The organism is Convivina praedatoris (genome assembly GCF_933208495.1).
GTDB classification, from domain to species: Bacteria; Bacillota; Bacilli; order Lactobacillales; family Lactobacillaceae; genus Convivina; species Convivina praedatoris.
Map to the genome: position 1 here is coordinate 115344 of NZ_CAKOET010000004.1, position 57671 is coordinate 173014.

General features: G+C 40.9%; 61 protein-coding genes and 1 tRNA gene (2 of these 62 cut by a window edge). 9 read left to right on the forward strand and 53 right to left on the reverse strand.

Translation table 11 applies throughout. The features are described from left to right. Positions 1–198 carry the beginning of a RelA/SpoT family protein gene (locus M4974_RS04970; RefSeq protein WP_248706356.1) on the reverse strand. The gene continues 2040 nt to the left of window position 1, outside the view, so only the first 198 of its 2238 coding nucleotides appear in the window; it begins with the start codon at positions 196–198; the stop codon falls past the left edge of the window. Positions 199–403: 205 nt separating this feature from the next. Here M4974_RS04970 and M4974_RS04975 point away from each other — a divergent pair, with 205 nt between their 5' ends. After that, a complete protein-coding gene (locus M4974_RS04975; protein ID WP_248706355.1) occupies positions 404–1615 on the forward strand; it encodes an MFS transporter in 1212 nt (403 codons plus the stop codon). Positions 1616–1657: 42 nt separating this feature from the next. Here the strand turns inward: M4974_RS04975 and M4974_RS04980 are convergent, their stop codons facing one another. The 9 genes from M4974_RS04980 to M4974_RS05020 form a co-directional block, all read right to left on the reverse strand. Continuing rightward, positions 1658–2884, reverse strand: coding sequence for a glycosyltransferase (locus M4974_RS04980; protein ID WP_248715795.1), 1227 nt, complete (start codon positions 2882–2884; stop codon positions 1658–1660). Further along, entirely contained in the window at positions 2877–3053 is a 177-nt protein-coding gene (locus tag M4974_RS04985) for a hypothetical protein (protein WP_248706353.1), read from the reverse strand. Before M4974_RS04985 ends, M4974_RS04980 begins: the two co-directional genes overlap by 8 nt. Before the next feature lie 108 nt (positions 3054–3161). Next, positions 3162–3833: a DUF1542 domain-containing protein gene (locus M4974_RS04990; protein WP_248706352.1), complete on the reverse strand. Its 672-nt coding sequence runs from the start codon at positions 3831–3833 to the stop codon at positions 3162–3164. A 71-nt stretch (positions 3834–3904) separates the two neighbouring features. Continuing rightward, a complete protein-coding gene (locus tag M4974_RS04995) occupies positions 3905–4210 on the reverse strand; it encodes a DUF7671 family protein (RefSeq protein ID WP_248706351.1) in 306 nt (101 codons plus the stop codon). Continuing rightward, positions 4203–6716, reverse strand: coding sequence for a carbamoyl phosphate synthase preATP-grasp domain-containing protein (locus M4974_RS05000; protein WP_248706350.1), 2514 nt, complete (start codon positions 6714–6716; stop codon positions 4203–4205). Before M4974_RS05000 ends, M4974_RS04995 begins: the two co-directional genes overlap by 8 nt. Continuing rightward, a complete protein-coding gene (locus M4974_RS05005) occupies positions 6697–7776 on the reverse strand; it encodes a carbamoyl phosphate synthase small subunit (protein ID WP_248706349.1) in 1080 nt (359 codons plus the stop codon). The genes M4974_RS05000 and M4974_RS05005 overlap by 20 nt, the downstream gene beginning before the upstream one ends. An 18-nt stretch (positions 7777–7794) precedes the next feature. Then, positions 7795–8322 (reverse strand): bifunctional pyr operon transcriptional regulator/uracil phosphoribosyltransferase PyrR, encoded by a 528-nt coding sequence (pyrR, locus tag M4974_RS05010; protein ID WP_089937869.1) that lies wholly within the window; start codon positions 8320–8322, stop codon positions 7795–7797. A gap of 4 nt (positions 8323–8326) precedes the next feature. After that, positions 8327–9274, reverse strand: a complete 948-nt coding sequence (locus M4974_RS05015; protein WP_248706348.1) for an RluA family pseudouridine synthase — start codon at positions 9272–9274, stop codon at positions 8327–8329. Continuing rightward, positions 9261–9650, reverse strand: a complete 390-nt coding sequence (locus tag M4974_RS05020) for an EbsA family protein (protein ID WP_248706347.1) — start codon at positions 9648–9650, stop codon at positions 9261–9263. The genes M4974_RS05015 and M4974_RS05020 overlap by 14 nt, the downstream gene beginning before the upstream one ends. Positions 9651–9758: 108 nt before the next feature. Between M4974_RS05020 and M4974_RS05025 the strand changes: the two genes are divergently transcribed. Then, positions 9759–10151 (forward strand): ribonuclease HI family protein, encoded by a 393-nt coding sequence (locus M4974_RS05025; RefSeq protein ID WP_248706346.1) that lies wholly within the window; start codon positions 9759–9761, stop codon positions 10149–10151. A gap of 8 nt (positions 10152–10159) precedes the next feature. On the opposite strand, the gene M4974_RS05030 is transcribed toward M4974_RS05025, so the two are convergent. After that, positions 10160–10729, reverse strand: coding sequence for a GNAT family N-acetyltransferase (locus M4974_RS05030; protein ID WP_248706345.1), 570 nt, complete (start codon positions 10727–10729; stop codon positions 10160–10162). Positions 10730–10816: 87 nt separating this feature from the next. Continuing rightward, a complete protein-coding gene (locus M4974_RS05035; RefSeq protein ID WP_248706344.1) occupies positions 10817–11950 on the reverse strand; it encodes a THUMP domain-containing class I SAM-dependent RNA methyltransferase in 1134 nt (377 codons plus the stop codon). A 25-nt stretch (positions 11951–11975) separates the two neighbouring features. Between M4974_RS05035 and M4974_RS05040 the strand changes: the two genes are divergently transcribed. Then, complete coding sequence (locus M4974_RS05040) at positions 11976–12260, forward strand: hypothetical protein (protein WP_248706343.1); 285 nt, start codon at positions 11976–11978, stop codon at positions 12258–12260. Positions 12261–12263: 3 nt separating this feature from the next. Here M4974_RS05040 and M4974_RS05045 read toward each other — a convergent pair whose 3' ends face one another. The 5 genes from M4974_RS05045 to M4974_RS05065 form a co-directional block, all read right to left on the reverse strand. Then, positions 12264–12968 carry a DnaD domain-containing protein gene (locus M4974_RS05045; RefSeq protein WP_248706342.1) on the reverse strand — a complete coding sequence of 235 codons (705 nt, stop codon included), beginning with the start codon at positions 12966–12968 and terminating at the stop codon, positions 12264–12266. 70 nt (positions 12969–13038) lie between these two features. Continuing rightward, positions 13039–14349, reverse strand: coding sequence for an asparagine--tRNA ligase (gene asnS, locus M4974_RS05050; protein WP_248706341.1), 1311 nt, complete (start codon positions 14347–14349; stop codon positions 13039–13041). A gap of 32 nt (positions 14350–14381) precedes the next feature. Beyond that, positions 14382–15569, reverse strand: a complete 1188-nt coding sequence (locus M4974_RS05055; protein ID WP_248706340.1) for a pyridoxal phosphate-dependent aminotransferase — start codon at positions 15567–15569, stop codon at positions 14382–14384. 13 nt (positions 15570–15582) lie between these two features. Then, a complete protein-coding gene (locus M4974_RS05060; protein ID WP_248706339.1) occupies positions 15583–16107 on the reverse strand; it encodes a cell wall elongation regulator TseB-like domain-containing protein in 525 nt (174 codons plus the stop codon). 93 nt (positions 16108–16200) lie between these two features. Continuing rightward, the gene (locus tag M4974_RS05065) at positions 16201–18570 is read right to left on the reverse strand and encodes an exonuclease domain-containing protein (protein WP_248715796.1); all 2370 of its coding nucleotides are present in this window, start codon (positions 18568–18570) and stop codon (positions 16201–16203) included. A 130-nt stretch (positions 18571–18700) separates the two neighbouring features. Here M4974_RS05065 and mvk point away from each other — a divergent pair, with 130 nt between their 5' ends. Genes mvk through fni form a run of 4 tightly spaced genes read left to right on the forward strand, consistent with a single transcriptional unit; the run spans position 18701 to position 22653 of the window. Then, the gene (gene mvk / locus M4974_RS05070; protein WP_248706337.1) at positions 18701–19630 is read left to right on the forward strand and encodes a mevalonate kinase; all 930 of its coding nucleotides are present in this window, start codon (positions 18701–18703) and stop codon (positions 19628–19630) included. Beyond that, positions 19627–20580, forward strand: a complete 954-nt coding sequence (gene mvaD, locus M4974_RS05075; RefSeq protein ID WP_248706336.1) for a diphosphomevalonate decarboxylase — start codon at positions 19627–19629, stop codon at positions 20578–20580. Before mvk ends, mvaD begins: the two co-directional genes overlap by 4 nt. Beyond that, entirely contained in the window at positions 20570–21601 is a 1032-nt protein-coding gene (locus M4974_RS05080; protein WP_248706335.1) for a phosphomevalonate kinase, read from the forward strand. The genes mvaD and M4974_RS05080 overlap by 11 nt, the downstream gene beginning before the upstream one ends. Positions 21602–21612: 11 nt before the next feature. Beyond that, positions 21613–22653, forward strand: a complete 1041-nt coding sequence (gene fni / locus M4974_RS05085; RefSeq protein WP_248706334.1) for a type 2 isopentenyl-diphosphate Delta-isomerase — start codon at positions 21613–21615, stop codon at positions 22651–22653. 40 nt (positions 22654–22693) lie between these two features. Here fni and brnQ read toward each other — a convergent pair whose 3' ends face one another. From brnQ to M4974_RS05135, 10 genes are all read right to left on the reverse strand, one after another. After that, on the reverse strand, positions 22694–24061 hold the full coding sequence (gene brnQ / locus M4974_RS05090) for a branched-chain amino acid transport system II carrier protein (RefSeq protein WP_248706333.1): 1368 nt from the start codon (positions 24059–24061) through the stop codon (positions 22694–22696). Positions 24062–24399: 338 nt separating this feature from the next. Beyond that, the gene (locus tag M4974_RS05095) at positions 24400–25392 is read right to left on the reverse strand and encodes an aldo/keto reductase (RefSeq protein WP_248706332.1); all 993 of its coding nucleotides are present in this window, start codon (positions 25390–25392) and stop codon (positions 24400–24402) included. Positions 25393–25396: 4 nt separating this feature from the next. Beyond that, entirely contained in the window at positions 25397–26293 is an 897-nt protein-coding gene (locus tag M4974_RS05100) for a GDSL-type esterase/lipase family protein (RefSeq protein WP_248706331.1), read from the reverse strand. 2 nt (positions 26294–26295) lie between these two features. Further along, entirely contained in the window at positions 26296–27270 is a 975-nt protein-coding gene (locus M4974_RS05105) for a ribose-phosphate diphosphokinase (protein ID WP_248706330.1), read from the reverse strand. Positions 27271–27337: 67 nt separating this feature from the next. Beyond that, positions 27338–29773, reverse strand: a complete 2436-nt coding sequence (gene recD2, locus M4974_RS05110; RefSeq protein WP_248706329.1) for an SF1B family DNA helicase RecD2 — start codon at positions 29771–29773, stop codon at positions 27338–27340. A gap of 8 nt (positions 29774–29781) precedes the next feature. Then, a complete protein-coding gene (locus M4974_RS05115) occupies positions 29782–30435 on the reverse strand; it encodes a histidine phosphatase family protein (protein ID WP_089937908.1) in 654 nt (217 codons plus the stop codon). Then, a complete protein-coding gene (locus tag M4974_RS05120) occupies positions 30428–30775 on the reverse strand; it encodes a DUF1831 domain-containing protein (protein WP_089937910.1) in 348 nt (115 codons plus the stop codon). Before M4974_RS05120 ends, M4974_RS05115 begins: the two co-directional genes overlap by 8 nt. A gap of 92 nt (positions 30776–30867) precedes the next feature. After that, the gene (locus tag M4974_RS05125; RefSeq protein WP_248706328.1) at positions 30868–32232 is read right to left on the reverse strand and encodes an RsmF rRNA methyltransferase first C-terminal domain-containing protein; all 1365 of its coding nucleotides are present in this window, start codon (positions 32230–32232) and stop codon (positions 30868–30870) included. A gap of 21 nt (positions 32233–32253) precedes the next feature. After that, positions 32254–33042, reverse strand: a complete 789-nt coding sequence (map, locus tag M4974_RS05130; protein ID WP_089937914.1) for a type I methionyl aminopeptidase — start codon at positions 33040–33042, stop codon at positions 32254–32256. Between the two features lie 149 nt (positions 33043–33191). After that, positions 33192–34268 (reverse strand): KxYKxGKxW signal peptide domain-containing protein, encoded by a 1077-nt coding sequence (locus tag M4974_RS05135; protein ID WP_248715797.1) that lies wholly within the window; start codon positions 34266–34268, stop codon positions 33192–33194. A gap of 367 nt (positions 34269–34635) precedes the next feature. Between M4974_RS05135 and M4974_RS05140 the strand changes: the two genes are divergently transcribed. Further along, positions 34636–34932, forward strand: coding sequence for a CsbD family protein (locus M4974_RS05140; RefSeq protein ID WP_248706327.1), 297 nt, complete (start codon positions 34636–34638; stop codon positions 34930–34932). Positions 34933–35034: 102 nt separating this feature from the next. On the opposite strand, the gene M4974_RS05145 is transcribed toward M4974_RS05140, so the two are convergent. The 4 genes from M4974_RS05145 to upp form a co-directional block, all read right to left on the reverse strand. After that, entirely contained in the window at positions 35035–36420 is a 1386-nt protein-coding gene (locus M4974_RS05145; protein ID WP_248715798.1) for a KxYKxGKxW signal peptide domain-containing protein, read from the reverse strand. A gap of 65 nt (positions 36421–36485) precedes the next feature. Then, complete coding sequence (locus M4974_RS05150; RefSeq protein ID WP_248706325.1) at positions 36486–39233, reverse strand: NEAT domain-containing protein; 2748 nt, start codon at positions 39231–39233, stop codon at positions 36486–36488. 168 nt (positions 39234–39401) lie between these two features. Continuing rightward, positions 39402–40802, reverse strand: a complete 1401-nt coding sequence (locus M4974_RS05155) for a D-alanyl-D-alanine carboxypeptidase family protein (RefSeq protein ID WP_248706324.1) — start codon at positions 40800–40802, stop codon at positions 39402–39404. A gap of 17 nt (positions 40803–40819) precedes the next feature. Continuing rightward, complete coding sequence (gene upp / locus M4974_RS05160) at positions 40820–41449, reverse strand: uracil phosphoribosyltransferase (RefSeq protein ID WP_089940418.1); 630 nt, start codon at positions 41447–41449, stop codon at positions 40820–40822. Positions 41450–41575: 126 nt separating this feature from the next. On the opposite strand from upp, the gene M4974_RS05165 reads away from it, so the two are divergent. Further along, positions 41576–41648, forward strand: a tRNA-Arg gene (locus M4974_RS05165). A gap of 259 nt (positions 41649–41907) precedes the next feature. Here M4974_RS05165 and mscL read toward each other — a convergent pair. The 22 genes from mscL to M4974_RS05275 all read right to left on the reverse strand — a co-directional run. After that, the gene (gene mscL, locus M4974_RS05170) at positions 41908–42291 is read right to left on the reverse strand and encodes a large-conductance mechanosensitive channel protein MscL (RefSeq protein WP_248715799.1); all 384 of its coding nucleotides are present in this window, start codon (positions 42289–42291) and stop codon (positions 41908–41910) included. A gap of 89 nt (positions 42292–42380) precedes the next feature. Beyond that, positions 42381–42527 (reverse strand): hypothetical protein, encoded by a 147-nt coding sequence (locus M4974_RS05175; RefSeq protein WP_248706290.1) that lies wholly within the window; start codon positions 42525–42527, stop codon positions 42381–42383. Positions 42528–42702: 175 nt separating this feature from the next. Next, positions 42703–43566, reverse strand: a complete 864-nt coding sequence (locus tag M4974_RS05180; protein ID WP_248715800.1) for a peptidoglycan amidohydrolase family protein — start codon at positions 43564–43566, stop codon at positions 42703–42705. Continuing rightward, a complete protein-coding gene (locus M4974_RS05185) occupies positions 43566–43973 on the reverse strand; it encodes a phage holin, LLH family (RefSeq protein WP_248715801.1) in 408 nt (135 codons plus the stop codon). The genes M4974_RS05180 and M4974_RS05185 overlap by 1 nt, the downstream gene beginning before the upstream one ends. A 22-nt stretch (positions 43974–43995) precedes the next feature. Then, the gene (locus tag M4974_RS05190; protein ID WP_248715802.1) at positions 43996–44280 is read right to left on the reverse strand and encodes a DUF3450 domain-containing protein; all 285 of its coding nucleotides are present in this window, start codon (positions 44278–44280) and stop codon (positions 43996–43998) included. Then, positions 44273–44674 (reverse strand): hypothetical protein, encoded by a 402-nt coding sequence (locus tag M4974_RS05195; protein WP_248715803.1) that lies wholly within the window; start codon positions 44672–44674, stop codon positions 44273–44275. The genes M4974_RS05190 and M4974_RS05195 overlap by 8 nt, the downstream gene beginning before the upstream one ends. A gap of 8 nt (positions 44675–44682) precedes the next feature. Next, on the reverse strand, positions 44683–45042 hold the full coding sequence (locus tag M4974_RS05200; RefSeq protein WP_248715804.1) for a hypothetical protein: 360 nt from the start codon (positions 45040–45042) through the stop codon (positions 44683–44685). A gap of 10 nt (positions 45043–45052) precedes the next feature. After that, on the reverse strand, positions 45053–46195 hold the full coding sequence (locus M4974_RS05205; protein ID WP_248715805.1) for a BppU family phage baseplate upper protein: 1143 nt from the start codon (positions 46193–46195) through the stop codon (positions 45053–45055). Between the two features lie 11 nt (positions 46196–46206). Then, positions 46207–46593, reverse strand: coding sequence for a hypothetical protein (locus M4974_RS05210; protein WP_248715806.1), 387 nt, complete (start codon positions 46591–46593; stop codon positions 46207–46209). Continuing rightward, positions 46590–46838 (reverse strand): hypothetical protein, encoded by a 249-nt coding sequence (locus M4974_RS05215; protein WP_248715807.1) that lies wholly within the window; start codon positions 46836–46838, stop codon positions 46590–46592. The genes M4974_RS05210 and M4974_RS05215 overlap by 4 nt, the downstream gene beginning before the upstream one ends. After that, positions 46839–47930, reverse strand: a complete 1092-nt coding sequence (locus M4974_RS05220; protein WP_248715808.1) for a prophage endopeptidase tail family protein — start codon at positions 47928–47930, stop codon at positions 46839–46841. After that, positions 47931–48761, reverse strand: a complete 831-nt coding sequence (locus M4974_RS05225) for a phage tail domain-containing protein (protein WP_248715809.1) — start codon at positions 48759–48761, stop codon at positions 47931–47933. 10 nt (positions 48762–48771) lie between these two features. Further along, the gene (locus M4974_RS05230; RefSeq protein WP_248715810.1) at positions 48772–53238 is read right to left on the reverse strand and encodes a tape measure protein; all 4467 of its coding nucleotides are present in this window, start codon (positions 53236–53238) and stop codon (positions 48772–48774) included. After that, a complete protein-coding gene (locus M4974_RS05235; protein WP_248715811.1) occupies positions 53222–53410 on the reverse strand; it encodes a hypothetical protein in 189 nt (62 codons plus the stop codon). Before M4974_RS05235 ends, M4974_RS05230 begins: the two co-directional genes overlap by 17 nt. Before the next feature lie 62 nt (positions 53411–53472). Next, positions 53473–53874, reverse strand: a complete 402-nt coding sequence (locus M4974_RS05240; RefSeq protein ID WP_248715812.1) for a phage tail assembly chaperone — start codon at positions 53872–53874, stop codon at positions 53473–53475. A gap of 76 nt (positions 53875–53950) precedes the next feature. Next, positions 53951–54610, reverse strand: coding sequence for a phage tail protein (locus M4974_RS05245; RefSeq protein WP_248715813.1), 660 nt, complete (start codon positions 54608–54610; stop codon positions 53951–53953). A gap of 3 nt (positions 54611–54613) precedes the next feature. Continuing rightward, positions 54614–54979, reverse strand: a complete 366-nt coding sequence (locus M4974_RS05250; RefSeq protein ID WP_248715814.1) for a DUF806 family protein — start codon at positions 54977–54979, stop codon at positions 54614–54616. Further along, positions 54976–55380, reverse strand: coding sequence for an HK97-gp10 family putative phage morphogenesis protein (locus M4974_RS05255; protein ID WP_248715815.1), 405 nt, complete (start codon positions 55378–55380; stop codon positions 54976–54978). Before M4974_RS05255 ends, M4974_RS05250 begins: the two co-directional genes overlap by 4 nt. A 14-nt stretch (positions 55381–55394) precedes the next feature. After that, the gene (locus tag M4974_RS05260; protein ID WP_248715816.1) at positions 55395–55733 is read right to left on the reverse strand and encodes a phage head closure protein; all 339 of its coding nucleotides are present in this window, start codon (positions 55731–55733) and stop codon (positions 55395–55397) included. After that, positions 55714–56049 carry a head-tail connector protein gene (locus M4974_RS05265; RefSeq protein ID WP_248715817.1) on the reverse strand — a complete coding sequence of 112 codons (336 nt, stop codon included), beginning with the start codon at positions 56047–56049 and terminating at the stop codon, positions 55714–55716. The genes M4974_RS05260 and M4974_RS05265 overlap by 20 nt, the downstream gene beginning before the upstream one ends. 64 nt (positions 56050–56113) lie before the next feature. Continuing rightward, complete coding sequence (locus tag M4974_RS05270) at positions 56114–57310, reverse strand: phage major capsid protein (protein WP_248715818.1); 1197 nt, start codon at positions 57308–57310, stop codon at positions 56114–56116. Positions 57311–57321: 11 nt separating this feature from the next. Further along, positions 57322–57671: the 3' end of a head maturation protease, ClpP-related gene (locus M4974_RS05275; protein ID WP_248715819.1), read on the reverse strand. Its footprint extends 373 nt past the window's final position; only the last 350 of its 723 coding nucleotides appear in the window; its start codon lies off the right edge, out of view — the gene reads right to left on this strand; the stop codon is at positions 57322–57324.

The window sequence follows — 57671 nt, forward strand, 5'->3', positions numbered from 1 at the left end:
CATTCGTAGTTCAGCCAAAATGCCGGCTACTTGAATGGGATGTACAATATACGGTTCGCCGGAATTACGCCGTTGTTCTTGATGTAACTGAGCTGCCCACTGGTAGGCCTGGTTAACTTCTTGGGTGTCGGCTGGTGACATATAAGATGCCACCATCTCCATTACATCACTAGCGGTATAGTCTCGATACTTTGTCATAAGTGCCCCTTAAATTCCGCTTCCTGCTAGTCAATGTGGTAATCATTCTCCCAAATGGGCCACCAAAAGCGAATTAATATCATTGCTATTATATTAAAAATACCCCTTTTTCACAAGCGAACTCTAGCTATACAGTGCATAATTTATGAAATCGGTTTAGAATAGATATTTGAGTCTAAAAACAGATTAGAAAGGTACATATGAGATGAATTGGTTAAGTAAAAAGGAGATTTGGGAACGTAATGTAATCGTTGTTTGGTTTGGTGTCTTCATGACTGGAATTGGCCTAAGTGAAATCATCCCTTTTTTATCATTATATGTTGACACCCTAGGTAACTTTTCTAAAAACGAATTAACACTTTATTCTGGTATGGCATTTGCGGTAACTTTCTTAGTCACAGCCATAGTTTCGCCCTTATGGGGGAAACTAGCTGACCAAAAAGGCCGTAAACTAATGATGCTACGCGCTGCTGCTGGCATGGGCTTAATTTTCTTCCTAATGGGATTTACAACTAATGTTTGGCAACTTATCATTCTACGAGCGATTCAAGGTGCTTTAGGTGGCTTTGTTTCCAATGCCAACGCCTTAATTGCCACCCAAACACCCAAGTCACAGGTGGGCCGTTCCTTAGGCATTGTGGTCACTGGTTTTACGGCTGGTACCCTACTGGGACCAATTGTTGGCGGTGCACTCGCCAGTGCTTTTTCTTATCAACTAACCTTTCACATCACTGGTTTCATCATGTTCTTGGTTTTCTTTTTAATTTTATTTTTAGTTCAGGAAAATCAGCGCCCTACCCAAGTCGACCAACAAAAGCCCCTCGAGAAAATTACCTGGGGGACCTTGCCGCATAAGCATTTGTTGATTTCTCTATTTATTACCACCATGTTGGTTCAGGCTGTAAATATGTCCATTAATCCAATTGTCTCATTGTTCGTCCGTGAATTGGTTCACAACAGTCATAATGTCACCTTTCTAGCCGGGGTAGTAGCGGCCGCTCCCGGATTGGCAACTATCATCGCTGCACCTAGTTTTGGCCGTTTAGGAGACCGAATTGGTACCCGATTTTTAATTCAAATTGGCTTTGTTATTGCTGTTTTGGCCTTTATTCCAACGGCTTTTGTCACCAGTGTAACGATCTTAATCGTACTGCGATTTATCGTGGGGATTAGTGATGCCACCTTATTACCAGCTATTCAAACCCTTCTTTCCAAAAACTCACCTCAAAATATGATTAGCCGAATTTTTAGTTATAATCAAAGTTTTCAAGCCATCGGCAGTGTAGCCGGTCCCATGTTGGGTGCTGTGATTGCTAATCTATATGATTATCGAGCAATTTTCTTAGTGAGTGCTGGCATCATGATTATCAACGCCTTGCTCTTTTCTTGGAATACCCGCCGCCAAACAGCCAAATAAAAACGCCGAGTTGTCAATTGACCACTCAGCGTTTTTTTATGATTAACGTTCCACATGTTCCCAGGAACTTTCTTGTTTGAAAATCTCATCTTGATGGAGCAAGCAACGAATCAAGGACAGATAATCAACCAAGGAAATGACTTCCAAGAATAAAAAGGCCATGGGGGCGGTCAAAAAGAAAATCATCCTCTCCTTTAAAGTTAATTTTTCAGCATTTAGTACTGCAAAAGAGGCATAGGCACCATAAAGTAGTACCAAGGAAATATAGGTTGAAAAATCACCATACTGTACCAAACAAAATAAGGCTAAACAAATAAATCCTGGTTCTAGGAACATTAAAAATTCTTCCAACCAAATCTTAGGTAATTTCCAAAAGGATAACGACAAACTATATTTGGGGTTAAGATTAAAAATCATAGCCCGATATTTAATGAGGGCCTTGAAGCGACCGTATTTCCAACGCAGACGTTGATTTAATAGTTCATGAAAAGTGTGAACGGCTGGTGTGTAGGCAATTACATCATTAGCATAGACAAATTTATATGTGGTATTGCCATAATAAGCCAGTAACTTCATGGTCAAATCAATGTCCTCGGTCACGGTATCACTGTCATATCCGCCAGCTTTCAGTAAGCAATCGCGTCGAAAACAGGAACCAATGCCCCCAATGATATATTCTATATTCAATGGTATTTCGGAATTTTTTAAATAATAACTAACAAAATACTCAACCCGTTGGACATATTCAATAAAATGGGGAGCCTCTTTAATCCGTACATTAGCTGCTGCTGCCAAAACCCGCCGATCTTGAAAATAGCGATTCATCCTGGTTAATGCGTCCGCTGATAGGATTGAGTCAGCATCTAAAACCATAATTAATTCATACTGAGCATAATTAATCAAAGCATTATTTAAGGCAACCGACTTGCCACCATTAGTCTGATCGGCAATCACTAAATTTGGATATTCTAATTGGACAGTCCGCAATCTATTCAACGTATCATCATGGGATCCATCATTAATCACAATTACTTCAAAATTATCATAATCTAAGTTCAAAGCTGATAAAACGCTGTCTCGAATACTTTTTCCTTCATTGTAGGCGGGAATCAAAATACTAAAAGAATGATAGTATGCTGGCTTGGCAGTTCCCTTTTTCAATTTTAGCGTTTTTAACTCATATATATTAGCAAAAAAAATGCCAAGTAAAATTCTAAGGGCAGCATAAAGACCCAGTAGAATAACACTAATAACCAGCCAATTAGACATTCTTTTTATAAAAGAGGTACAAACTAGATAAAAGCGCCCCGACAAAGGCCAATCCAATAATGATAGAAAGACCAACCTGCCAATTGGAATTAACGCGTATACCCGTTTGTGGTAATAACGCGACCCCAACTGCACCTGAAACTACCACGGCCGATGCTTTTTGATACATAATAGCTACCCAACTTTCTCTTTTAAATAAATTATATCACATAAAAGTCCTATCATAGCTTTAAAAACAGCATTTAGCAAAAATAATTGACAACAAATTACAACTATATCAATTTTCTTTTTCAAAGAAGCCCTTCAAATCAGCCCGCCACTGTTCCAGACTAAATGGCTTTGGTAAACCAAAGCTATCTGGTTGACTAAAATTGGTCAATAATGACGCCTGATGCTTGATTTTAAACAGGCCCATATTTTTTCCGTTAGCAATTTGCTGAGCATCCTGGGCTTGATCAATAATTTGGTTAGCCTTGCGTTCTTCAATCCGAATCTTTTCCTGCTGTTGATTCTTGTCAGTTCGAGACAAACTAGTATCGTTATTAATCTTTAAAAATAGTTGCTGGCTACTTTGCCTAATACTCGCTTGGGCTTGTCGTTTTTGCAGCTTTAACGCTAGACCAATTGCATGTTGCTGAGCCATAGCTAAATCAGCCCGTTGCATAATTCGTTGAATGGCTGACCAACTATTAGCCCGGAATAAAGCCAATTTTGCTTGCCCTAACTCTTGGCTTAAAGCAGCCATTTGAGCTTGCTTTTGTCTATCCGTTAGAGTTAAATCAGTCTTTATTGCTTCAGCTATTTTTTGCTGTTTTTTTATTAAAGCCAACTGAGCGGCCTGTTTATAACGGATATTAGGTGAAAGAATTGATGCGGCTAGTAGATCATCATCAACTAGTGGGCTAATATTTCCGGACCCATAATAGTCCCGAATTGGCTGGTCTGACATATATCTCCTGTTTACATGTAGTCAAACTGCATGCTCCTTTCGAATATATTGTAAGCATTAATCAACAAAAGTTAACCTTTTTTAGATGTTATCCAAGCTTGTAAGGCCATTATATTTACTTGGCCGCTAGTCCAACGTGCCAAAGGCTGATAATCATGGCGTTGATTAAAGGCCAAGGGCGCACGATCAATAACTGCTACTGCTTGTCCATTTTCAGTTAAAAAAACTTGTCCCAACTCAAAAAACTTTCCTTTAGTATGCTTACCGATCCGCCAGGTATGGGCTTTGGCATGAGCTTGGGGTAAGTAGTTCCCCGAAGGATCTTGTTCAACCATCAACCCAATAATTTTTTCAGTTGGATACTTTTTATTACTCATCATTAACCACCTTCACACCCATCTCAAATCGGGTCGTATCAATCGGGCCACTAGGTTGCAAGTGTAGTTGATAGTTAGTTAAAGCCTTGGTCATCCACTGCTGAACATGGGGCGGATTTTTGGAAATCATTTGCAGCATCTCCCAATCACGGGGCGTCAATTCATCTAACATAGCCCGCACAATTAAACGCAGAAAATGAATGCCCATGGCCTTACTCAAATAGGCTACCTGACCATATGATACTGGTCGCAACCAAGTATCATGTGACAAATCTGGAATTTCAACCTGGTTAATCCATTCATTGACATCTGCTCGCCAAATAATTTGATAAAGTCCAGGGCTAGGCAAATTCAAATCATTCAAATCTTCCTTGATGTCTAAAGCTTGATTTAATAGGCGCATTTCCCCTGCGCGGTGTTGTCCAACGATCAAAGGATAGACTTCTACGCCATCGTAGAAAAAATTCAAAGAAAATTCTGACTTGTGATTTTCCGGTCCATTAGCTAAATGCTTTTCACGGGGTAAAATCAACACCCGTTGGCCCAATTCCTCTAAGACTTTAATCAACTTTTTTCGGTTACCTGGCACCATAATTGCCTGCGGTTGTTCTTTATCAACCACGGCCATTACATCAGAAATTTCAAGCGGTTCAAGGTACTGTTTATCTGAAATGTGAGGCAACAAGGTTGCGTCACTGCTGTTATTGTTCATCGCAACCGTGTGATACTGCAACCGACGTAATTCCGATAAAATAATCGTCGTTGCATAACCGCCCGAAGCCGATTCACCTAAACGAAAGGCCCCCGAACCAACGACAAGAATACTATCTTTACCCAAGGGAGTCGACTCATCTTCTGTCTCAAAGGTGGCGTAATACTGGTGAGCATTCTCCGGAAATTCCCCAGCAGAAGGTTCTAAGGCTTTATAGGTTGGTTGAATATCATTTTGACGAGCTAAGCGGCGAATTGACTGAAAATCACTATGCCAAAAACGAGCAATCAAGCCGTCGGACAAGCCAGCTTGTTTAGCCTGTTTCAACATATTAGGATCATCAATTTTAGCTTCCACCATTTGTTCTAAAGCGATTAGATGCTTTAACTGGTAGAAATAAAAGGCATCAATATGACTTAATTCTGTCAATTCGTCAACTTCATAGCCCCGTCGTATCGCTTCAATAAATAACAAAACTCGATTATCTTGGGGATGAATCAACTGCTGAATTAATTCATCATCAGAAATATGTTCCATGTAGGTTGGCGAAAAGCCCCGGTTATTAAAGTGGGCGGCCCGAATCGCCTTTTCCAAGGCTTCGATAAAGGTCCGACCAAATCCAATCGTCGAACCTACCGATTTTTGAATACTACTTAGGTTGCGGTCGACTTCAACCCCACTGGCGTGTAGATCACCAAAGGGGAAAACTGGTAACTTAACGGCAATGTGATCCATCATTGGCTCCATCATGGCCGTTTTCGGATGGAAATTGTGGGGTAACACAATATCTTCAAACGCCTGTCCCAAAGACAAATACATGGCAACCAATAGCATCGGATAACCAGTTACCAAAGCCATTCGAGTAGCCATTTGATCAATATAAGGCGCAATTTTAATGATGTAGATTTTACCAGTAACTTCACTCACGGCAAATTGCAGGTGCAAGGCTCCTTGTATCTGCAATAAATCAGCCACTTGAAAGGCATAGGAGCGCATTTGTTCCATAAAACGATCTTGAATCGTTAAAACCGGGGAAACACTAAGCGAATCAGCCGTGTGAATCCCAATAGGATCCATATCCTCACTGGCACCAACCTGCAAACAATTACCACGGTAATCACGTAAAACCTCCAGGCTAACCTCTTTCATACCATTAATGGCCTTAGAAATTAACACTTCATCTAGGAGGGACTGACTTTTAACCTCGTCGACAACCTGCTCTAAATCGTCCAAGCGTTCAACAATTTGGCGGGTGTTACTTTGCACAGGATTGTTGGCCCGAACCACCAAGGGTAAGGATAACGACCGCATTAATTCGTTAACTTCAGTTTGGGATTTTGCAATTTTACTTTGAATCACGGGCAAACCGGCATCGATTAATAGTTGATTTAACTGAGTAATATCGGCTGATTCACGTAGTACTGCCGGATTTAAGCCCAAAGTACGCGGAATTTGGCCATCATCAGTATGCCATTCATTTAATATTTGATTCCAAAGTCGTAAGGCTCGATGTCCTCCAAATAGAGGCGCCACTGCATCAATTTGATGGTCTTTAATGATTTTTTTTATATTGGTGACGGTTAAAGGTTCCCAAAAAGTTGTCGCCGCAACACTCTCCAAAGCGACCGAATAGGGATTATCATCAACCACAAAAACGTGATAGCCATGCCCATGTAATTCAGGCAAAACCTGATAAATAGCCGCATCATTTTCGCCCTGAATCCCAAAATCATTGGGTCCAGCCCCCAGAAATAGGATTTTATTTAGTTTAGATTTAGTTGTACTGTTCGACATAGTCGGCCACCGTTTCAAAGAAATCTGCAAAAATCACATTAGGTTCAATGGGGCCTGGCGCCCCATCAGGGAAAAATTGCACACTAAAAGCTGGATAATCACGATGTCGTAGTCCTTGGATTGATTGATCAACTAAATCACGGTGGGTCACAAACATCTTTTTACGATCAACTGTCTGGTCATCCACGACATAGCCACGTCCCTGCATGGCATAGAAAATTTCTTGGGAAATAATTTCTTGAATTGGATGATTCATCCCATGATATTCAGCCACCAAGGGATTTAAAGTCGCCCCATTAGCCATAGCAAAAAGTTCGTGGCCTAAGCCAATGCCCAACATGGGGGCTTTAGTCTGTAAGACACGAATTAAGGTAAACACACTTTCTGGCAAACTATTAGGATCGCCTGGCCCACTGGACAAAACAATCCCGTCAGGATCAAGAGTTAAAACCTCTTCAACACTAGTCGTGTAAGGCAGCACTGATACATTGCTGTCATAGTCACCCAGCATCCGCAAAATTCCATGTTTCAAGCCAAAATCAATCACTACAATATGATAGCCTCGACCCGGATTAGCATAGGCCTTAGGTGTGGCAGTATTTTGCACTTGTTGTTTAGTTAATACCGTTGCGGCCAGCTGGTCACGGGCATGATCATCAACATAATCAACAATCGTCGCCTTTTGAGGACCACTTTCTCGTAAGTGTCTGATTAACTGCCGAGTATCAACTTGACAAAGACCGGGAATATTATTTTGTTTTAAAAATCGATCCAAGCTCATTCGACGTTGCCGGTTAGTTGATATTTCAGCTAAGTCATGGACAACCATTCCCCGAATGGTGGGTTTAACTGATTCGTATGCCTCGGCATGAATCCCATCGGCTCCTACTACAGGCATGGCAAAGACAATCATTTGACCATCATAAATTGGATTGGTAATACTTTCTTGGTAACCGGTCATCGCCGTTTGAAAAACAATTTCACCAAAGGTCGTTGCTGGCGCACCAAAACCCTCTCCTACAAAAGTAGTACCATCTTCTAATATCAAGTGCCGTTGCATGCCTTCCTCCTTGGGAGATTAGTGAATAATTTCTACCGCATCTTTACCATCAATCTCTTCCACTGAAACTTGAATTTTTTCATTTTGAGCTGTTGGAATATTCTTACCAACAAAATCAGCGCGAATCGGTAATTCCCGGTGCCCACGATCAACTAGCACTGCCAAAGAAATTGATTTAGGTCGGCCAATATGAATTAAAGCATCTAAAGCGGCGCGAATCGTGCGGCCGGTAAAGAGAACATCATCAACCAAAACGATGTTTTTGTCGACAATGTTAATTGAATCCTTTTCATCCAAGCCCAAGTGATCGCCATGGGCTAAAACATCGTCACGATAATTGGTAACATCAATGGCCATAACTGGAATTGTTTCTTTTTCCAATTGCTCTAGCCGGTTGGCAATTCGATGAGCTAGGTATTCACCTCGCGTTTTAATACCCACTAAAACCAACCCTTGTCCGCCCTTATTACGCTCTAAAATTTCGTAGGTAATCCGAGTCAGGGCTCGTTGTAGAGAGGCTGAGTCTAAAACAACTTTATTAGCCATGGTGTTAATACTCCTTGTCTAAATTATCTTTAATCCTAATAATTGGTTCTAATTTTGCTAAAACGTCTGTAAAATAAGGCGGTAAATCACTGGTAAAAGTCAGTTCTTGACCAGTACTTGGTTGCGTTAGCGAGAGCGTTTTAGCGTGTAAGAGCTGTCCCTTTTGACCTAGATTGGTTGCCAGACTACCCTTGCCATATAGCGGGTCACCAACCACTGGATGGCCAATATAGGCCAAATGAACGCGAATTTGGTGAGTTCGTCCAGTTTCTAAACGTAATTCCAAAAGGGTGTAACCAGGATAGCACTCTTTAACCTTAAAATGAGTCAAGGCCTCACGTCCTTGCGCTAACACTGCTTGTTTTTTACGATCTACCGGATGGCGGCCGATTGGCGCATCAATCTGGCCCTCATCTTCATCAAATTCACCCTGTACTAAGGCATAGTAAAGCCGGGTGTTTTTGTGAGCCTTAAGTTGCTCTGATAAGACCTGATGAGCATGATCATTTTTAGCAACCATTAAGAGACCACTCGTATCACGATCAATGCGATGCACAATCCCTGGTCGAAACTCGCCGTTAATTGAAGAAAGCGGTGCATGATGTAATAAAGCATTAACTAGGGTGCCATCCGGATGTCCTGGAGCAGGATGAACTACCATCCCCCGGGACTTATTAACCACTAATAAATCATCATCTTCATAGACGATATCTAGGGCGATGTCTTGTGGTACTAACTCACTAGCAACTGGTTGCGGTGGATTAATGCTAATTTTATCCCCTGCTTGTACTTTATAAGAGCTTTTAACGTCTTTGCCATTCACTAATACATGCTTTTTTTGAATTAAACTAGCTACTTGAGAACGAGAATATTCTTGATCTAGTTGCGCTAATACTGCGTCTAATCGACCAGTTTGCTGATCGTTGATCAAAAACTGCTTATTTTCTGTCATCTTGCTTTATTTCCTTTAATTTGCGAGCCATGCGCTTACTAATCCAATAGGTTTGTAAACGACTACCGGATTGGATGCTAAGACGGCGGCCATTTAACTGCCAATATAAGCCATTGTCCAAATTATATTCGGCATAAGTTCGCCGTAAAGCGTACCCCATAAATAATTGACTGCCAGTTAGATAAAGTCGGTGACGAGCAAAGGCAAAAATACCAATACCCACTAAAACAACTAGATAAATTGTCAGCCACAGAGGCATTTGGTACATTCGTTCTGAGGAAATAATAACCCCTAACATCGTTAAAATTGCCCACCACATCCATAATATTTGATTCCAAGAATCAAGTGGTTGATAAAAACCAGTTGTAGGACCCATTTCATGCTCCTTACCATATTTAAAATCACTCCTATTTTACCATGAAATTTAACCAAAGCTTGGCAAGACTAGCCAGCCAGCCCTATAATAACTTGCAAGGAGTAATAAATGTTAATTAAAATTCACTTTGATGCTGCCCGACAACCAAGTACAGGTCATTCAGCAGCGGGATGTTTGTTAATTATTAATGGTCAACAAGAGCAATTAAAAGTACCCCTCCCACTCACCAATGACAACCATCAAGCTGAGTTTTTAGCAGCTATTTGGGCCCTATCCAACTTACCAACTGGCAAGCATCAGTTACACCTATATTCGGATTCAAAATTACTGGTTGATGCCCTCAATAAAAACTATGCCAAACATTATCAAATTTATGTGGACCGCCTGCATACAATTTTGGCCGCTTATCCGCTTGTATTAATTGATTGGGTTAGCGAAAAACAAAATCAAGGACCACACCATTTGGCCTTACAAGCATTAAAAAACGCAGATCGATTATGATCTGCGTTTTAATCTTGAATTAAGAGTTGATATGCCCAACGGGCAGTACTGATATTATCGCCTTCTTGCATATGGACTGTCCCGCGTTTTTCAAAACCATTATTAGTAATGACTTTTTGCATTGGTAAATTACCAGGATGCGTATCAATCCGGAAATCACGAGCGCCTTGGGCATAGAAATAAGAAATCAAAGCGGTCATAAAACGTGGTGCTAACCGTTGACCACGATACTTATCTGACATAGCTACTCGATGAAGGCTAGCATAGTCATGGCCATCAACGAGCCAATTACCATCTTCTAGGGCAGTATATAGTGGATCTTCGCCTTCAAAAGCGGCCGCATAACCAGCTACTTGATCGTCAACAACTAGTACAAAAGCTTGATGATGATCCATATCTTTTTGAACAGTATCAAGGTTTGGGTATTCTCCCTGCCATTGGTCTAATCCCTGTTCCTTTAGATACTTCTTCGCCCCTTGTAGAATTTCCACAATCGAGGCCATATCACGGGCTTTTGCCCGGCGCATATAAACTACTGGCATTGACTTGATTGGCATACCACGGTCAGTGGTATACATCTCCTTTCTATGTTTTCACAAAGTGTAATTTTAACACAATCTAACCAAAAACCAAATAAAAACGAGGTAATTACCCCGTTTTCATTATTATTTAACTCGCTTACCCCAATACTGATAATAATCAACTCGCAAAGAGCCATTATAGAGCTTACGTTTTTTAGTTGCTTTTTGACCGAAAGACTTTTCAAAATCTAAATCACTAGTCAAAATATACTTACTCCAACTAGGATATTGGGCATACAAAGTCCCCATTTGACGATATAATTCCCGGGCTGCCTCTAGTTCACCTAAACGTTCTCCATAGGGCGGATTAGACACTAAGACACCATTAACTTGATCAGTTTTCCAATCTTTAGCAGCTAACTGCGCAAAGTGAATGTCTTGTCCCAGGCCAGCATGCTTGGCATTTTCCTGGGCAATGGCAACCATATTTTCATCAATATCATAACCGGTAATATTTAATTCCCGATCATAGTCAGCTTGAGCTTCGGCTTCGTCACGAACCTGATCAGACAACTTAGTATCAAACCAATCCATTTGCTCAATTGAAAAGGAACGAATCAAACCAGGCGCAATATTGCGGCCAATCAAAGCTGCTTCAATTGCTAAAGTACCAGAACCAGTCGTGGGATCAACAAAGGGACGATCTGGATGCCAATTGGTTAGTAAAACCAAAGCCGCTGCGAAATTTTCCTTCAGCGGTGCACCACCCTTATTCACACGATAGCCACGTTTAAAGAGTGAATCCCCCGTCGTATCTAAAGTTAAAATTACATGGTCTTTTTCAATCATCACTTCCAACTGGGCAAAGAAACCATTTTCTGGTAAACGCGTCCGGACATGGTATTCCTCTTGTAACTTTGCTACAATCGCCTTTTTAGTAATCGACTGAACATCGGGTACACTAAACAGGGTTGATTTATGCGAACGCCCAGCTACCGGAAAGGCACTGTCATAGTTCAAATAGTCTTGCCAGTTGAGCGCTTTAACTCCCTCAAATAATTCTTCAAAAGTTTTAGCCTCAAACTCGCCAACAATAATTTTAATCCGATCAGCCGTCCGCAACCATATATTACTACGTAAAATATCAGCCTGAGTTCCCTCAAAACGAACACGATAATTTTCCACCTGGGCATCATAGCCTAGCTGACGCAACTCTTTACCGACCAATGCTTCCACACCAGCAGCAGCAGTTGCCATAAGATGATAACTTTTTACCATAATTTTCCTTTATAATTAAAACACTATGCAATTAAGTCAATTTGAAGCTTTAACTCAATATATGGATTTAAAAACCCCAATTTATCTTAAATATCCGGCCAGTGACCCCAATGGTAATCCCGTTAGTCAACTTAAGTTTGCTGCTAATCACCGAGATTTAGTTCTAGTAATTGGACCAAAACCGCTTTCGCTGGGTCAGTTAATGGCCCAAACGGCTCAGGTGAGCTATCAAGCTCAACTATTACGCCCCAATGGGCAGTCAATTTTAGGATTTCAGTTAGATAAAAACTACTACATCTACTTAAATTAAAAGCTACATGTCCTCAATTTTACCACTTGGTATCTTAACCTGAGGGGATTGATTTTGCGATGTAGCAGCTGCCGTTGACGGCGCATAACTAACTGCTCGCCGTTTAACTTTAGCCATCTCCACTGCTTGAGGTGAGGTCAAATTTTCTCGTTGCCAATTAGCCAAAATAGCCTCAATATAGCGCAAAGAACGGGCATTGTTGGCGATAGCTTCTTGAATGGCCAGCAACATCATATTGGGATCAAAATGATCCTGATCAAACCAATGACCCACAGTTTGCATTTCCATGGGTGAAAGCATCCGTCCAAACTCTTGTTCCAAAATTTGTAAAACCTGACGGCGACTGCTAGCACCAGTTGAAAGCGTGGTCGCTTCAACTGCACTATCTGATACAGCCTTCCCAGCGATTAATTTATTCAACATCGGCGTAAAATCGTAACTTTCTGTTTGCCGATTGCGCCCTTGAATTTGAACCAATTGGCGTTTGAGGAGACTTTTAATCCGATCAATAATACTTTGACTTGTTACCTGCATAATCCGCGCCAAAATCTCTGGCGTAGCTTGGTCCCCACTATCTTGTAATCGTTGAATCTCTAAGTATAAAACCAAATCATCGTTATCCAAACCCAATTGACGATAATGGAGCAACAAATCATTGCTAATACTGGTATGACCAGCTTTTAAATATCGTTGTAGATTAGCTTCCATATGAGCCTCCTTTCACTCTAACATAATAAAAACGTTCAAGTTCTAGCAACCTGAACGTTTTTTATTTCCCTTAAGGACGGATGCGGTGCATCATCCGTGGGAATGGAATCGCTTCTCGGATATGATCTTCTCCAGTAACAAAAGTCACCATCCGCTCCAAACCTAAACCAAAACCAGAATGGGGCACAGACCCGTACTTACGCAAATCCAAATACCAGTTGTATTCGTCCAAGCTCAATCCCTCTTCTTCAATTCGAGCCTTGAGATAATCATAATCAGTATCACGCTCTGATCCACCAATGATTTCCCCATAACCCTCAGGTGCCAACAAATCCGCACAGATGACGACATCATCACGACTTGGATGGCGCTTCATGTAGAAGGCCTTGATTTTCTTAGGATAGTTGGTAATAAAGACAGGGCTTGAGAAGTGGTTAGCTAGGAAAGTCTCTTCTGGTGAACCAAAATCAACACCCCATTGAACATCAAAGTTATTATCTTGTAACAACTTGATGGCATCATCGTAGGATACCCGTGGGAATGGTAACTGTGTATAAGAGCGTAACAAATCCTTATCACGCTTTAACAAATCCAATTCCTGGTCATTTTGTTCCAAAACTTTATTAATCAAAAAGGCAATATAGCGTTCTTGCAGTGCCAAACTCGCCTCTTGATCCATAAAGGCCATTTCTGGCTCTATCATCCAAAATTCAGTCAAATGACGGCGCGTTTTTGATTTTTCCGCCCGGAAGGCTGGCCCAAAGGTAAAGACCTTACCAAAAGCCATGGCACCAGCTTCAGCGTATAACTGACCAGTTTGCGATAAGAAAGCTGATTGACCAAAATAATCAGTTTCAAACAGTTCGGTCGTACCCTCTGGTGCTGAACCAGTCAACAAGGGTGCATCTAATTTAATGAAACCCTCTTGATTGAAGAATTCATAGGTAGCCGCAATCAAAGTATTACGAATCTTAAGTGTGGCAAAAGGCTTGATGTGACGCAAGTATAAGTGGCGCTCATCAAACAAAAATTCTGTTCCATGTTCCTTTGGTGTAATCGGATAATCCTGGCTAGCACCAATCACTTGAACATCACTGACAGCCATTTCATAACCAAAAGAAGAACGGCTGTCTTCGTGAATTTCACCAGTCACATATAGGCTCGTTTCTTGCTTCAATTCCTTAGCGGTTTCAAAAACATTTTCGGGTACATCAGCTTTAACCACCACGCCCTGAAAAAAAGCAGTTCCATCACGTAATTGCAAGAAAGCAATCTTACCACTACCACGCTTTTGCCGAAGCCAGCCACCAATTCGTACCGTTTGGCCTACATAATCTTTTGCATCAATAATTTGAATGGTTGGAATTTCTGTTTCTGTCATACCTTAGGACTTCAAATGTCCCTTCTCCTATCTTATTTACTGTTAAAAAAATTTTTTAAACGACTAAGTGCCTGATCCAAAGTAGCCTGATCCTTGGCATAACTAATTCTTAGATAACCAGGCATCCCAAATCCTTCACCACTAGGTAAAGCGACATGACTTTGAGTAAGAATCGCTTGAACCAGTTCACTGGTTGAGTCAAAGCCCAATTCAACCATACACTGGGGATTAATCTGAGGGAAGAGATAAAACGCGCCCTGCGGTTTAGCTGGCAGGTTGAAAAAGCTCATCTCTTCTAACTGCGCATAGGTAGCATTCAGACGCTGCTCAAAGGTCTGACGCATTTCTTCCACGCAATCCTGGCTGTCTGTTAAGGCTGCCAAAGCAGCATACTGCGATACTGCACTAGGGTTAGAGGTCATGTGCCCTAATATTTTATTCATTGCCCCAATAATCCGAGGATCGGCTAAAGTCCAGCCAATCCGCCACCCTGTCATGGAATAGGCTTTAGAGACACCATCAACAATAATCATACGACTATCATTTAGCTCTTGAAGTTCTAAGCCGGAAGTAAAAGTTGCCCCGTTATAAACTAATTGGCCATAAATTTCATCCAAGATCACATAAGTGCCAATTTGATTGGCCCAATTAAGGATACCGGCCAATTCCTGACGAGTATAAACCTGTCCAGTTGGGTTGGTAGGTGAATTCAAAATCAAAACCTTAACCGGATGATCCAATGCTTCTAAATCAGCCAAAGTTAATTTTAAACTTAGATTATCAGGCAAAATTGAATGGAAATGACCACCAGCCAATTTAACCTGTTCAACATAAGAAACCCATTGAGGACGAGCAGTGACTACCCAATCTTCTGGATCCAGCAAAACCTGCATTAAAACATACAGTGACAGCTTAGCTCCGGTAGTTACCGTAACATTATCAGCGCCAACCTTACTACCATAGCGAAGGTTCATTCTATCAGCAATCGCCTCTTTTAAAGCTGGAATGCCACTAACAGCTGTATAAAAGCTGGTCTTATTAGCTTGGATCGCTTGAATAGCCGCCGCATCAATATGGGGAGGGGTTGGAAAATCCGGTTCCCCCATACCCAAATTAATCACATCAATTCCCTGCGCTTGCATTTCTTTAGCCTTCCGGCTCACCATTAATGTAGGCGAAGGTGTTACTGCATTAACCCGCTTTGAAAATTGATAATCCATCCCTATGTCCTCCCTAAAGTCCATTGATTACTCGATAGGCCTTACCAGTTTTAAAATCTAGTGTTAGGTAGTTTAACTGACCGTTATCACTAGTATAGCTAACTTCCCAGACTGGAACGCCCTTGAAATAGCTGATATTGGCGGCATAAACCCGCTTTGGATGATAACGATCATTCAAGAGCTTGGTTAACTGCTGATTAGACATACCATCACTTCTTGGAAAAGTTGTCACCTTTTGCGAAGAACCTTGCACCACAGCAACCTTTTGCTGGCCTTTGGCGTTTTCACCAATGACGGCATAGGTGGTCTGATCGCGATAATCAACCGTAATTTGGTTTAAATTCACTAAGTCGGTTTTTTGGTGCACTATTTTTTCAACCCGACTTTCAGCTGAACGCATCGGTGCTAAAGCCCAGTAGGTATAGCCGGCACCCAGCACAACTAACAGTGCAATAATGGCGACGGCAATAATGATAATCTTGGGCCACATCACTCGTTTAGGACGCTGGCCGATTCGCATGTTTTCTCTAAATTGCATAATGGCGTACTCACTTTTCCCTGGCAGGACTTGTCTGTAAAATATTATAGCAAAAAAAGCTAGTCACTTTGACTGGCTTTTAATTTTCAAAGGTTAATTCAAGTGAAATTGATAATATTTCACTAAATCAGTTGGAAAATTACGATTAATTTGCAAGCTGGTTGGTAATTCTCGCAAAATCTTACGTGTTAAAGGACTCAGAATTAAGCCATGCTTAACCCCTTGTAAAGCGGTTAATAAAGGTTCCCAATCATCAGATTGGTCCCAAAAACGAAGATCAGGAATCACAACTGCATTGGGTAAGACCGTCTTATGTTGCCATAAAGTTTCTAGATAACTAGGCCCGACAATCATCATAAAACGTCCCTGTTGGTACTGGCGCTGTAACTTTGCTAAGGGAGCCGTTAAATCTTGAGCGACCACGCTATAATCATCCCCATACTGATTACGCAACTTTTGATACCACTCACTAATCAAATTATCCGTTGGTAAAATAAAGAGTATCGGACCAATTTGGCTCTGGGCTAACGCCTGCAAATGCGTATTAAACTGTTGATTAGTTGGAACCATAACCGGTAAAGCCATCTCGGCCAAATCTAGTTGACCCTCATACCAGTTTTTAGGAGCAATATCATCTTGGAAAAAAGTTTTTAAATCAGCCGGTAAAAAGTCATTCATCAAGATTAACCGCCGAACCTGACTAGCAAACTGAGCTTTGCCGAGATTGACTTCATCAATAATAATTTTTAACTTTTGTATTCCTGATTCATCACTGGTTAACCGCGTATCTAATAAAAATTGACGGTGTTTTTGCAAATAATTGATCTTAACCAAGGCTTGATCTAATTCAAAATGGCTAAAGTCAGGATGGATATTTTCTTTTTGCAAGAATTGAGCTAAGTCACTCAAATGGACTAAGAAGTGTTTAATTCGTTTCAAAGCGCCTCTTGCCTGCCCCTGTTCGTAGAACTGTTCCAGCATATTCTGGCAAGTTGCCACCTTACTCTTCAATAATTTTTGAAGGGTAAGTGATTCAAATTCAGAACTCTTTTCAATTAGATGTGCTAGTACTTCACCATAACCTGTCAAGGGTAAGCTTAGCCCATAGTGATGGCGCAGAGTTTTACGAAATTCCAACGAATTTTCCAAAATAGCTAGCGGCCATTGCATCAAATGACGCTGCTTTTTTAAACGTTCTGCCAAGGCCCAGTAGCTATCAAAACTCATCAAAACTAATTGTGATTTTTTAGCCGCTTGCCAAGCCTGTTGATAAAAGGCTCCCTTCTGATTGCTCCGAACCAGGTCACGAACTTGGCGGTGGTTTAAGCCAACCATGATTTCAGCCAGTAACCCAGTTTTGGTTTGACTCAACCAAACCAACAAGCGAGCCTGCCACAAAAAACCATGTTCATTCCCTAAAGCTGCCAAACTTTCATGCAACCGTTTGGGATCAATATATTGATTGGGCTCAAATAATGTTGTGAAACTAAAAGTCGCTAAATCAGATTGTTGATTAAACTTTTTTAAAATAATTTCTTGTTGTTTAAGTAGATTACGATCCTGGGTAATTAACAGGGTTGGTTGAATTTTAGTAAAATATAAAGCCAGCAAAGAACCACTGGTCTTGCCCATTTTGGGTCGAGTTATCAGGTTAAAAACGCCACTTTCTTTACTCTTTAAAAAATCATAAGTTTGATTAATTAGTTGATTTTGACCCGGTCTTAAATCTCGTTCTTCACCAATCAATTGTGCCTGAACTCGACTATCGTAGGAGAAGATCGAATCTGTGGCTGATTTAGTCAAACAAAGTCCGGCACTTTTCGATTGTGATTCAAGCTGCTTAGTCTTACCATTTAAGGCCAAGGTCAAAAAAGCCTGTGTTTGTCGCAAAAGACCCCAATCATAGGCTTTAAGTTGCGCCTTGACCTTGCTTGATAAACCTTCAGCCTTTTGCCAAAGTTTTAGCAACAACAAGGCGGTTGCCTCGGCGTCGGCGCTAGCTCGATGAGCATTTTGCAGTGGCAATCCCAGATAACGAGTTAAATCAATCAATCGATAACCGGGGGCTGTTGGTAGTAGAATTTGGGCCAATTGAACAGTATCAATTGCCTCCAATTCTAATTTTGGTAAGCCAACCCGCTCAAACTCATTATTTAAGTAAGGATAATCAAAATTAACGTTATGCGCTACAATAACCTGATCGCTTAGCAAGTTTTGCAAGAGCGGTGCCAATTCCTCAAAATAAGGCGCGTCGACCACATCTTTTGGCGTGATATGGGTCAACTGTTGGATTGACCGATCAATATCATGGGCTGGATTCACAAAGGAATCAAAATGCTCAACAATTTTTCGATTTTTAATGAAGGTAATGCCAATTTGAATTATCCGGCCACCAGCGCTCACACTGGGCTTGGTGGTTTCTAAATCCACAACGGCAAAGGAACCATGCTGATTCATAGCCATTTCCTTTAATTTAAATTCTAATTTTTAATCTTCCTATTAACTACTTATCTTACATTAATAGTCATCACATTAATGTATTTTACACTACTTACCCCAATGCGGTACAATGTAAAAAGTTATGGAGTATGATATGTCCACAGAAAAAGTCGGCGTCGGCTATTCCCACGCCAAAGCAATTTTAATTGGAGACCATGCCGTCGTTTATAATCAACCAGCCGTGGCCATCCCCCTGCTAAACATGACCGTTAAGGCCACTTTACTACCGAGTCCGGTCGACCAAATGGTGAACCTATCTGGTTTTAGTGGCTCATTAAATGAATTAGGAGCCGATTTAGAAGGCATTCGCCAGTTAATAATACGATTACTAAGCCATTTTAATATGGTCAACCAGCCCTTTAGCCTAACGATTGAATCAAATGTCCCTCAAGAGCGCGGATTTGGTGCTTCAGCTGCCTTGGCAACTGCCATTACTGAAGCTTTTTTTGATTATCATCATCAAAGCATTGACGCCGCTGAACTAAGTGTCTATACCAGTATTTCTGAAAATGTGGCTCATGGCTCCCCTTCAGGCATTGATGCTGCAGCAGTTAGTTCTAAAGATCCAATTTGGTATGAAAATAAAACCATTGAAACTTTTCAAATGAATCTTTCAGCAACCTTAGTTTTGGCTGATACCGGCGTTCGAGGTCAGACCCTTCGGGCTGTTGGCATTGTTCGAGATCTTCTAGAGACCAACCAAGAAACTAGCTGGGCAGCCATTAATCATCTCGGCGAAATTGCTAGTGAAGTTCGCCAAGATTTGTATCATAATCACCCCAAACATCTAGGGCAATTGTTTACCATGGCTCACCATGAATTACAGTCCCTCAACGTTTCCCATCCTAAGTTGGATAATTTGGTCAATGCCGCCCTCCACAGCGGTGCCCTTGGCGCTAAGCTAACTGGCTCTGGAATTGGCGGGGCCATGTTTGCCCTAGCCAAAGATAATAACGATGCTATTCAAATCGCCAATGCCCTCAGTAAGGCCGGTGCTCAAAATACTTGGATTCAACCTTTATGACAAAAACAACTGCAACTGCACATACCAACATTGCGCTAATTAAATATTGGGGTAAAAAAGATGCCCAGCTAAATTTACCAACGACTAGTTCGCTTTCGCTAACTCTAGATAAATTTTATACAACCACAACGGTTGAAAACAGCGATATTGACCAACTAATTATTAACGGTCAAATGGCTGACCCGAACCGAGTTCATCATTTTTTAGATGGCTTGCGGACTGAACTAGGTGATTTTAGTCCACTTTTAATTTCCTCACAAAATCATGTGCCCACAGCTGCTGGTTTAGCCTCTTCGGCTTCAGCTTTTGCGGCCTTGACGGCAGCAACTACGCGTCATATCGGCCTGGATTTACCATTAACGACCCTGTCACGCCTAGCCCGGCGAGGTTCTGGATCAGCAACCCGTTCCTTATTTGGTGGTTTTGCACTATGGCAGGCTGGTACCAATGACCAAACTTCTTACGCTAATGCTCTGCCCACATCCAATATCCCAATTAGTTTATTAGTGGTAGAAATTTCTGGCTTACAGAAGAAAATTTCATCTAGTGATGGCATGCTACGAGCCATGACTTCCCCTAAGTATGAGCAGTGGGTTCATGATGCTAACTGGCAAATCACAGCCATGCAGACAGCATTACAAGCCGGTGATTTAACCCAGGTGGGTCAATTAGCCGAAAATAACGCATTAGCCATGCACGCCTTAAATTTAAGCGCTAAAGACCGACGTTTCACCTATTTCACACCTCAGACCATTCAAGTCTTAGATTTGGTTAAAAAACTACGTCAAAATGGTTTAATTGCCTATGCCACTCTTGACGCAGGGCCAAATGTTAAAATTATTACCCATGCCGACCAGGCAGCTTATATTCAAGCACAGCTCCATCAAGAACTACCAAAATTACGCGTTACGATTGCTCATCCTGGCCCAGGGGTAAGCTATGAGCAATAATGGTCATTTTAATATTCCCGGAAAGCTCTTTTTAGCAGGTGAGTATGCAGTTACCCAAGTCGGTAATCCAGCACTGATTGCTGCTGTCCAAAAGGGCTTACAAATCACGATTGCTGACCAAGCTGATTACAGTCAAATTGACTCCGACACCATACCAGAGGCACTGATATTTGATATTAACCAAGTTATTCAGCCAACTAATTCACGTTGGGGTTACGTACAAGCTACTTTACAATTAGTATTAGCCTACTGTAAACGGACTGGTTTGACAGATACCTGGTCTAATTTTAAATTAACAATTAAAAGCGACATGGTTGCAAATGGACAAAAGTTAGGTTTAGGTTCTTCAGCGGCTATCACCGTAGGGATTGTCCGTGCCTTAAATTTCTTCTTTAAATTAGATTTACCCCTTTTGACCCAGTTTAAATTATCAGCTTTAGCCCATCTTCAAGTTCAGGGTAATGGTTCTTTAGGGGATGTGGCTGCCATTACCTATGGTGGCGTAATCGCCTATCAACGACCCCAGTTTACAACTTCAATATCTGCTCAAGGTGTTGACATAATTGACCAACCATGGCCAGGTTTAAAAATTACCCCTCTAGTCTGGCCGACCGACTGGCAGTTACTTTTAGGAGCAACGGGCCAGGCCGCTGATACGAAAAAAGCTTTAGCAAAAAATCGTTTAACCGCTAGCTTTTACCAGGATAATCAGGCCATTATTAAACAATTATTACAGACAGTCCAGGTCGGTAACTATACCGGCTTAAGACATAGTTTAAATGCCAACCAATCCTTACTCACCAGTAATTTACCATCGGCCTATCTCACACCTAAATTACACATTCTCTTAGCTAGTTTAGAACAACAAGCCTGTGCCGGTAAAGTTTCCGGAGCAGGTTTTGGGGATAACGGTTTTGCCATCCTCAATCATCTCGAACAAAAGCAAGCCCTTGAACCGGTTTGGCAAGCGGCCGGAATTCAGTGTCAATTGCTAAAAATAGCGCCAACTAGAACAGTTTGACGGAGATTTATATGGAATCACAACAAGCCCAACGAAAAAATGAGCATTTATCCTTAGCGGTTAAAATGTGGCGCCAACAGCAATTAAAAGTTATCGGGGCACCTTTTGAAGCAGTCCGCTGGGTGCCTAATTCCTTACCTGAATTAGGGGAGAACGATATTACCTTAAATCAAACAATATCCGGCCTAAATTTTAGCTGGCCATTTTACATTGAGGCCATGACAGGCGGTTCTAATTACACCAAGGAAATTAACGGCCAACTGGCTCAAGTGGCTAGTGAAACTGGCATCGCCATGGCCGTTGGTTCCCAATCAATTGCCATTAAAGATCGTCAAGTAACTGATTCCTTCAAAATTGTTCGTCAAGCAAATCCCAACGGAATTGTGATTGCTAATTTAGGAGCCAATCATCCTCTCGACCATGTTTTACAAGCCGTTGATATGCTTGAAGCCAATGCCTTAGAAATGCACGTGAATGTCGCTCAGGAATTGAGTATGGCCGAAGGAGATCGTACTTTTTACTGGTTAGATAATCTAGCTAATATTATTGCTAAATCACCAGTACCAGTCATTATTAAAGAGGTCGGCTTTGGTATGGGAACATCCAGTATTCAGCAAATTGCCGCTCTTGAGCCGGCCGCAATCAATATTGGCGGCACAAATGGTACGAATTTTGCCACCATTGAACAAGCTCGTGACTTAAAAAACAGCAATCCAATTGATTTTAGCCATTATGGTTTTTCAACAATTGAAAGTTTGTTAGCTGCCCAAAAAGCTCAAATTTCCATCCCCATCATTGCAACCGGTGGAATTACTAAGCCAAATGACATTATCACCAGCCTCATATTAGGGGCTACCCTAACCTCTTCAGCCGGCTACTTCCTATCGACTTTGGTCACTCAAGGCCCAACTGGGCTTTACCAAACAATTACCGATTGGCAAAAAGCCCTACCAAAATTCATGTTAGCCTTGGGCGTCCGTCAAGTTAATGAATTAAGGGCAGTCCCTCGGATTTATAATTCAGACTTACAAAATTTCATCCATCAACTATAAAAGCAGCTGTCTCTTAAGCGAGACAGCTGCTTTTTACTACTTAATTATTTTTTGATTTCATTATGACTGTACCAGTTAATCCTAAAATCAGTCCTAGCAAGGCTGGAACTAACCAGCCAAAGCCAATGGACGCACCAGGAATCACGCTCTGGTACCACCCAGTTTTTAAAAGGCCGTTGGCAGTGGTATAAGAAACCAATCCGCCTAATTGATTGGCAAAGGGTGCATTTGATAGACCATCAAAAATTGCTGGAACTAAAGTAAAGAAAATCGTTGTCCGATAAATTAGTTTGTTTTGTTTAATCCAAGGATTTAACAAACCCAAAATAATTAACACAATCGCCAGCGGATATAAGAACATCAAGACTGGCGCTGCCCACTTAATAATTTGATCCAAACCTAAATTAGCTACCAAGAACGATAATACAATCGTCACTGCCAACCAAAGACGGTAAGAAATTTGTGGAAAAATGCGATTAAAATCCTGAGCAAAACTAGCCGTTAAGCCCATGGCGGTCGTAAAGACTGCTAAAGTACCCATTACCCCCAAAAAGGCTTGACCAAAACTACCAAAATAAAACTGCATAATTTGACTAAGGGCAGTGGCACCATTTTCAGAAAGAGAAACCTGTCCCAAAGAACTAGCTCCCATCAAAATTAAACCAATATAGACGGTCGCCGTACCCAGCATAGCCCAAAAACCTGTTTTAGCAATAATTTTACTAATCGTACCGGCTTGGCGGTAACCCATACTTTCAATGGAACGCACAATTGTAATCCCAAAGGTTAAGGCAGCGATAGCATCTAAGGTGTTATAACCTTGCAGAAAAGCGGCCGAAAAGGCATGGTGCGTATACTGACTAGTAACAGGTTGCTGCAAACTACCCATTGGGTGTAGCCAGCCTAAAATGAAAATAATAATTAATAAAATAATAAAAATTGGATTCAAATATTTACCAATTAAATTGATTAGACGCTTACTTTGAATACTAGCCAGATAAACTAGAACAAAGAAAATAATGGAAAAAATAACTTGTCCGCTACCGACCCAAGTCTTGGGCACCCAGTTAGCAAAACTCAGTGAGTAAGCAACCGTAGCCGTTCGAGGGGTTGCAATCAAAGGTCCCAAAGAAATATGGCAGGCAATCAAGAAAATAACGGCAAAACTAGTACCAACTGGTCGGGCTAAATCATAAATTCCAACCGAACGAGTGGTAGAAAGAGCAATTAGAGCCGCTAAAGGAATTAAGGTGGCACTTAGCAAAAAGCCACCGGTGGCTGATAGCCAGTGAGCACCGGCCAATTGGCCTAAATGCACGGGAAAAATTAAGTTACCAGCCCCAAAGAACAGACCAAATATCAGCGATACTAGTAAAATAATTTGTTGTTTCGTGAGTTTTTTTTCCATATCTTTTCCTCATTATCCACTTAATACCACATAAAAACCCGCTTGATTTATCACTAAATCAAACGGGCGTAGATACGCGGTACCACCGTAATTTTTACTCAAATCTTAACTACCTGTCTTTCAATCAACAGAGAGCCGTACGAGATATCGGTCGTGACCGGTTGATACTCTTCGCATCAACTTTCTCCAGAATTACTTTCATACGGTAATGCCAACACCTTTTCACTTAACGGCGCTCCCTAAGTAGCAACTACCCTATTACTCTTTCCTTCAAAGAAGTGTAAGGAAATTTTATCGTATTTTTCTAACTTAATCAAGTATTAATTAAAAATAAATGATTATTTTTTAAGAATAGCTTCAATTCGGACTAGTTCATCAGTTGAAAATTCTGTATTTTGGGCAAAAGCCAAATTATCCAATAAATGTTCAACCTTACTAGCACCAATAACCACACTGGCTACACGCTGATCTTGCAATAACCAGGCCAGAGCCATCTGGCTTAGTTTCTGACCACGAGCTTGGGCTATTTGATTCAAGGCCTGCAACTTAGCTACTACTGCATCTTTCCCTTGATCAAAGAGGAACTGGTTAGTTCGATGAATTGGGAAGTCAGCTGGAATACCATTCAAATAACGATCCGTCAACAGTCCTTCAGCCAAAGGGCCATAGGCAAATAAACCGGCATGGTGCTGGTTTAAAGTATCCAACAAACCTGAATCTAAAGAGCTTCGGTTCAACATGTTATAAGAAACTTGGTTGCCAATAAATGGTGTCCCTAAATCTTCAAAAATTTCTGCAATAGCTGCTGTTTGCTCAGCTGTATAGTTGGACACACCAACGTAGAGCGCCTTTCCTTGCCGAACTAATAAGTCTAGAGTCCGAGCTGTTTCTTCTAAACGAGTATTGGGATCCCAACGGTGAGCATAAAAAATATCAACGTAGTCCAGTCCCATCCGCTTTAAGCTCAATTCCAAGGCGTTGACCAAAGTTTTTTTACCAGAAAATTCACCTAGAGGTCCCGGCCACATATGATAACCGGCCTTGGTTGTGATGACTAATTCCTCACGGTAGGGCTTCAAATCTTGCCGATAAACCTGTCCAAAAGTAACCTCGGCAGTCCCATTACTTGGCCCATAATTAGACGCATTGTCAAAACTAAAAATACCACTATCAAAGGCTTTTAAAATAACATTACGAGAATTCTCAAGGGGCATTTGATCCCCTAAATTACGCCACAAACCAAAAGATACTGCTGGTACAATCAAACCAGAATCACTAACCCGTCGGTAGGGTAACTTATTATAACGATTTTCATCAGCTGCATAGACCATTAATTCATACCTCCAAAAGATTTAAAATGTTGTGTGCTGCTCGTTGATGTTCAACTAGATTGGGATGGCGACCAGTCACATAAACCTGCCAATCACTGGTATCTACTACCTCAAAACAGTCAAAACGCTGAGCTTCCGTTTTAAAAATATCGACAAAAGCGCCATTATAGGGCGTTAATAAAATAAACCGAGCTTGGTGAAAGCGTTTGATTAGCTCTAACAAATAGACACGTAAGCCAAAGGCAAATTCCTGCCGGTTGGCACCATAATTCGCATCATTTAAGCCGTAGTTAACGACTACTAAATCAGTTTGCACCCGCGGGCGGGCAATGGTTTCCCCAATTTTCCACAGCGCTTCAATAGCACTGGGCTCTTGAAAAGGTGCATGACTGGTAAGACCGGTTCCCCCATATGCAATCCGAGCCAAAGGTCGCTGCAACGCCTGCGCTACCAATTGCGGAAAGCTCAATTCCGGGTGATGTTGTAGGCCATCCATACACTCACCGGCTGTAATTGAATCACCCACAAAGGTTACATAAGGCTTTTGAAAACCAACCGGTTCCAAGGCATGCTGACTGGTTACAGACATTAACCGAACTCCTTGTTGCCATAAAGCAATCTGCCCCATCGTCAAATTTTGTAATACGATTTGATGCCGATGGGTGCCTGCCGGCAAGTCTAATCTAAGCTGATTATCAATTGGTAAAACAACTTGAAAATCATGCTGATCAATTGACCACAGCCACTGTAATCCCGGATAGACTTGAGATAGAGTGACCACGACCGTATCGGCTTGATGACTAATAAAATTTAATTGCGCACCATACTGACTGGTGACAAAATCACCATCAGCTTTCCCCCATTCGGGAGATAAAATTTTCTCTAAATCAATTTGTTCCATTATTACACTTCCGGATTATCCGGGCTCAAGAGAACCGGGGCAATACTTTCATGGGCAATGACCCGCTTCAAACCGGCTGCAAAAGTTTCGGCAACCGATAAATCTACCAGCTTTGAAAAACGCTTGTTATCCGGTACTTCAATGGTGTTTGTTACTACTACTCGTTGAATTGGTGAATTTTCCAAAAGTCCGACAGCTGAACCCGATAATACTGCGTGTGTTGCCACAGCTTCAATATGGTGGGCTCCCGCTGCTTGAATGGCTTCACTGGCTAGTACCATCGAACGACCGGTATCAATCATATCATCCAGAATCAAAGCAACTTTACCAGCTACATTGCCAGTAATTTGATAAGGCTTTGTCCGTTGATCATCTTCATCTTGACGTCGGTCAACTAAGGCCCATTGAGCGCCCAAAATTTTAGCAAAGCGTTGTACCATTTTTAAGCTACTAGGGTTAGAAGCAACTACGACAACGTCATCACCGATTAGACCCCGTTCATAAAAATAGTGGGTTTGAACTGGCATCGCTAAGAGATGATCCACCGGAATATCAAAGAATCCTTGCACTTGACCGGTATGCAAATCCATCGTGAGCATTCGCTTAACGCCCTGACTTTCTAACATATCGGCAATTAGCCGAGCCACAATTGGTTCTCGAGAACGGGCTTTACGATCCGAACGCGCATAGCCAAAATAAGGCATAATCACGTTAATGGATTTAGCTGAAGTGCGACGAACCGCATCAATGAAGATCATCAACTTGATGAAATTATCATTAACTGGATCACTAATGGACTGGATAACATAAACATCCATCCCCCGCACTGAATCCTCAATCCGTTCATAAATTTCATTATCTGCAAACATTTCTAGCTGAACTTTGGCTAAAGGTAAGTCTAATTTTTCTGCTATTTCTGCTGCTAAAGTGGGATTGCTACCCAAATCAAATAAACGATATTCAGGATTACTAGTCATTTTGTCTCCATTTGTATATGTAAATTTAGCAAACGTCTCTCTTGCCTATTATACCAAGTTTAAGAATCTAGGGCATAAAATCATAGGGGCTAGTGCCTAGCATCCCCACCAAGGGATCTTGACTAGCCTGTCTTAAAGTTGCCTGATTTAAACCACCAGCAGATCCAGCCGAAACAGATTGTTCTTCTGTTTCAGTTAGCATTGATTTAATCGGCTGGTTATTTTGGGGGACTTCCTTAGATGGAACAGGCCGAGCGGTGGTCTCCACCTGACCTTGTAAACGATCTACTAGGCTAGTTTGCCGTTTGGGAACCGCTCGGCTAGCAGCCGTTTCAAAAGCCGAATAGTTACCAACCATAATTAAGGCTTCTTTAGCTCGTGTAATGCCAGTATAAAGCAAATTACGATTAAGCATAATATAGAACTGGTCAGTTAAGACCATGATTACCAAGCGAAATTCATTTCCCTGAGCCTTATGCACGGTTGTCGCATAGGCTAAAGTTAGCTGATTTAAGGACTTTTTGGGATATAGTAACTCCTTACCGTCAAAGTCAACCACTAAACTATCTTCATGGCCCTGGCCATCACTCCGATAGTGGACTGCAATCACCTGCCCCATGTCGCCATTGTAAACATCTCGTTCACTATCGTTTTCTAATTGTAAAACCTTGTCACCCTGGCGGAAATTAATTTGTCCATGTTGGAGGCTCTTTTGACCTGGTTTAATCGGATTAAATAATTCTTGAGCCATTAAATTCAAAGCATTAACGCCCGCTTCGCTTTTGTACATGGGCGTTAAAATCTGCACTTCATTAGCAGAATAACCCTTTTTAAAAGCTGCTTCTAACACCTGATAAATAGCCGAAGGCACTTGCGCACCATCCACCATAAAACTAGCCCGGTCCCCCTGGTTAGCCGCAAAGTTTTGCGGTAAATAACCAGCTTTGATATCAGCAGCTAGAGCATTAATACTGCTTCCCCGACCCTGACGATAAATTGTATCCAATTCAACTTGAGGAATCACCTGACTCGCTAACATGTCAGCCAAAACATTACCTGGGCCAACTGAAGGTAGCTGATCACTATCCCCAACAAAAATCAGGGTAATGTCTTTAGGTAAAGCAGACAACAACTGGGCTGCCAACTCAATGTCTAACATGGAGGCCTCATCAACGATAAGTAAGCCACCATCGATTGGATTATCCGCATTAAATTCAGCCTCTCCACCGTCGGTGATACCTAATAAACGGTGGATTGTGCTGGCCTCATAGCCAGTAATTTCAGTCATTCGTTTAGCGGCTCGACCAGTTGGTGAAGCCAAACGAACCCGCTGACTTTTCAACCAATCGGTCCCAAAACTTCCTTGTTGGGCAACAACTTGAACTAGTTTTTGCCAGGTAGCAACCATACTTTTGATAATGGTCGTTTTCCCAGTTCCAGGCCCACCAGTCAAGACAAACAGACGCGAAGCCAAACCAGTCTGCACCGCTTGTTGTTGCTTATCGTCAAGCTCAATTCGATCTGGTACCACCAAATGTTGACCAACTTGGTTAACATTGAGCGGAAAGCTACCTGGAGAAACCAGCAGCTGCTTTAATTGTTGAGCTACGGTAACTTCAGCATCATAAAGTGGTTTAGGATAATAGCGTTGCTGATCAACCACCACCCGATGAGCTGAAATCAATTCATCCAAAGCCGTTTGAATAGCCTCTGATTGCTGGATATCAGGCTGTCTTAATAAAGAGTCCGTTGCGCTTTCTAACTGGGCCAAAGTTAGAAATGTATGTCCCTGTCGAAAAGTTAAAGCGTTCATAGCTGCATAAACAGCCGCCCGCATTCGCTCGCCATTATTGTCTTGAAAGCCACTTTTTTGAGCAATTTGGTCGATTTTTTTAAAGGATAGGCCGTCAAATTCAAAGACAAAACGGTAAGGATGGTTAATCAAAATATCCTCAGCCTCATCTCCATATTGATCGTACAATTTCCCGGCTAAGTCAGCACCAATCCCGTATTGGTTTCCCAATTGAAAAAAACGCTCCAATCCCAAATTCAATCGGAGCGTGCGATAGAGATTTTGCGCGAGGGCTGGTTTAACCATTCCTGCTAAGACACGAGGATCATCTAAAATTAATTGGATAGCATTCAAACCCAAACTATTCACAATCTTAGCCGCCGTCTTTGGCCCTACTCCTTTAAACTGGCCCGAAGCTAAGTACTTGATTAAACCATTTTCGTCTGGTGGCAGTTCATTTTCATAGCGTTGGGCTTTAAACTGCTGACCATACTTGGGATGGCGCACTAAATCACCATAAAAATTATAGACTGAACCCTCCTGCACATCTGCAAAAGTACCGGTGACAATAATCTCAGGCTCTTGCCAATCAGCCAAGGTGCTATCCTCTACTAATACCGACAAAATTTTAAAATAAGAATCACTGGCCGCAAAAATAATATTTTGCAGCGTGCCACTAACCATATCCAATTGTTCTTCTTGTTCAGTCATACAAACCCTTAAATGGTTGTTGAATCATCTTGTTCTTTATTTAAATAATCAGTTTGATTCCAGGCTTTCACATCAAAGTGTTGCCCATCTTCGGTCGTTAAAATAGTGGTCGAAGTATTACTTAAGCCACCGCGTTGACGAATTTCAGAACGAGCAGTCCCCAGTAAGGCATTCAAACCAAAGGAAAGAATCAAACCATGGGCAACTAATAATACTTTACCATCCGGATATTGCTGAACCAAATTAGTAATCAATCGTTGAAAGCGTGTGACAGCGGCCGTATAGCCCTCTCCATCAAATTCTTCCCCTTCAAACTCTTCTAAATGATTCCGATACTGATCGTAGGCTTTGGGAAAATCCTTGGCAACTTGACTAGTCAATTCCCCTTCCCACTGACCCAAACCAACTTCTAGCAAATTTGAGCGGATTGATAGTTGGGGAGCATCTTGCCAATCACTCACAATCACCTCGGCTGTTACCCGGGCTCGCCGTAGTGGTGAAGTATAAGCATGATCAAAAGTTACGTCCTTTAAATAATCCGCCACCCGGTGCATATCCTGATAACTAGTTGGCAAAAGCGGTGAATCGCCTTGGCCACCTTGAAAACGCCGTTCCAAATTCCATTCCGTCTGACCGTGTCGTACAAAGTAAAAATCAGTCATGCTTTACCCGCTCGATGATGCCACGTTGCACCAATTCATCAATAAAGAAATGATAAAGTTCAATCAATTGAGGGGCATTCGGATTTTTAAAAATATCAATCCGTGCACGATCACCAGCAGCTACCGTACTCATCTTAAAACCAGTCAAATCAGGGTTAATGGTCAACTTAAGTTGTATGGCCTGTTCCAACAGTTTATCGGGTTCCAAGGCCCGATGCAAAACAAAGGCACCAGCATTATTTGTAATAAAACCAACATCCAATAAAGTATATTTTTTAATTGTTGCGTTCAGACGATAAGTAGTATCGCCTGGAATGGTCACTTCTTTTGCAAATGCCATTGAAATCTCCACCTTCCATAATACGTAAAGTCTATTTAATTATATCAAAAAATCGACCTTCACAACTAGGCCGATTCTGCCTTTCTACCGCTTTAAACGTTAAAACGTAAACCTTTGGGGTAGAAATTTTTTAATTGTCCATTCACATATTTAGCCCAACCTAAACCATTGCCTTGGACCAAAATTAAGACCCATCCCTTAGCAAAGTTTGTTCGACTGGTTAACACATCGCCATGTACATACTGGGGCCATTCGGCTTCATCAAGCTCGTAACTTTGCTGAACTTGCTGAGCGGATAATGCCAACGCGAGGGCATGGTCTGGTTCAAATCGCCGTTTTTTAAAACTCCCCAAGGCTAAACCTGGTCGTAGAATTTTAAATGATTTCAAATCCGGACAATCGACCGGAACCAAAAATACACGTTCCCCAAATCGGACTAAACGCCCAAAATCTAAGTCAAAGTTCATCAGACTCTGCCTACAAAAGTCAGTCAATAAGGACTGTTCCTCGGTGGATAACTTAGCCGGTTTCAATACTTTAGGAACTGACACTTTCCTATCATCATCTGTCTTAACTAGGCGGGCAACAAAATGACCTTCTCCTTGAACTAGATTAGGCCACAGGCGCGCTGTCCCCTGCAACTGTTCTAAATTATCTCCCCAGGCCACTTGGCCATCACTAATATGGCTATTAGCTGGTTTAATAATTGGATCAATCCTAAATTCTGGATATGTTGCCACCAACCAGGCAATCATCTGCTCATCTTCTTCGGGAGCAAAGGTACAAGTAGAGTAGACCAAGGTCCCGCCCGGTCGTAACATTTGAACAGCTGAAGCTAAAATTTCTTTTTGGCGCAAGCTACATTCCAAAGGATAATTTTCATGCCAATATTGGATAGCATCGGGATCTTTACGAAACATCCCCTCCCCCGAACAGGGCGCATCCAAAAGAATTTTATCAAAATAACCCGATAATTTTTGGGCTAATTCCGCCGGCGTTTGGGATGAAACCACAACATTTTGCAAACCTAACCGTTCCACATTTTCACTTAAAATCTTAGCCCGGTTCATGAAGATTTCGTTGGCCCATAAGAGTCCTTGCCCCTTCATGAAGGCCGCTAAATGAGTCGTTTTTCCACCAGGAGCAGCCGCTAAATCTAAAACACGTTCACCAGGTTTAGGTTCTAACACTTCCCCAACAAATTGAGCCGACGGTTCTTGTGAATATTGCACCCCCGTCACATGGGCGATACTATGTCCATCTACGCGCCCATAGTAACCCCACTGACCATAGGGTAATTTAGGATCACTGGATTGACTTAAAAAACTGGTCAGATCCTTAAGGGGATTCAAGCGATAGCCCTTTTGCACCGGTTGATTAAAGCTCGCAAAAAAAGCCGGTGCATCAGCACCAAGCAAATTTTCATATTTTTGAATAAAAGCCTCTGGTAATGGCATTAGTAACCTCGTGACTACTTTTTATAGATAAGGGGCGTCAAATTCAGGATCTTGACTAGTCAAAATCTTAGGACCGTCTTTGGTAATGGCCAGCGTATGTTCATACTGGGCTGACCAAGAGCCATCGGCCGTGCGGACTGTCCAACCATCTTCTGGTGTATCATCGGTGATAACTTCCCAACCGCCCATGTTAATCATTGGCTCAATGGTAATAACCAAACCTTCTTGCAAACGCACACCATGTCCTGGCTTACCATAGTGGGGCACTTGTGGATCTTCGTGCATAGTTGGTCCCACACCATGCCCAATATACTGGCGCACATCGCCATAATGATGCTGATTCTCAGTGTAATCTTGAATGGCCCAACCAATATCACCAATCCGGTTACCAATAACTGCTTGATCAATACCCAAGTAAAGAGACTTCTTGGCTACATCCATCAATTGCTGAACCTCAGGGCTAACTTCGCCAACCGCATAAGACCAGGCTGAATCGGAAACGGCCCCATCCAAGCCAACCACAGTATCCACTTTAAGCAAATCACCATTTTTAAGCTTCAAACCCTTACGGGGTAAACCATGGGCGACTTCGTCATTAATACTAATGGTAGTGGCATATTTAAAGCCTTCGAATCCAATTTGCAAAGGCACGGCGCCATGACTTTCAATGTATTCACGACAACGGGTTTCAATTTCCCAAGTATCAATACCAGGCTTGACTAGGTCGCGAACCATATGGTGCATGCCGGCAAGAACAGCCCCTGACTTGCGCATCGCTTCAATTTCTCGTGGTGATTTTAAACTAATCATATTTTTCTTTCTTGGCCTCTTTTGTTCATGATTGTTTAATCAATTTATTTTGATTAAACAGCAACTCTATTTTAACAAAATCCACCAGTATAAAACCAATAAAAAAAGCCACCCGAAGGTAGCTTTAATCAATACCAAGAAACTTGGTATTAGTGCTTGCGCTTGTAGCTCAATACACCAAATGATGCAGCAACAGTAGCAGCAGCCAATGCAATCAAACCAGCTTCATTGTTTGAAGCCTTTTCAGCAGTTGCAGGCAATGCTGAGGCAGCAGCCTTCTTAGCAGCAGGTGCTACAGCAGGCTTAGCGGCTGGCTTTGCAGGAGTAGCAGCTGATGAAGTTGAAGTTGATGCTGGAGCTTGGCTCTCTGATGTAGTACTTTGAGTACCTTCACTCTTAGGAGTTTCGCTCTTAGGAGTTTGACTGTCAGGAGTTGGAGTTACTGGCTTAGCAGCAGGGAAATCCTTAACTACAGTTGAGTCAGTTGAAGTAGTCTTTGTTGAAGTAACTTGGATGTCATTCCAAACAACGTCATTACCTTGTCCAATTTCATCTGACAAAGGAACTTGTTCGAACTGGAATGCGTACTTACCATTAGTTTGTGGAGTAAAAGTGAACGTTGTTGTGTTTTCACCAGCTTTGTTAGCATACAACGTACCTTCAGCCATTACAACACCAGGCCCTTGTGGGTCACCACTAGTAGTTACAACCTTGAAGTTTACTTGACTGTGAGCTGCTTCAGTTCCCATTGCCTTAGGAAAGGCCTTAGTACGATCACCAGTTACAGTGAATGTCTGAGCCTTACCGTTAGCTTCAAAATTGTAAAGTTGAGTAGTGTCATTAACACCGTTAGCGTTAACCTGATTCTTTGAATTTGTGTGTTTTACAGTGCTTACAGTTTCAGCATGAGACTTGTAAGTCTGAGTCAAAGAACCATCAGCATTCTTTGCTTCAGTAGTAGTTGTAGTTGTAGTTGTCTTTGAACCATCTGCATTAGTAACAGCAGGAGTGGTAACAGTACCAACAGCAACAGGCTTCTCGCCTTCCTTAGCAGTTTCGTGCTTAACATTAGTGTCAGCAGCTGCAGTTGTTGCTGCAGTAGTAGCAGCAGTAGCATCATCAGCGTTTGCTGATTGTGCAGCAGCAGGAACCATTGCCAAAACAGCAGCTCCGGCAACCATCCACATCTTACCTGACTTAAACATCTTATAACGTGTATCAGTCATATATCTTTCCTCCATCATTTCACATGATTACTGTGTGCAATCATTTTCAGTAAATCGAATAATCTACCGACCGGCGTGCACTTTCTCCGCGTGTAATTATTTCTTACAACAATTAAAGTATACAGCATAGGAATGTAAAAAAACAAAAAAAATTTCCTAATTTAATCAACTTTATTTAATATTTTATAATTTTATTGTTTATTATTTAATTATTTAAATTTTTTAATGGTTGATTGTTGCGTAAAATCTACAATTTCAATAGGAATTTAACCTTCAATATTTAGTTTCTTCTTTTGAAAGAATATGTTTGACAAAGATACCAATAGCCACCATAATTAAGATAAGTTGAACAAAGGAGATTTTAGTTATGAAGAACTTTTTGCTTGGATTAAGTCTTGTTGGTAACGCAGCTTTGGCATACACTTTGCTAAAGGATCAAGATTCAGTACGTGAATTACGTGATCGTGTTGATGCTATGACCGATGAATGGTCTGGTAAGGCACAGCAAATCAAGGGTGCCGTTACAGGTAATACCGGTGATAAGGTTGAAGGCTCCTTTAATGAAGCCAAGGGCAATGTTAAGAATGCTGCTCAAGACGTTCAAAGTGACGTCAAGGATGCTGCTAAAGATGTTAAAGAGAAGGCCGAGGAAGCCCTTTCTTAATCAATATAATTAATATAAAAAAGACCAGCCAGTGCTGGTCTTTTTTATTGCTCTTTTATCAAGTGAAAAAACACCCCAAGGTGTTTTTTCACTAAATTCTTATTAGTGCTTACGACGGTAAGTCATATAAGCAACAGCACTAGTCAAGCCTAAGGCTGCAAGAATCATAGCAACTGTGTTGTTGTTAGCGGCTTCTTGGGCAGTCTTTGGCAAAGCTGAAGTGGTTGTCGTCTTAGCTGCAGGAGCTTGTTGCCCCTTGTGGGCAACTGGAGTCGTTGCAGCTGAAGATGTGCTAGTTCCCTTTGTGTCAGTACCAGCATTAACGCTGCCACTTTCTGAAGTTGAAACTGCACTTGACTTTGAATCAGTCTTGGACTGTGAATCGACAGTTGAACTTGGCATAGTTGAACCACCGTTGTTAGTAGTCCACGAAGATTCGTCAGCCTTGAAATCAAAGGCTTTACCATCCATAGTCGTCATGTTAGTAATAACCAACTTGGCTTCTTCGCTTTGGAAGTAAGTAACCTTCATGTCGATTGGTGACTTTACAGCTGAAGCTGGCAAAGTTACTGACCAAACACGACCATTACGAGTAGCTTCAACACCGTTGAAAGTCCATGACTTCAACATACCTGACAAAGCGTTACCATCACCAAAAGATGAACCATTACCGAAGGTAAATGACAAAGTCACGTTCTTACGATCAGCACTGTAAACCACCTTGGCAGGCTTCTCAAACATCTTGTCCATGACAGAGGCTTCGGAACTGTTTTCCTTAACCATCTTGAATTCAGCTTTGTATTCAGTGCTTTGGGCAGCAGTTGAAGTACTTGCAGCACTAGTTGAAGGTGCTGGGGTTGCACTAGTAGAAGCAGAAGGCTTTTGACTTTCACTAGCAGTTGAAGTCTTTGGCGCTTCAGAAGCTGAAGCTGAGGTCTTCGGAGCTTCAGAAGTTGAGGTGCTACCACCATTAACTGGAGTAAATTGGTTAACAGCATGAAAATCAGCATTTTGAGTTGATCCAAGAGCTGAAACACTCATAATAATAGTTTTATTGAAATCATCCTTTGGCAAAGTAACAGAAATATTGTTACCTGACGCTGTCACTGGCTTGCCATTAAAGGTCATGGTCTTAACCAAGTTGTTATACATAGTTGCGTTGGTTCCTGATAATTCACCGGCAGGAGCCAAAGTCAAAGTTGCTTGATCACCCTTCAAAGTGATAGTTGCTGGGTTAGCAAAAATACCTTGCATTTGCGAAAGATTTTGGGTGCTACCAGTTTCCATAATGGCAAATGGCATTGTATAAGTACCATCGGCATATCCATTGATACTTTGTTGTGCTTGAACAGCAGCAGTATCGGCTGATGCGACTGGACTAGTGGCAGCGACAGTAGCAGCACCCATACCAAGGGCTACGACACCAGCAGTCAACCACAATTTACCGGCCTTGAACATCTTCACGTGTTGCTTTACTTGCTTATTCATAAAAGTTTCCTCCTAAATACACTTTCACTTGTATTCAGTATACCACAATGATTATTTTATGAATTCTACTTTTTGCGACGGTTAAGACTGGCACCAGCACTAATGCCAAAGAAGGCCAAGGCAGTTGCTAGCACTGCAGCAGAGGCATTGAGACTAGTTTGACTAGTTTTTGGCAAGGACTGGGCACTAGTATTGGCTGATGGGTAGCTACCAGTTAGGGGCGCTACCGCACTATTGATTTGTGGAAAATCAACTACTGTAGCTGCCGATGAAGTTGATTGGGCACTACCATTCACAATTGCCGAATTATTGGTTGACTTGCTACCTTGGTGGGTAGCATCAGACTGTGAATTAGGTGTGATATCGCTAGGAATTTGACTATCAGCCCCCGAATCATCCATATTCCAATCCTTTAAGTAAAGATCAGCTTCTTCCGTTTGGAAGTAAGTTACCTTCATATGAATGGCGTTCTTCAAAGCGTTACTTGGTAAAGTTACCGTCCAGTTACGGCCATCACGCACGGCGGGCACGCCATTGAAAGTCCATTCTTTCAACATGTTAGCCAACAAATCACCACTACCAAAAGTAGTATCCCCCTGAGTAAAGGTAAAGGTCAAAGTGGCTTGCTTCCCGTCGGCACTAATAACAACCTTAGCGGGTTTATCAAACATCTTATCCATAACGGATGGCTCAGCGGTACCAGACTTCTTCATACTGTAATCAGCAGAGTAAGTGCCAGGAACAATGGCCTTTTTAGCATTTTGGCTATTAGTGACTTGAGATTCACTAGTAGTTGAGTTGCTAATACTGTTTGACTTAGAATCTGAACCTTGTGAAGCCGGAGTTGTACTAGTTGAAGTGCCAGTTGACTTACTGTTGGAATCACTGGATTGGTTATCAGAAGCTGTTGATTGACTGTTAGTACTTTGTGAAGCTTGACTAGTTGGCACTGAAGGGGTTTGACTAGTCGAGTTATTAGATGGTTTGTCTGGTGCCACAAAGGCTGGCACTGCATCTAGGTATAATTCTGCTTGCTCAGTTTGGAAATAACTTACTTCCATCAGAATCATCTTATTAAGATCCGTAGTTGGCAAAGTTACTGTCCAGTCCAAGCCGTTCTTTTGAGCGGGTACGCCATTAAACTTCCAATAATGCAACATATCTGATAGGGCTTGGCCATTACCAAATGATGAACCGCTATTAGCAAAACTAAAAGTCAAAGTTGCATTTTGTCCATCAGCACTGTAAACCAACTTGGCTGGTTGAGAAACCATCTTAGCCATAACTGAAGGTTGATTACTACCATCATGGCGAATCATCTTATAGCTAATTTCATGGCTGTTAACACTATTGTTATCAGTTGTTGATTGACTAGTTGAGCCTTGACTGTCTGATACTGTCGAGTCGCTGATCTGGCTAGTTGTGTCTTGGCTGTCAGAAGTCGTTGAATCGCTGGTTTGGCTAGTTGAAGCTGCTTTTTGACTATTAACTTGGCTCAAACTGGTACTAATAGACTCACTCACAGAGGTACTTTGCTTGGCACTAAGCGCTTCACTCAAACTAGTTGAAGCACTTGCTACTTTACTTTGACTTTCACTCTGACTTTGGTCAACACTATTAGATTTGCTTAGTGAATCACTTTGTTGTTCACTAACTTTTTGACTCAAACTAGCTCTAGCAGACTGGCTTTCACTACCTGCCTTACTTGAGCTTAAACTAATTGATTCTTTTAGGGTTGTACTAGTAATGATTGATTGACTTGCTGATTCACTAGTTTTTGTGCTGGCCTGGGTACTAGCGGATAACGAAGTAACATCCACAAAAGCAGGCATTTTATCCATAAGTAACTGAGCCTGTTCAACTTGGAAGTAACTCACCTCCATGAGGATGGCCTTATCTAGATCCTTAGTTGGCAAAGTCACTGTCCAATCTAAGCCATTTTTAGTAGCTGGGACATTATTAAATTTCCAATAATGCAGCATATCCGATAGCGCTTGTCCGTTACCAAATGCTGAACCACTATTGGAAAAACTAAAGGTCATGGTAACGTTTTTACCATCGGCGCTATAAAAAACCTTAGCCGGCTGGGCAATCATCTTAGACATCACTGATGGAGTCTTAGGATCATCAAAGCGCATCATCTGAAAGCCAACATCATGCTTATTGACATCACTGTTAGGCGCAGCAGATTGGCTAATTGGCGCTACTGAATCACTAGCAGTACTAGTACTAGCTGACGTTTTGCTATCAGAAATAGTAGCGGTACTTGTTTGACTAGCTGTACTAGTGGAGTCAGAGGCCGCCTTAACTAAAGTTGCCGACTTAAAATTAAAATCAGCCTGTTGATGGTGTGGATAAGCAACATCCATCTTAATAGTTGAAGCAAGAGCTGCCTTATCCAGCGTAACGGAACGGGTAATACCACTCTTTTGTGATTCCACCCCGTTAAAGGTCCACGAGGTCAACATATCAGACAACTGTGCTGCCGTAGTAAACATTGAATCATTGAAGGTAAAGGTCATGGTAATTTGATTACCATTAACCACTGCCGTAGCTGGATTACCAAACATCGACTGCATCATGGATGGCGTGGTTTTACCACTTTCATTCATAACGTAGTTAATTTGATATTCACCATCAGCTAATTGCATTGGATCATCAGCACTGCTCGTACTAGTAACTTCAGCGGCCAGCGCTGGTGTATTGACTTGGGTAGCTGATACCGCTCCCAAAGTAGCTACCGTAACCCCGGCTGTTAACCATAGTTTCCCGGCCTTGAACATCTTCACTCGATGTGTTTCTTTTTGAACCATTTCCTTCTCCTCACATATCTAATTCCAAATAAAAATTCAACAGTAGTATACCATATTTTAATGGATAAAATGCCCATATAAAGCTTGTTTATCAAGCGATAAGGAGGGTAACTTTCCTAATAAAAGAAATCGGTCTACCTGAAATATTCAGATAAACCGATAGAAACCTTACGAATAAACAAAGAGCCAATTAAAACATCGTTGCCACCAGGCAGCTGTCGCTTCATTTTGAGTACTGATCATCGCTAAACCTCGATCAGTTTTTTGACTATTAGGAATATACTCTGTTTTTAAAGCCGGTGTCAATTTCACTATCCTTTGACCATTCTTAACAGGGGCCTGATTAATTTTGTTTGGCGGATAAACACCTAAATTAGATGACTGAGCTTCCTTAGGAACCCAATAAGTTTTCGTTTCTTGCACAACAACCGCTGTTTTGCCAGTTTTTACTGCTGAATTAACGACTGTACCAGCTCCAGCAATGGTCTGACCAGCAGTAAAAGTACAAGGCACAGTATGTTCTAAGACTTCATTAGCCACATCAACGGTATATTGGTAACGTTCAATTTGGTCCGTGTAACGCCCGGCACCACTGACAACCGTAATCAATTCATGACCAGCACGATCCTTTAACAAACCAGTAAATGCACCCCCAGAATCAGGAGTTGAGCCGGTTTTTAAGCCTTCAAATTTAAAATTATCAGCATTATGTAAATTCGGTAAAACCTGTTGTTTAAACTTAGAGTACTCAGTTTGAGCAATCTTATTTACATCCGGCGTCGGGTGATAAACTAAGCCCAACTTTTGATAGTACTCTCGCAAACTAGGATCCATTTTCAAATCCTGCCAAGCCAAGGTAGCTAATTGCGTGACCGTTGCCTTATTTTCAGCGTTTGGCTGGGCATTTTTCACCTCAAAATCAAAGGCATCTCGATTAACCTGACCAGCAGCGTTGTACCATTTAGAACCTGTTAAATGTAATTCATCAGCCCACTGCTGCAGTTCTGCTTGCTGGCTTTTATCTTTAGGTTTAACGTACTCAGCTAAAGCCAAGGCTGCATCATTAGCCGAACTGGTAAACATTGCACCATATAACGCCCGAACAGCAATTGCTTGGCCTGCATGAATATCCAGATGAGCATACGTATCCGAATCTTTATTCGACCAATCCGTATGCTGATTAATGGGTACCTTGTCACTCCACTTAATTTGCCCCCGTTCAACTGCTCGCAAGACACCATAAGCTGTTAACATCTTAGTTTGTGAGGCAATCCCAACTAATTGATTAGCATCTTTTTGTCCCAAAATTTGACCCGTCTTGGCATCAATAACTATCGCATACTTGGCTTTAGTGTGTAACGTAATCGGTTGAGCTGTAGCAACCCTCTGAGTTGGCTTAACTGGTCGTTGCTGGTAAAAAAGCAATCCTAAACCCACACAAAAAAGGCCGAGCAGAGCCAGGCCTAAGACGATTATCTTGCCCCTACTACGGTCTGAAGATTGTGTGTGCCTATCAAAAAGTTGCAAACGGGTCTTTTGTGTTGGCCCTTGATTAGACTCTTTATTCATGTTCTCTGTATCCTAAATTAATGGGTACCGAAGAGTCGATCACCAGCATCCCCAAGACCAGGCACGATATAGCCCTGGTCGTTTAGTCCTTCATCAATTGAAGCAGTAAAAATATCAACATCAGGATGCTCAGCCAAAACGGCCTCAACCCCTTCTGGAGCTGAAACTAAGGTAATTAACTTAATTTTTTGAGCGCCACGGGCCTTTAAAGCACTAATGGCATCCCGAGCTGACCCACCCGTAGCTAACATTGGATCAACTAATAATACTTCACGACTTTGGATATCTTCCGGTAACTTAATGAAATATTCGACTGGCTCTAAACTTTCTTCGTCGCGATACATCCCAATATGCCCCACTTTAGCAGCTGGGATTAATTCCAAAATACCATCAACCATGCCTAATCCAGCCCGCAAAATCGGCACCACGGCTAATTTTTTACCCGTTAGTTGCTTTTGCGTAGTATGGGCAACTGGCGTGTCAAAACTAATATCTTCTAGCGGAAGATCTCGACTAGCCTCATAGGTTAGTAACATCGCCAATTCATCGACTAGCGCCCGAAAATCTTTTGTACCGACCTCTTTATGCCGAATCATTGTCAACTTATGTTGAATTAGAGGATGCTTAACTTCGTATACTTTACCCATTGTTTTTCTGGCTACTCAAGTTTGCCAGCTCCTTTCTAGATTGCTTCTTAAATTATTATATCAAAAAGCAGCCGCTCCTTATGACGATTGTCATTATTTTTAATTTTGGGTATAATGACAAAGTTCGCGTCTATAGTTTAACGGGATAAAACGAGGACCTCCTAAGTCTTTGCTCCCAGTTCGAGTCTGGGTGGACGCATAAAACATGTTGATATATCAACATTTACAAGCAATCCACACGACTTTTGCACGAATATGATAAAAGCACCCCAATTACAATCAGGTAATCAGGGTGTGTTTTGTTATTAAAGACCAATTCATTTTAGTTAGAGAAACTTGAATAATATGGTTATGTATATTATATCAAATATGTACGGGCCGCAGCCCTTAAGTTAGTCATAATTTAATAGACTATTGCTGTCGCTCCAGATAACGCCGTAACGCTTAATAAACTAAAATTATTTGTTTTTAGAAAGCAAATCACGGATTTCTTCAAGCACTACAAGCTGAGGATCAGGTCCCTTATCCACCTTCTTAGGCTTGATTAAATACTTGTTTATCAATTTAACCATGACAAACACTACCAAGGCTATCAAGATAAAGTTTATTAAATCGTTTAAAAAGGCACCATAGTTAAATACTAAGCTATCTGTTACCTTAAGCTTCAATTCTGATAAATCAGTTCCTCGACCAGTAACCAGTCCCAAAATAGGATTGACTAAATTAGTAGTAAATGATTTAACAACCGCTGTAAAGGCAGACCCGATAATTACACCAATGGCTAAGTCAACAACATTACCTCTACTAATGAAGTCTTTAAATTCGCTTAAAAATTTCTTCACTGTCCCCTCCTTCAAAGTATGGTATTAATTTTTTACAATAAAAAAGCTCCGTTAAGGAACTTAATTACCTGCTAGAACACTTTTATTGATTATTTAAAAGCGTCTTTTGCCTTATCAGCTACATCTTTAGCAGCATCCTTAGCATCAGCCGCTACATCCTTAGCTTTACCTTGGACTTCCTTTGCCTTACCCGCAAGTTTGTCCTTAGTTGCATCTAATTTTTCTTCAAGTGACATATCATTTCCTCCTTTACACTTGATAATTTCAGTATACACAAAACGTTATAAAAAATTAATAAAAATAAATCATGGACCGACTTGCAAATTTAAAGCAAATACGCAACTTGGACCGCTATTTTTTAAACTGGTCTTTTTCAACCAGTTTAGATATGTACGGGCCGCAGCCCTTTTATTAATCGTGGTTCCAGAACTTATCAGCATCATACCAAATAATATCGTAGCCCTTGATGTACTCAATTCCTACCGCATTAACTTGCGTATCATAATCATCAATCGTGCCAGAGTTATACGTTGGCTTAAAGCGAACCACATCCCCAGCTTTGAAGTCTGACTGGCTTCCATTAACATTTTGTAGTAGTACCGCAGGAATACCATTGTCAGTCCAATCAAATGGTTCAGCAGTTAACTCATCAGCACGTACCTGGAAGATACCGTTCACACGCTGTGCGTCCGTTACAGTAAACTGTCCTCCAAGCACAAACTCATTGCCACCAGCCTTAAATTGGTCAATCGAAGTAGTCGGTGTTTCAGTCACAGGACGATCAATCGAAATAGGTTCATTTGAACTACCTACATAGTGGAAGAAATGATACTCTGGCTGGCCGTCAAGTCCCCAGTAGTAATCATGGTCAAGAACTACCACGGCCTCGTTCCAGCTACCTAGTGTGTAGTAGCACGAACTAATCTGATTAGATCCATCGACAAACATACCAGTATGGCAAGCACCGCCAGCCTGTTCTCCGTAATTTCCACCCCAGATATAAATATCACCAGCTTGTACTTGGTCGCCAGATACTTCAACAAATCCAGCAGCTTCCAAGTCTTGCTTCAAAGTACCGGTAAAGTGTGACCGCTTCAAATAGCTATCATCAATCGCACCAGCTTGATTCAACAACCAGTAAACAAAACCAGAGCAATCAAAGTAGGTCGTACCATCAGCACTTAGCCCATCACGCTTATCCCAATCCATTGAATAAGTAACACCATGTAACATGCTATAAGCTGCGTTTAAAGCTTTCTGTACATCATATCCCATTATTTAGCACCTCCATTTACAGGACCATTCACATAGTTCTTAATCGTTGGCAAGCCAACTTGTTCAGATTCATTGACATTTGAAGTTACCGATTCAGCATTGCTTGTGTGCAGGGCATTCACAGCCATCTCAATTGCTGCGCTAATCTGTTGTTCACTGAACTTACCAACTAAGTTGTTAGCTACTAGACGATTGCTAACGTAACTAATGGCCTTGTACTTCTTTTCAGTGCCAGATAGGTCGCTGTTTTCCAATGACCCGACGGCTTGGTCAACCCAACCTAAAAAGAGTTGCACGTTGTTGTTCTTTGTCTTAGACTTCAAAAATTTAACTACCCCGTGAACTACCGGAGCACCAAGTACAATCAATGTCCCAATCGTTGCAAGTGTATCTACTACGTTATTCATATTTACCTCCAAAATAAAAAGACTAAGCTTCCTTAGTCTGTGAATTTAATATCGCTATTTCTTTCTGTAATTGTCCAACTTGTTCGGTTAAGTTATCAATTACCTTGTTCTGATTATCGACCGTTTCTTTTAGCTGCTTGTTCTCGACTTGAAATTGAACAACTTGTTCTTTCAGGTCTCGAATTAGGTCGCTCTGGTCTTTAACCATGGAACTAAGTGTATCTTCATGTTTACCACGAAAACCTAAATAAGCGGTTACTATTGCGGCAAACGCACTAATAGCTGCCACAGTAACTGTATTATCCATTCTCGCCCCCTTTCAGCTTGTATGGTGGCTCTCGCTTAGCGATTAGCATAATGCGCAAAACTACCACACCAAACAGCAAAGGAACGATCGTAATATGATTATCTGATAAGTCGTCAAATAAAAAACTGGCAGTTAAAAACGTCCACATGAACGCCATAGCAGTCAGCAATATAATTCGAATTCTATACCAGTAAAAGTCCCACACAGCGTTTACTAATACCAGAATACCAAGTACTAGGAAAATCATGCCCGATGTGACATCGTCCGTCCAATCAAGAATAGGAGGTAACCGATGGTGTAACTGTTGGGACTGCACTAAGATAACTAGACCTAACATGATGGTTTCCCACGCCGTGATTATCATATCTTCATTTAATAAAATGTGCCGTTTCATATACCCTCCTAATTTGGCATTGGATCAGCCGTTAAATAACTGCCTGATGACCTAAAATAGTTACCAGCAACAACAGCCTGCGGCATATAGGTACCACCAGCATTATTAATTAGCATGGCACCGCTTGTACCGAATCCAACAACAGGTAATACTGCGATTGATTCAGGACGGTAACCCGTTGGAACGAGTCCGGAAAAATTACCTGTTTCTGCTGTTGCAAAACCGTTAGCCGTTACTATTACCAACGGGCCACTTCTAGAAAATGTAAATTTAACTCCATTAACTATTTTGCTTACCGACTTAAAAGTTAGCCCACTGGATAATGCAACAACATCGTCAGTAGTTACAAATGTATTTTTATCTGGCATTTATACCCCCCTACACAAATGATGGATAGAATGCAGCACCTTCTACGTTCATATTTTTAACATGCACAATTCCCCAGGCATCATCTTGTTTACCTGGATCATAGGCTGTATCAGTTCTAAACAATCTAATCAAGATATTGCCAGTAGTAGTTACTTTCACTTGAAATTCAAATGATAAGCGATAACTATATCCAACAACACCACTAGCGGCAGAAACAGCAATAATATAATCAGTAAGCGGCGGATTAATATTATTATTTAAACTAACGCCCGTTGACTGCCAGTCCCAAGAACTATCTCGCTCTGACAATGAACCATTGACATAAATCTGTACACCAATTGGGGTCTGATAAAACGTAACATGTACACCCCACAAAATGGCATCAAAGGTGTACATCAAATTTCTAGAAATACCTTCCGTTAATGCAATGGTCCCAAAAGTTTGTTTGTAATTGCTAAAGTCATTCCTACTAGTTACGTGAGCAGCGTTTGGGTCATTAGCCGTGTTGGCTGATAAGGCATTAGTGGCTACTCCTTGTAGTGAACCTTTAATTGGATTAGTAAAGGTATTGCTACCAGTGAAGGTATTATCATCCCCCTTAGATGCCAGGCCCTTACCATTAATCTGTGCGGTGACGTTATCGAGTGCCTGCTGTAGCAACTTAGTTGCCGTCTCCATGGCCTCTAGGTTTTGTGTTGCTCCCTTGAAACGACTATTAAACTCATCAATGACTTGCTGAACACCATCTAAATACAATTTAGACTGGCTCTGTGTAATCATGATGTTGTTTTCAATCACTTGAAAGCTAATCGGAATAGTAGACAAAACAGTCGTATTGTCATTAGCTTTAATCACAATGAATGCTTCCATCACGGGACCGGGCGCTTGATAAAACATGCCAGGAATAAGCAATGAAAAACGGCCAGTAGTGATTCCACTCGTGTCGTTCATGGTTGAAGCCGTTTTAACAACTCCAGCGCTATCCTTTACTTCTAACGTGACTGTCTTATTGGTCAAATCATAGTTAGATTGACCATTCTTAATCCATAGATGAACTTCACGGTTATTATCGCCTTGTCGGCCATTAAGTGCGTCCACAATCGTTGCTGAATTAGTGCTTAATTCCGTATTTAATTCAACGTATTTTGGCATTGAATTCTCCTTTATAAAATTTTACTGTCAGTTAAGACGGCTTGTAGTTGATCTAAAATGTTTTCCATCTTAGCTACTTGATTTAGATAGTTAGCCTGGACATTATCGCCATTAACTTGATTAATTTCCTTAAAATCGACTACATCAATGAAATTACCTAATTTATTGGTAAATCCATTGCCATTAGTCGTGGTAATCAACCAATTAATGCGATTTTTAGCCAAATAAAAAGCCCTCCACAATTGTTGGAAAGCTACTTCGTTATATTCAGTTTGACCAACGTTAAAAACAAATGTCGGAATATCATCAATAATTCCGGCCTTTTTTAATGCCAATGAATAACTATCATATCTACTTTTAATCGCACTTAGACGACTAATTAAACTATTAAAACTCATGTGGTCACCTTCGTCGTGATTAATCGGCCATCATCGTTAACCGTTAGTTTAAAGTTTGTCCCATTAGGAGAAACTAGTAACACTGAAGCAACTGATTTACCACCACTATCGCCAGAGGGAAATCCTTTATTAATAGCGTCAATCAGAACCTGTGGAACTCCGGTAATTGCTTTCCAATGAGTATAGGCATAGGCACGGTTACCAGAACTATCAGCATATTGAATAATAGGTGTACTATCTGACATTTAAACCTCCGATACCTTTCCAATAACCCACATATTCGTTTTAGTAGCTTCTCCGCCTCCATTAGCTGACATAGTGCCTTTTAACTCGGTAATTTCACGATTACGAGCATTGAAAGCGTCTAGGAAATTTTGACGAGTATTGTTTAAGCTAACTTGCATACTCCCAGGAAAGAACGGTGTATCAGTGATAGAAACAACTTGGACTTTAGTAGTTATACCTGATTCAGGAATAACTAACGTCCATTGTTCACCCTTACTAATATTTTGAGCTTGCGTAGTAATTGTTAGTGCTAAATCTGGTTGAGTCACTAACATTCGTTTAGCTGTGGCTACGTTGCCAGAAGTGTCATTGTTCTGATCGTTTTCAACTCGTTCTCCGTCCCTAATACCCCACTGCTTGATGGACTCCTCATCCGTCACATAAAACGGTTGAAACTGTGGTGTATCGTTTGTTGAGACAATCTGCACTCGATTGACAATATTAGAAGAATCATACTGCAACTGAACATCACTCGTATCGTGACGGTAATAATAAGCCTTACCAGTCTTTTTAACCCAGTTTGCTTCACTGAACAAATTAATGGTGTGATTATCTGGCACAATAGCGTAAATGCCAAAATTAGAAGAAATAGTACTTAATCCGTCTGTGACAGTACAGTTGCCAAAATCAGTTAACGTCTTGTGAGTATTTATATCGCCAAATACTTGATAATGATATTCAGGGGCCACACTCATCAGGAAATTTAGTGAATCCTGCAAGCTGTAAGATACATCCCCTTTTCTAACTTCGTTTTGACGTCGATTATTAAGCTGATAAAAAATATGTGTGGCAGTAACTTGAATAGTGTGTACGCCACCAGAATAGGTATCAGTAGCTTGTTTAATGATGTATTCTTGCCCGTCATATAACACACTGTTTTCAACCTGCAGCAGCGCAAACGACAAGCTACTGTCATCATAAGCAGTAAAGGTAACCTGATAGCTACTATTCTTTTCCCAAGTAGTTTGAAACGTTGAAAAATCAAGAGCAGTCAACGGTAATTTGGTTGTCTGGTCTCTGCTCCTGATAATAACTTTGCTGTTAGTATTCAACTAAAAATATAAGAATGGAAACGAAAAGGTAACATTAGCACCACTTAGACCAGATACAGTGATGTTATTGTTACCTTTTGCTAATACGATGTGGCTAAAGTCGGTATCAACTTGTCCAGCTTGTCCATTCTTAAAGAGGGTAATGCCATTCATTACAAGTTCATCGTTACCGCTTAAACTGGTATTAGCAGTAAAGCTAGTGCCATTAGTCTGATTAGTGACAACGACCGATGAACCGTTCCCCCTAATCTTAATAATTAAATCGTGGTGTTGAATATAGGGGTCAATTTCTAAATCACTAGGATTGTAGATATTAAATGAATTGCTAGAAAATGAATAACTTGGAAGATTGTCTAAATCAGGAATACCCATGCCAAAGTCTAGCTTATCTTGGTTACTAGCAATCTCATCACTTCTAAAAGGTGTGATTTTAGTTCCGCTAATTACCGTGAAAGTGAAATCAACTTGTCCATCGTCTGATTGACTAAGCGGTGTTATATCGGTCGGATTAGCCACCACCCACATTGCTTTACCTGGATTATCACTCGTTCTGATTCTCAAAGGAACACGAGCATATAATTCACGTTGCAAGGCCGACTTTGACAAATTAAAGTCCCCACGGTTTAACCCCTTAATCAATAACGAAACCGTCACAGTCGAACTATTGAATGCAATAGACTGCAAACGCTGGCCATCACTGCCAGTAATAGCTGTGTAGTTAGGATTCAACTGTGGAGCACCACTTCTAACCTCCAATAAGGTTACGGACGGTAGTCGAGCAGTTAAATCAATCTCTTCATGACCTTTTTTCATCACATATAATCGACTCATTTATTCCTCCTCAAATTGATTGATACTTACGCATAGCCGTATCTTGTGCCATTTGTTGATACAAAGCACGGTTGTCATGATTACCACTACTCAACATACTGTTCAATTGGTCTTGATTGATACCGACCATTTGCGCCATGAGCATGATTAATGTGTCTAACTTCTTGTTAGTCTCAGCGTTATCAACCGTAGTAGGTTGTTGACCATCTCGAGCTGCCATCGCTACGGCAGTTTTACCAAGTAACTCAAATCCACGGGCGGACTTCATCGAGTCCAAAGGGATAATCATTTCTGGCTTATTACCCTCAGCAATTTGAGCTATCTGATGGTTTGATACAAGACCACCGTTAGCATATCCATGTCCTTCACCAATACTTGGCATGTCTGGTCCATAGGTGTGCTTGATATAGTTAATAGCTGCTAACAAGTTATCGTAACCATTGAAGATGTTACCGTGACCAGGGAACGCATAAGCATTAAACGTAGAACTAATAGTTTGCATTAATCCTTTGGCTAAATCACCCGTTATTGTGTTGATATCTGTATATCCGCCCTGGGTAACAGTCTCATCACCATTAGATTCGGTAGCGATCTGGCGCATAATCTTATCTACTGCCCAACTTTCGGTACTCATACCGTTTTCTTTCAGGGCATCGACTACTTGACTACGCCAACGTTCGACACCGGCACCACCAGGAGCCGAGCGAGACATGCTCTTTTTGACTTCTTCCAGGCCTTTTTTAAACCAATCAGCAATCGGATTGTAGAGGTTATCCCAGACACCGTGAGCCATATCGCCAAAATTGTGTAGGCCAGAATACATACTATCAGTGGCCTTAGTAATCATATTGACTACATTCTTAAGTGGGTCTTTTAGGAAACTAGTAACAGCTTCAAACTTATCACCGATCCAGCTAGATACATCGTTAAATGCCCCCTTACCCCAGTCAATAACATCGCCAACAATTCCACCACTGGCATACTTCGTCACACCGGCAGCGTTCATAATCTGTTTTGTTTGTTCGCCATTATAAATACGGGTACCAACTGGCAATGGCAAGACATGGTCACGCTTGTTAGACATCTTTAACTGGCCGTCTGGTAATTGAATGAGCTCCTTCCAATTCTCACCTTTACCATCATTAATCATCGACATACGAGTCTTAACAATACCACCACGCTCAAAATGTACAGGTTCTAAATGATGAATACTCGTTTCGTGGCCGGTAAAGAACTTCCAAACATTATCAATAGCGTCAACACCTTGGTTAATGATACTAATAACGCCGTCCATTCCTTTTTTGGCAAAGCTTTTAATATCTCCCCAGATTGAACCAAAGAAGTCAGAAAATGAACGCCACATATTATTCCAGACTTTACCAATGCTATCTAGCACACTTGAAATAGTGTCATGAATACCGTTGATGGCATCGCTACCGGTTTTAGTAATCCACTTCCAAATGCCAGAGAAAAACGAACTGATTGAGTTCCAGATATTCTCCCAAGTCTTTTGGATATTACGGATAGTGGTTGTAATGATGTCTGATAACCACTTAATAATTGGCTCAAAGAACTTAACGATACCGTTCCAGATAGACTTGAAGTAATCTGTGACACCATCCCAACATTTATTCCAAACCTTTCCAATTGGTGCCAACATCTTGCCTAATGTTTTAACTCCGGCAGAAAGTATTTTCCAAATACCATTCCAAAAATCATTAAAAATACTTATAGAGCCCTTAATGAAAGAACTAAATATTTTAGAATATCCAGCCAATATTACCTTTATATCTTTACCAATAGCTTTCCAGTTTCCTGTAAAAATATGGTAAATAAGCTTCATTGTACTTGTAATAACTTTGGCAGCGCCGGACAATACGCCTATAACTGTCTTAAATACATCAGCAAATATTTTTGCAACGGGTACAATAGCAGCAATAAGCATTGAAATAGCTACTCGAATACCAGTAAAGGCAACTCCAAAGGCAATACCTAGCGGTATTAAGGCTACTGTAATGGTTGTTTTAAACACATCTGCTATTACTTTTCCAAATTGTTTAAACTCTTTTTGATGTTCCTTTAGAAATTTATTAACACCAGAAAATATATTTCCAAAAAACTTACCAAATTCAGATAGACCATGTTGTATTTCCTTTGTATCTACTGAAAATTCTTTTTTTACATTACCCCACGCCTTATTGAATTCTTTACCAACACCACTAAATATTTGGCCAACGCCTTTAAATGAACCTTTAAGTTCTTTATTAATGTCTTTACCAATGGGATTGAACGCTTTAGATATTTTTTTACCAATATCTCCAACGGATTTACCAATCTTTTTACCAGCATCAGCTAGTGATTTAAAGATACCATCGACAAATTTCTTAAACTTGGCATTGTGCTTATAAAGTTCGTATAAACCAACCCCAAGAGCAACTAAAGCAGTTACTATAAGTCCAATTGGATTTCCGATTACCAATCCTTTGAGTGCTAGTCCAAACCCTTTAACAGCAGTGGTAGTTTTTTGAATAATCGACATTCCGGTTAAGGCTGTTTTAAAAGATCTTATTACACCAATAGCTGCTCTGGCTGTCTCAAAACCTCTAAACGCCGATAACGTCCCTTTAATTGCTAGATTAACGCCTAATATAGAACCAGCTAATATCTTGAACGTTGTGGGGTTTTTAGATGCAAATGATCCTAGAGATTCTAATAGTGGCAAAGCTATTTTTAGAGTGGTTCCCATAACTCCAAAACCGGTTTTACTTAGCTCTGCGACCATTTTAAAGAAATTTTGAATATCTTTAGCGTGATTAGCTATATAATTTCCAAACTGCTCAATCTTTTTAGTAGCTGTTTCCATAGCGCTATTTGCAAAATCAGTAAAATCTTTTGATTTAAACTGTGAAGAAAACGCTTGAGAAACAACGTTAAATGACTTACTAATCTGTTTGCCTAGCTTATCGAATTCTTTAACGGTACGTTCATCAGCTACCCATTTTGAAACAGATTCAAATAACGGATTCTTGGTATTAAGGATAGGTTCTGTTAATGAGCCTATCAGCATCTTGCTCTGTGACTTAATACGACGTTGCATACCGGTAAAGGTACCCATCATGTTTTCACTGGCATCTTTATACTTATCGCCCAGCTCATTCATGACCTTGGTAGCATCTTCAGCAGATATCTTTCCATCAGACATTTGCTTACGCAGTTCGGCCATTGTTAACTGTGAATTATGTTGAACTTCTTTTTCATATTCAAGTAACTTTTCACCATACATTGGCAATTGGTCAGTGATCATATTAAAATCACCAAGCTGCATTTTAGAAGAAGTCATCATGTGAGTGAAATTAAGTCCCAAGCGTTGGACTTCTTCGTTATTCATTCCCAATGTATCAGCCATTGTCAGCATTGACTTAGTTAACTGTTCAGTCGGTTCTTTTTGATTGAATACATGGTAAAACTGTTGATCTAATTCATTGACTACATCGCTAGATTGACCAAATGCAGTAGACATGTTGTTAATAGACTTAACCATATCTTTTCCCTTGTCGGCACTATCAGTCAGTGTCGTCCAAGTAGCATTCATTACCTGTTGTTCTTTATTGTAGTCATTAGCCGACCGAACCATGTCAGATAAGTGTGTTTGAACTGATGTTAATGTGTTAGTAAACGCACTAGCAGCCACATTACCAAGAAAAATAGTCCTGAAATGATGGTTAGTTTTATTTAACAGTTCGTTAGTTTTGTTTAACTGCTCTCTTAAATTAGCCAGCTTACCAGTGTCAATATGAATGCCTTGATGGTTAAGATCTTTAATCTTAGAAGTAGTTTCCGCAATCTTTGCTGACATTTCAGCCACACGCAATTCTTGTTTTTTATAAGAACTACTGTTTTTGTCGCCAGCTTCAGCTAGTTTATTTAATTCTGACTTTTGAACGTCAAGAATTTTGTTGTAGTTAACTCTAACCGAGTGTAGCTGTTCCAGCCGTGCTTTTTGAGCTTCTTCAGTCTTACCTTCGGCTTCTAGCTTGCGTACTCTAGCGTCAGTCAAATCGTTTGAGTGCTTAATATCATCGTTAAGCTTAGCCAATCCAGATGACTGATACTTATAGGACTGGGTAGCTTTGTCTAACTGACCTTGATAGCTGTTTAACTGTCGTTCGGCTTTTGCTAATTCCTGAGTTAAATAGCTTTGTAGCTTCTGACCTTTTTCGGTGCTGGTGTTGGTGTTTTCCAACGCACCTTTTAAGGCCGTGACCTTTTCACGCTGCTTATCAACGGTGCTGGATAATCCCTCATAGCGAGCCTTAGAAGCATTAGCACTATCTCCAGCAGCCTTGAGTTGATTCTCTTGAATTTTCCACTCGTTATTAGAGTTCTTAACTTCTTGGGTTAAGTCCTTCAATGACTTTTTAGCGTTAGTAACGTCTAAAGATATGTTAGTCGCCATCTCATTAGTTATCTTTGCCATTAGTTAACCTCCTTTCTGTGCCCTGCACGTTATTAGGGTCAATACCCAATTCTTGCAAATATCCAGTAACACCTTGTGGCCTATCTTCTTTAGCTTGCGCCGACATTACTTCTAACATTAAATAGTAGTCCTGTGCTTCGTATTCTTCGGGCATAACATGCCAATTAATCATGGCCTGCTGTTCATTGTAGGCAATATCTTTTAAAACATTATCTAAATAATCGTGGCGCTCCTTTACGCTTTTAAAGTGTCTTTTTCACCACCTTTTTCAGATTCTGAACCGGTCACCTTGGTCGCAATTTCAGTTGCAAAGTCCAGCACATCATTAAAACTATGTTCATCGTCAATATTTTCAATCTGATTATCAGTTAATTTCAAAGTTGATTGGATGTAATCTAGCGCAGTATCTGACATCTCAATCATGTTATCCATGTTTTGCTCATTTAGTGTCAACGCTGCAGTACTGTTGGAATCATCAATTGCTTGACTATCTTCTTCATTTTGCATTTGTTTTAGCTGGATGCGGTTTATAGATTTGATGAAAATAATTGACTTCTTAAAATTCTTATTACTTGTCTTAACCACGACCCGCTTAGTGGTACCTAACATCTTTTTCACATCGATTTTTACTGACATTTAATATCTCCTATATTTTTAGTTTGGTGCCTGATTTTCAGACATAATAAAAAGCCGCCAAAGCGACTTGTAAAAATTAGTGTCCTGCTGGTGTGACTGGGTTTGTATTAGTTCCCGGATTAACTACTGCTGTAGTTGGAAATATATCACTAAACATCTTTGCTTCATCAAAGTTATCATCCCATCCGTAGTAATTCTTACCAAATCCATCATCGCCACGCTCAACGGGGCTAAAGGTAAGTGCATCAGTAGTCCGTTGTTCTGATGCATTATTAGTTTGCATGTTCTTAGAAGCTTCGGTAACTACTGAACCATATAGACCTACATACAACTTTTTGTTTTCATCAAATGAATCTGATGATTCAACTAAAATAGCGATTAAGTTGTTTGAGTTGGCCTTACCATCAATCTTATAACCACCACGTCCATCGTGTTCATCACCAATTAAACGCTCCTTGATGGCGGCTGGTAAGTTATTAACCGTTAATACTCCTTGAACATTACCCTTAGCTGAAGCCTTATAAACGACTTTGTTTGATCCATAAATATCGGTTGTAGCCCCTTGTAAGTTCGTCATGTTAAACGAAGCAATCCCCTTAGAGCTCGTTTCATTAATTAAAAACTTACCATCAGTATCGCTAGCTGAACCGTTAATGCCATCAACTCCAGTGATGACCTTGAATGTGGTTGCGTCTACTTTTGCAACCCAAGCATTTGTAATTCCTAATGTTGCCATAAATTAAACCTCTTTCTCTATGTTTACTAAGAATGTCTGATAGTCCTGGTAGGTATCTGGGTCTTGCAGCCTGCCCCTCACATTACTAATCAGATATCCTTTACTTTCTAAATATCTGAACAACTTCAACTCGACCTCATCGTAATCCAGGTCGGAATCAGAAGCATAAAAAATCTGAATTTGAAGCGTATAGGTCATGGTGTGAAAGGTATTGCTACCGTAATTTTCTAACTCTTGGGTAGCATCTCGGACTAACAAAAAAGTGAGGTCTGTTTTAGCCTCACTTTCATCTATATTTTTTACAAATACATTATCTGCCCAATCAACGCCAGACTTTACTGCTTCATATAAATCCATTAGTGCCGTCATTTATTCGCCTTTCTCTGCTGTAACGCAGTTAAAGTATCATGAATTGTGGCATACGTCTTTTCTTTTGATGCAATGATTGCTTTGTCGTAGAATGAATCGCCTTTCATCTTGATAGTGCCATCATTAAGGAAACGAGCAATACGAGCATGGTTGGCATCCTTAGTTTCAAAACCAACGGCCGTATTCCCATCCTCTTTAGTACCATCAAGGTTTCCTGTGACATAAGAGTCAGCCAGATGCTTTAGCTTTCCTTCTTTACGATGTGGATTATAGTGACCAGCTTGCTTAGTTGCTACGCTCAATTCTTTTTTAAGCGTTTCAGCCCCTTTACTGGTCACTTCTTCCCGTTCTTCAACCGTCAGATTAACCAGTCCGCCAACTTGGTCAAGCCAACTATCCATTTGTTCCTCAAAACTCATGGTTTTTCAGGAAGGGCCAAGGTAAGCAGGTCAAAAGTTTCACGGGCGGAACGATCGTCTGATGAGATAAGCACCACGTCATAGACAATCCCTTTAATTCTTACTTTTACTTGTTCATTTACCTTGTCATCATGTCGAATGGCAATCATTTTAGTATGCTGCTTGTTAACACCTAAGAGTGTGAACTGCTGATTCAGCGTTTGAGTACGATAACCAAACCAACGTGAAAAATCAGAAACAAAAACATTGTTCTTATTCCCATTTTTAGGGTTAGGTTTAGTTTCATAATGACCAAACTCACACCGTTCGTTAAATTCAAGAGGGTTTATTGCCATTTTTCACCTCTTCTAAGCTAAAACGCTCATATTCTCCCCGCAATTGGCTAATGATCGAATCAGTAGCCAAGTCTACTGGATAAGACTGAACTAGTGATAATGAAGTTCTAAACGAGTAATAACCACTAGCAAGCGCAATAATAGCTGTTTCTAATAGTGGTTTAACCTCTTCTTTGTCCCAAAAACTAGGAAAATCAATCCCAACTGCGTTCTTCACATACTGTTCAGCAGCCATTGAATACCCATTTAACAACGCATCATCTTCATCACTATCAATTCTTAATGATGTTTTTAGTTGCTTAATATCTACCTGCATAAATACTCCTTAATAGCCGCCTGTCACTGACATACTGTGTATTTGTAGGCGACTAGTTAGCTAATTAGGCCTTGGGAGTTTCCGATGTAGTAGCCTTTTGGTCAGCAACTTCCTTAAAACTACCTGCAATAACAGCATCAGTATCAGTTGGACGTACATCAAAACGATCAATTACACGAATCTTAGTTTGGTCACGTTCAAATGCTCCGGCACCAACATTAGTTGATAGCAAAGACATTTGTTCACGGTCAAATAACGTGATAGCCTGCTTCAAGTCCCCAAAGTAAAGTGGGTGTGAACCAGATACATCTGGCAACCACTTATCTGATACAACCTTGACTGTCTTACCATCAATCATGTGAACATCAGGTTGAGTTGGGTCATGTTGTAGTAAATAGTTACCGAAAGCGTCCTTAACCTTGGCCAAAACTCCGTATCCGCTTTGGTTAGTGATAAAGATTGAGGTAGTAGTGATGGCTGGGTCAAGTTGAACGTTAACCATGTCCTTAATATCATCAAACTTAGCGATGGTTGGCTTCTTAGGAAGTACCTTCATTTGCTCGATAATAGCTGCATTACGAGTAACAGTTACCTTCTTAGCAATCCACTGTGACAACCAAGCCAAAATGTTTTCAGCCGTATCCTTCAACAAAGAATTAGTAATCGTTTGAATACCTGCATAACGCTTGATTAAGTACTTAACTAGGGTCAACTTTGGATCGTCAATATCACCAATTAGGTCATCTTCATTATCCAAATTAGTAAGCGGTGTCACATCCGTCCATTTTTCGTAAACTCGTGAACCATTGCTAGTTGTAACGTGTTCGACATTAACTAATTCTTGCAAGCTTTCATACTGACGTACCAAGGCATGAATAGTCGTCTCAATATCTTGAGGAATCGTCAAACCAATACGGTTACCACCCTCGTCTGTAGATGAATTAACTTCATTCACGACGTTAGGAATGCCATTAACATAGTCCTTAAATTCATCAACAAACTTACGCTTTTGGTCTTTTTCCTCCTTGTCCAACGGATGTACCTCGGTATTCACAATTTCTTCTGCCTGAGCATTTACCAAGTTTTCGTGAGCTAAATCACGCTTAGCCTTAGCGTTTTCAATATCATTCTTGATAGTAGCAACTTCTTCAGCAGTCACAGTGTCATCATCTACCATAGCTTGTGCCTTAGCTTGTAAATCGCTTACTTTTTGACCAGCAGCAATCCAAGTTTCATTTAAAGCATTTACGTTTTGTCCCATCTGGAACCTCCTTAAATTTTTTCAAGTAAAATAGCCGCCTTCTGACTACGTAAATCAGATAAACGACTATTTTCTTTTTCTTCTTCAATTTTTTCATTTGTTTTTAAAGTCTTGACTGACTCGGCCTTGTTAATTAAATTCAATAATTTATTAACAGCCCGTTTTGGAATAGCTTGTTCAGTTGAATTAACTGGCTGCAATTCATCTTCGTTGACAAACATAATCTGATCGGCGAAACCTTTGTTAACTGCGTCTTGCGCACCTAACCAAGTTTCATTAGCCATCATGTTCAACAACTCGCCCTGGTCAATTCCTGTCTTAGCTTCATAAGCTGAAGCAATCGACTTATCAATACCATCAA

Bases quoted from the DNA above. Each gene is read 5' to 3' on its own strand.
- M4974_RS04975 (WP_248706355.1), top strand. From the start codon at position 404: ATGAATTGGTTAAGTAAAAAGGAGATTTGGGAACGTAATGTAATCGTT.
- M4974_RS04980 (WP_248715795.1), bottom strand. From the start codon at position 2,884: ATGTCTAATTGGCTGGTTATTAGTGTTATTCTACTGGGTCTTTATGCT.
- M4974_RS04985 (WP_248706353.1), bottom strand. From the start codon at position 3,053: ATGTATCAAAAAGCATCGGCCGTGGTAGTTTCAGGTGCAGTTGGGGTC.
- M4974_RS04990 (WP_248706352.1), bottom strand. From the start codon at position 3,833: ATGTCAGACCAGCCAATTCGGGACTATTATGGGTCCGGAAATATTAGC.
- M4974_RS04995 (WP_248706351.1), bottom strand. From the start codon at position 4,210: ATGAGTAATAAAAAGTATCCAACTGAAAAAATTATTGGGTTGATGGTT.
- M4974_RS05000 (WP_248706350.1), bottom strand. From the start codon at position 6,716: ATGTCGAACAGTACAACTAAATCTAAACTAAATAAAATCCTATTTCTG.
- M4974_RS05005 (WP_248706349.1), bottom strand. From the start codon at position 7,776: ATGCAACGGCACTTGATATTAGAAGATGGTACTACTTTTGTAGGAGAG.
- pyrR (WP_089937869.1), bottom strand. From the start codon at position 8,322: ATGGCTAATAAAGTTGTTTTAGACTCAGCCTCTCTACAACGAGCCCTG.
- M4974_RS05015 (WP_248706348.1), bottom strand. From the start codon at position 9,274: ATGACAGAAAATAAGCAGTTTTTGATCAACGATCAGCAAACTGGTCGA.
- M4974_RS05020 (WP_248706347.1), bottom strand. From the start codon at position 9,650: ATGGGTCCTACAACTGGTTTTTATCAACCACTTGATTCTTGGAATCAA.
- M4974_RS05025 (WP_248706346.1), top strand. From the start codon at position 9,759: ATGTTAATTAAAATTCACTTTGATGCTGCCCGACAACCAAGTACAGGT.
- M4974_RS05030 (WP_248706345.1), bottom strand. From the start codon at position 10,729: ATGTATACCACTGACCGTGGTATGCCAATCAAGTCAATGCCAGTAGTT.
- M4974_RS05035 (WP_248706344.1), bottom strand. From the start codon at position 11,950: ATGGTAAAAAGTTATCATCTTATGGCAACTGCTGCTGCTGGTGTGGAA.
- M4974_RS05040 (WP_248706343.1), top strand. From the start codon at position 11,976: ATGCAATTAAGTCAATTTGAAGCTTTAACTCAATATATGGATTTAAAA.
- M4974_RS05045 (WP_248706342.1), bottom strand. From the start codon at position 12,968: ATGGAAGCTAATCTACAACGATATTTAAAAGCTGGTCATACCAGTATT.
- asnS (WP_248706341.1), bottom strand. From the start codon at position 14,349: ATGACAGAAACAGAAATTCCAACCATTCAAATTATTGATGCAAAAGAT.
- M4974_RS05055 (WP_248706340.1), bottom strand. From the start codon at position 15,569: ATGGATTATCAATTTTCAAAGCGGGTTAATGCAGTAACACCTTCGCCT.
- M4974_RS05060 (WP_248706339.1), bottom strand. From the start codon at position 16,107: ATGCAATTTAGAGAAAACATGCGAATCGGCCAGCGTCCTAAACGAGTG.
- M4974_RS05065 (WP_248715796.1), bottom strand. From the start codon at position 18,570: ATGGCTATGAATCAGCATGGTTCCTTTGCCGTTGTGGATTTAGAAACC.
- mvk (WP_248706337.1), top strand. From the start codon at position 18,701: ATGTCCACAGAAAAAGTCGGCGTCGGCTATTCCCACGCCAAAGCAATT.
- mvaD (WP_248706336.1), top strand. From the start codon at position 19,627: ATGACAAAAACAACTGCAACTGCACATACCAACATTGCGCTAATTAAA.
- M4974_RS05080 (WP_248706335.1), top strand. From the start codon at position 20,570: ATGAGCAATAATGGTCATTTTAATATTCCCGGAAAGCTCTTTTTAGCA.
- fni (WP_248706334.1), top strand. From the start codon at position 21,613: ATGGAATCACAACAAGCCCAACGAAAAAATGAGCATTTATCCTTAGCG.
- brnQ (WP_248706333.1), bottom strand. From the start codon at position 24,061: ATGGAAAAAAAACTCACGAAACAACAAATTATTTTACTAGTATCGCTG.
- M4974_RS05095 (WP_248706332.1), bottom strand. From the start codon at position 25,392: ATGGTCTATGCAGCTGATGAAAATCGTTATAATAAGTTACCCTACCGA.
- M4974_RS05100 (WP_248706331.1), bottom strand. From the start codon at position 26,293: ATGGAACAAATTGATTTAGAGAAAATTTTATCTCCCGAATGGGGGAAA.
- M4974_RS05105 (WP_248706330.1), bottom strand. From the start codon at position 27,270: ATGACTAGTAATCCTGAATATCGTTTATTTGATTTGGGTAGCAATCCC.
- recD2 (WP_248706329.1), bottom strand. From the start codon at position 29,773: ATGACTGAACAAGAAGAACAATTGGATATGGTTAGTGGCACGCTGCAA.
- M4974_RS05115 (WP_089937908.1), bottom strand. From the start codon at position 30,435: ATGACTGATTTTTACTTTGTACGACACGGTCAGACGGAATGGAATTTG.
- M4974_RS05120 (WP_089937910.1), bottom strand. From the start codon at position 30,775: ATGGCATTTGCAAAAGAAGTGACCATTCCAGGCGATACTACTTATCGT.
- M4974_RS05125 (WP_248706328.1), bottom strand. From the start codon at position 32,232: ATGCCATTACCAGAGGCTTTTATTCAAAAATATGAAAATTTGCTTGGT.
- map (WP_089937914.1), bottom strand. From the start codon at position 33,042: ATGATTAGTTTAAAATCACCACGAGAAATTGAAGCGATGCGCAAGTCA.
- M4974_RS05135 (WP_248715797.1), bottom strand. From the start codon at position 34,268: ATGACTGATACACGTTATAAGATGTTTAAGTCAGGTAAGATGTGGATG.
- M4974_RS05140 (WP_248706327.1), top strand. From the start codon at position 34,636: ATGAAGAACTTTTTGCTTGGATTAAGTCTTGTTGGTAACGCAGCTTTG.
- M4974_RS05145 (WP_248715798.1), bottom strand. From the start codon at position 36,420: ATGAATAAGCAAGTAAAGCAACACGTGAAGATGTTCAAGGCCGGTAAA.
- M4974_RS05150 (WP_248706325.1), bottom strand. From the start codon at position 39,233: ATGGTTCAAAAAGAAACACATCGAGTGAAGATGTTCAAGGCCGGGAAA.
- M4974_RS05155 (WP_248706324.1), bottom strand. From the start codon at position 40,802: ATGAATAAAGAGTCTAATCAAGGGCCAACACAAAAGACCCGTTTGCAA.
- upp (WP_089940418.1), bottom strand. From the start codon at position 41,449: ATGGGTAAAGTATACGAAGTTAAGCATCCTCTAATTCAACATAAGTTG.
- M4974_RS05175 (WP_248706290.1), bottom strand. From the start codon at position 42,527: ATGTCACTTGAAGAAAAATTAGATGCAACTAAGGACAAACTTGCGGGT.
- M4974_RS05180 (WP_248715800.1), bottom strand. From the start codon at position 43,566: ATGGGATATGATGTACAGAAAGCTTTAAACGCAGCTTATAGCATGTTA.
- M4974_RS05185 (WP_248715801.1), bottom strand. From the start codon at position 43,973: ATGAATAACGTAGTAGATACACTTGCAACGATTGGGACATTGATTGTA.
- M4974_RS05190 (WP_248715802.1), bottom strand. From the start codon at position 44,280: ATGGATAATACAGTTACTGTGGCAGCTATTAGTGCGTTTGCCGCAATA.
- M4974_RS05195 (WP_248715803.1), bottom strand. From the start codon at position 44,674: ATGAAACGGCACATTTTATTAAATGAAGATATGATAATCACGGCGTGG.
- M4974_RS05200 (WP_248715804.1), bottom strand. From the start codon at position 45,042: ATGCCAGATAAAAATACATTTGTAACTACTGACGATGTTGTTGCATTA.
- M4974_RS05205 (WP_248715805.1), bottom strand. From the start codon at position 46,195: ATGCCAAAATACGTTGAATTAAATACGGAATTAAGCACTAATTCAGCA.
- M4974_RS05210 (WP_248715806.1), bottom strand. From the start codon at position 46,593: ATGAGTTTTAATAGTTTAATTAGTCGTCTAAGTGCGATTAAAAGTAGA.
- M4974_RS05215 (WP_248715807.1), bottom strand. From the start codon at position 46,838: ATGTCAGATAGTACACCTATTATTCAATATGCTGATAGTTCTGGTAAC.
- M4974_RS05225 (WP_248715809.1), bottom strand. From the start codon at position 48,761: ATGAGTCGATTATATGTGATGAAAAAAGGTCATGAAGAGATTGATTTA.
- M4974_RS05230 (WP_248715810.1), bottom strand. From the start codon at position 53,238: ATGGCAAAGATAACTAATGAGATGGCGACTAACATATCTTTAGACGTT.
- M4974_RS05235 (WP_248715811.1), bottom strand. From the start codon at position 53,410: ATGATTAATTGGCATGTTATGCCCGAAGAATACGAAGCACAGGACTAC.
- M4974_RS05240 (WP_248715812.1), bottom strand. From the start codon at position 53,874: ATGTCAGTAAAAATCGATGTGAAAAAGATGTTAGGTACCACTAAGCGG.
- M4974_RS05245 (WP_248715813.1), bottom strand. From the start codon at position 54,610: ATGGCAACATTAGGAATTACAAATGCTTGGGTTGCAAAAGTAGACGCA.
- M4974_RS05250 (WP_248715814.1), bottom strand. From the start codon at position 54,979: ATGACGGCACTAATGGATTTATATGAAGCAGTAAAGTCTGGCGTTGAT.
- M4974_RS05255 (WP_248715815.1), bottom strand. From the start codon at position 55,380: ATGGATAGTTGGCTTGACCAAGTTGGCGGACTGGTTAATCTGACGGTT.
- M4974_RS05260 (WP_248715816.1), bottom strand. From the start codon at position 55,733: ATGGCAATAAACCCTCTTGAATTTAACGAACGGTGTGAGTTTGGTCAT.
- M4974_RS05265 (WP_248715817.1), bottom strand. From the start codon at position 56,049: ATGCAGGTAGATATTAAGCAACTAAAAACATCATTAAGAATTGATAGT.
- M4974_RS05270 (WP_248715818.1), bottom strand. From the start codon at position 57,310: ATGGGACAAAACGTAAATGCTTTAAATGAAACTTGGATTGCTGCTGGT.